Annotated in this window: 61 protein-coding genes, 2 pseudogenes and 1 riboswitch (1 of these 64 running past the window's edge); of the genes and pseudogenes, 17 read left to right on the top strand and 46 right to left on the bottom strand. The window is 46.2% G+C overall.

The genetic code is table 11. The annotated features are described in order from the left end of the window. Positions 1–735 carry the 5' portion of a 1-acyl-sn-glycerol-3-phosphate acyltransferase gene (locus tag ACYP03_RS03205; RefSeq protein ID WP_459778471.1) on the bottom strand. Its footprint begins 387 nt before the window's first position, so 735 of the gene's 1,122 nt are visible here — the first part of the coding sequence; the start codon lies at positions 733–735; the stop codon falls past the left edge of the window. A 192-nt stretch (positions 736–927) separates the two neighbouring features. Here ACYP03_RS03205 and ACYP03_RS03200 point away from each other — a divergent pair, with 192 nt between their 5' ends. Then, complete coding sequence (locus tag ACYP03_RS03200) at positions 928–1,605, top strand: AraC family ligand binding domain-containing protein (protein ID WP_459778470.1); 678 nt, start codon at positions 928–930, stop codon at positions 1,603–1,605. A 77-nt stretch (positions 1,606–1,682) separates the two neighbouring features. Here ACYP03_RS03200 and ACYP03_RS03195 read toward each other — a convergent pair whose 3' ends face one another. Then, a complete protein-coding gene (locus ACYP03_RS03195) occupies positions 1,683–2,108 on the bottom strand; it encodes a hypothetical protein (protein WP_459778469.1) in 426 nt (141 codons plus the stop codon). A gap of 187 nt (positions 2,109–2,295) precedes the next feature. Further along, positions 2,296–2,826, bottom strand: coding sequence for a nicotinate-nicotinamide nucleotide adenylyltransferase (locus ACYP03_RS03190; RefSeq protein ID WP_330960038.1), 531 nt, complete (start codon positions 2,824–2,826; stop codon positions 2,296–2,298). Between the two features lie 182 nt (positions 2,827–3,008). Here ACYP03_RS03190 and nadE point away from each other — a divergent pair, with 182 nt between their 5' ends. Beyond that, complete coding sequence (gene nadE, locus ACYP03_RS03185; RefSeq protein ID WP_459778466.1) at positions 3,009–3,848, top strand: ammonia-dependent NAD(+) synthetase; 840 nt, start codon at positions 3,009–3,011, stop codon at positions 3,846–3,848. Between the two features lie 77 nt (positions 3,849–3,925). Here nadE and ACYP03_RS03180 read toward each other — a convergent pair whose 3' ends face one another. The 9 genes from ACYP03_RS03180 to ACYP03_RS03140 all read right to left on the bottom strand — a co-directional run bounded on the left by ACYP03_RS03180 (position 3,926) and on the right by ACYP03_RS03140 (position 12,627). Beyond that, on the bottom strand, positions 3,926–4,084 hold the full coding sequence (locus ACYP03_RS03180; protein WP_248142337.1) for a YoaH family protein: 159 nt from the start codon (positions 4,082–4,084) through the stop codon (positions 3,926–3,928). Positions 4,085–4,164: 80 nt separating this feature from the next. Continuing rightward, positions 4,165–5,361, bottom strand: a complete 1,197-nt coding sequence (locus tag ACYP03_RS03175; protein ID WP_459778465.1) for an NnrS family protein — start codon at positions 5,359–5,361, stop codon at positions 4,165–4,167. A 104-nt stretch (positions 5,362–5,465) separates the two neighbouring features. Further along, positions 5,466–6,329 (bottom strand): DUF2861 family protein, encoded by an 864-nt coding sequence (locus ACYP03_RS03170; protein ID WP_248142335.1) that lies wholly within the window; start codon positions 6,327–6,329, stop codon positions 5,466–5,468. Beyond that, positions 6,326–6,994 (bottom strand): response regulator transcription factor, encoded by a 669-nt coding sequence (locus ACYP03_RS03165; protein ID WP_248142334.1) that lies wholly within the window; start codon positions 6,992–6,994, stop codon positions 6,326–6,328. The genes ACYP03_RS03170 and ACYP03_RS03165 overlap by 4 nt, the downstream gene beginning before the upstream one ends. After that, positions 6,969–8,408 (bottom strand): sensor histidine kinase VxrA, encoded by a 1,440-nt coding sequence (vxrA, locus tag ACYP03_RS03160; RefSeq protein WP_248142333.1) that lies wholly within the window; start codon positions 8,406–8,408, stop codon positions 6,969–6,971. Before vxrA ends, ACYP03_RS03165 begins: the two co-directional genes overlap by 26 nt. A 212-nt stretch (positions 8,409–8,620) precedes the next feature. Next, on the bottom strand, positions 8,621–10,000 hold the full coding sequence (gene pntB / locus ACYP03_RS03155; protein ID WP_248142331.1) for a Re/Si-specific NAD(P)(+) transhydrogenase subunit beta: 1,380 nt from the start codon (positions 9,998–10,000) through the stop codon (positions 8,621–8,623). Positions 10,001–10,014: 14 nt separating this feature from the next. Then, the gene (pntA, locus tag ACYP03_RS03150) at positions 10,015–11,553 is read right to left on the bottom strand and encodes a Re/Si-specific NAD(P)(+) transhydrogenase subunit alpha (RefSeq protein ID WP_248142328.1); all 1,539 of its coding nucleotides are present in this window, start codon (positions 11,551–11,553) and stop codon (positions 10,015–10,017) included. Positions 11,554–11,936: 383 nt separating this feature from the next. Then, on the bottom strand, positions 11,937–12,218 hold the full coding sequence (locus ACYP03_RS03145) for an HlyU domain-containing protein (protein WP_459778464.1): 282 nt from the start codon (positions 12,216–12,218) through the stop codon (positions 11,937–11,939). Positions 12,219–12,435: 217 nt separating this feature from the next. Continuing rightward, positions 12,436–12,627: a hypothetical protein gene (locus ACYP03_RS03140; protein ID WP_330960044.1), complete on the bottom strand. Its 192-nt coding sequence runs from the start codon at positions 12,625–12,627 to the stop codon at positions 12,436–12,438. A 520-nt stretch (positions 12,628–13,147) separates the two neighbouring features. On the opposite strand from ACYP03_RS03140, the gene ACYP03_RS03135 reads away from it, so the two are divergent. Further along, complete coding sequence (locus ACYP03_RS03135; protein ID WP_459778462.1) at positions 13,148–13,837, top strand: hypothetical protein; 690 nt, start codon at positions 13,148–13,150, stop codon at positions 13,835–13,837. A gap of 296 nt (positions 13,838–14,133) precedes the next feature. Next, positions 14,134–14,344: riboswitch (FMN riboswitch) on the top strand. Positions 14,345–14,491: 147 nt separating this feature from the next. Further along, positions 14,492–15,181, top strand: a complete 690-nt coding sequence (ribB, locus tag ACYP03_RS03130; RefSeq protein WP_459778460.1) for a 3,4-dihydroxy-2-butanone-4-phosphate synthase — start codon at positions 14,492–14,494, stop codon at positions 15,179–15,181. A 275-nt stretch (positions 15,182–15,456) separates the two neighbouring features. Here ribB and ACYP03_RS03125 read toward each other — a convergent pair whose 3' ends face one another. After that, complete coding sequence (locus tag ACYP03_RS03125; RefSeq protein WP_459778459.1) at positions 15,457–17,259, bottom strand: bifunctional metallophosphatase/5'-nucleotidase; 1,803 nt, start codon at positions 17,257–17,259, stop codon at positions 15,457–15,459. 185 nt (positions 17,260–17,444) lie between these two features. After that, complete coding sequence (locus ACYP03_RS03120; RefSeq protein WP_459778458.1) at positions 17,445–17,837, bottom strand: VOC family protein; 393 nt, start codon at positions 17,835–17,837, stop codon at positions 17,445–17,447. A 243-nt stretch (positions 17,838–18,080) separates the two neighbouring features. Between ACYP03_RS03120 and ACYP03_RS03115 the strand changes: the two genes are divergently transcribed. Next, complete coding sequence (locus ACYP03_RS03115; RefSeq protein ID WP_248142305.1) at positions 18,081–19,739, top strand: DUF2813 domain-containing protein; 1,659 nt, start codon at positions 18,081–18,083, stop codon at positions 19,737–19,739. A gap of 24 nt (positions 19,740–19,763) precedes the next feature. Here the strand turns inward: ACYP03_RS03115 and ACYP03_RS03110 are convergent, their stop codons facing one another. The 11 genes and pseudogenes from ACYP03_RS03110 to ACYP03_RS03060 form a co-directional block, all read right to left on the bottom strand. Further along, the gene (locus ACYP03_RS03110) at positions 19,764–20,306 is read right to left on the bottom strand and encodes a DUF3833 domain-containing protein (protein ID WP_459778457.1); all 543 of its coding nucleotides are present in this window, start codon (positions 20,304–20,306) and stop codon (positions 19,764–19,766) included. Between the two features lie 42 nt (positions 20,307–20,348). Beyond that, complete coding sequence (locus tag ACYP03_RS03105; protein WP_459778455.1) at positions 20,349–20,858, bottom strand: chalcone isomerase family protein; 510 nt, start codon at positions 20,856–20,858, stop codon at positions 20,349–20,351. A 12-nt stretch (positions 20,859–20,870) separates the two neighbouring features. Beyond that, positions 20,871–21,383, bottom strand: coding sequence for a DUF2878 domain-containing protein (locus tag ACYP03_RS03100; protein ID WP_459778454.1), 513 nt, complete (start codon positions 21,381–21,383; stop codon positions 20,871–20,873). Continuing rightward, on the bottom strand, positions 21,380–22,618 hold the full coding sequence (locus ACYP03_RS03095; RefSeq protein WP_459778453.1) for a class I SAM-dependent methyltransferase: 1,239 nt from the start codon (positions 22,616–22,618) through the stop codon (positions 21,380–21,382). The genes ACYP03_RS03100 and ACYP03_RS03095 overlap by 4 nt, the downstream gene beginning before the upstream one ends. Positions 22,619–22,813: 195 nt before the next feature. Continuing rightward, positions 22,814–23,569, bottom strand: a pseudogene (locus ACYP03_RS03090) (DUF1365 domain-containing protein); the annotation flags it as partial. Then, complete coding sequence (locus ACYP03_RS03085) at positions 23,566–24,852, bottom strand: NAD(P)/FAD-dependent oxidoreductase (protein ID WP_459778452.1); 1,287 nt, start codon at positions 24,850–24,852, stop codon at positions 23,566–23,568. The gene ACYP03_RS03085 and the pseudogene ACYP03_RS03090, both read right to left, overlap by 4 nt. Beyond that, a complete protein-coding gene (locus ACYP03_RS03080; RefSeq protein ID WP_459778809.1) occupies positions 24,852–25,580 on the bottom strand; it encodes an SDR family NAD(P)-dependent oxidoreductase in 729 nt (242 codons plus the stop codon). The genes ACYP03_RS03085 and ACYP03_RS03080 overlap by 1 nt, the downstream gene beginning before the upstream one ends. Next, positions 25,580–26,002, bottom strand: coding sequence for a nuclear transport factor 2 family protein (locus tag ACYP03_RS03075; protein ID WP_459778808.1), 423 nt, complete (start codon positions 26,000–26,002; stop codon positions 25,580–25,582). Before ACYP03_RS03075 ends, ACYP03_RS03080 begins: the two co-directional genes overlap by 1 nt. A 104-nt stretch (positions 26,003–26,106) precedes the next feature. After that, positions 26,107–27,573 (bottom strand): deoxyribodipyrimidine photo-lyase, encoded by a 1,467-nt coding sequence (phrB, locus tag ACYP03_RS03070; RefSeq protein ID WP_459778451.1) that lies wholly within the window; start codon positions 27,571–27,573, stop codon positions 26,107–26,109. Next, entirely contained in the window at positions 27,560–28,408 is an 849-nt protein-coding gene (locus ACYP03_RS03065; protein WP_459778450.1) for a MerR family transcriptional regulator, read from the bottom strand. The genes phrB and ACYP03_RS03065 overlap by 14 nt, the downstream gene beginning before the upstream one ends. Beyond that, positions 28,398–29,372, bottom strand: coding sequence for a YbgA family protein (locus tag ACYP03_RS03060; protein ID WP_459778449.1), 975 nt, complete (start codon positions 29,370–29,372; stop codon positions 28,398–28,400). The genes ACYP03_RS03065 and ACYP03_RS03060 overlap by 11 nt, the downstream gene beginning before the upstream one ends. Positions 29,373–29,822: 450 nt before the next feature. On the opposite strand from ACYP03_RS03060, the gene ACYP03_RS03055 reads away from it, so the two are divergent. Further along, complete coding sequence (locus ACYP03_RS03055; RefSeq protein ID WP_459778448.1) at positions 29,823–30,392, top strand: hypothetical protein; 570 nt, start codon at positions 29,823–29,825, stop codon at positions 30,390–30,392. Positions 30,393–30,518: 126 nt separating this feature from the next. Here the strand turns inward: ACYP03_RS03055 and ACYP03_RS03050 are convergent, their stop codons facing one another. The 8 genes from ACYP03_RS03050 to ycaC form a co-directional block, all read right to left on the bottom strand. Continuing rightward, a complete protein-coding gene (locus tag ACYP03_RS03050; RefSeq protein WP_459778447.1) occupies positions 30,519–30,935 on the bottom strand; it encodes a YkvA family protein in 417 nt (138 codons plus the stop codon). Between the two features lie 147 nt (positions 30,936–31,082). Then, a complete protein-coding gene (locus ACYP03_RS03045; RefSeq protein WP_248142283.1) occupies positions 31,083–31,550 on the bottom strand; it encodes a 2TM domain-containing protein in 468 nt (155 codons plus the stop codon). A gap of 120 nt (positions 31,551–31,670) precedes the next feature. After that, positions 31,671–31,916, bottom strand: coding sequence for a Rho-binding antiterminator (locus tag ACYP03_RS03040; protein ID WP_459778446.1), 246 nt, complete (start codon positions 31,914–31,916; stop codon positions 31,671–31,673). A 57-nt stretch (positions 31,917–31,973) separates the two neighbouring features. Continuing rightward, positions 31,974–32,375 carry a GNAT family N-acetyltransferase gene (locus ACYP03_RS03035; RefSeq protein WP_459778445.1) on the bottom strand — a complete coding sequence of 134 codons (402 nt, stop codon included), beginning with the start codon at positions 32,373–32,375 and terminating at the stop codon, positions 31,974–31,976. A gap of 143 nt (positions 32,376–32,518) precedes the next feature. Next, positions 32,519–33,436 (bottom strand): aromatic amino acid DMT transporter YddG, encoded by a 918-nt coding sequence (yddG, locus tag ACYP03_RS03030; protein ID WP_459778444.1) that lies wholly within the window; start codon positions 33,434–33,436, stop codon positions 32,519–32,521. 78 nt (positions 33,437–33,514) lie between these two features. Continuing rightward, positions 33,515–34,075, bottom strand: coding sequence for a dihydrofolate reductase family protein (locus tag ACYP03_RS03025; RefSeq protein ID WP_459778443.1), 561 nt, complete (start codon positions 34,073–34,075; stop codon positions 33,515–33,517). Positions 34,076–34,218: 143 nt separating this feature from the next. Then, complete coding sequence (gene rhtB / locus ACYP03_RS03020) at positions 34,219–34,836, bottom strand: homoserine/homoserine lactone efflux protein (protein ID WP_459778442.1); 618 nt, start codon at positions 34,834–34,836, stop codon at positions 34,219–34,221. Between the two features lie 256 nt (positions 34,837–35,092). Continuing rightward, the gene (gene ycaC / locus ACYP03_RS03015) at positions 35,093–35,719 is read right to left on the bottom strand and encodes an isochorismate family cysteine hydrolase YcaC (protein ID WP_330960060.1); all 627 of its coding nucleotides are present in this window, start codon (positions 35,717–35,719) and stop codon (positions 35,093–35,095) included. Positions 35,720–36,151: 432 nt separating this feature from the next. Here ycaC and blaCARB point away from each other — a divergent pair, with 432 nt between their 5' ends. After that, positions 36,152–37,003, top strand: a complete 852-nt coding sequence (blaCARB, locus tag ACYP03_RS03010; RefSeq protein WP_459778441.1) for a CARB/PSE/RTG family carbenicillin-hydrolyzing class A beta-lactamase — start codon at positions 36,152–36,154, stop codon at positions 37,001–37,003. A 16-nt stretch (positions 37,004–37,019) separates the two neighbouring features. On the opposite strand, the gene ACYP03_RS03005 is transcribed toward blaCARB, so the two are convergent. Continuing rightward, the gene (locus ACYP03_RS03005; protein WP_459778440.1) at positions 37,020–37,175 is read right to left on the bottom strand and encodes a hypothetical protein; all 156 of its coding nucleotides are present in this window, start codon (positions 37,173–37,175) and stop codon (positions 37,020–37,022) included. Positions 37,176–37,212: 37 nt separating this feature from the next. Here ACYP03_RS03005 and ACYP03_RS03000 point away from each other — a divergent pair, with 37 nt between their 5' ends. Further along, a complete protein-coding gene (locus tag ACYP03_RS03000) occupies positions 37,213–37,815 on the top strand; it encodes a YdcF family protein (RefSeq protein ID WP_459778439.1) in 603 nt (200 codons plus the stop codon). 123 nt (positions 37,816–37,938) lie between these two features. On the opposite strand, the gene ACYP03_RS02995 is transcribed toward ACYP03_RS03000, so the two are convergent. From ACYP03_RS02995 to ACYP03_RS02985, 3 genes are all read right to left on the bottom strand, one after another. Then, positions 37,939–39,132, bottom strand: a complete 1,194-nt coding sequence (locus tag ACYP03_RS02995) for a CynX/NimT family MFS transporter (protein ID WP_459778438.1) — start codon at positions 39,130–39,132, stop codon at positions 37,939–37,941. Between the two features lie 75 nt (positions 39,133–39,207). Next, positions 39,208–39,678 (bottom strand): cyanase, encoded by a 471-nt coding sequence (gene cynS / locus ACYP03_RS02990; protein ID WP_459778437.1) that lies wholly within the window; start codon positions 39,676–39,678, stop codon positions 39,208–39,210. A gap of 28 nt (positions 39,679–39,706) precedes the next feature. Further along, positions 39,707–40,366, bottom strand: coding sequence for a carbonic anhydrase (locus ACYP03_RS02985; protein WP_459778436.1), 660 nt, complete (start codon positions 40,364–40,366; stop codon positions 39,707–39,709). Positions 40,367–40,471: 105 nt separating this feature from the next. Between ACYP03_RS02985 and cynR the strand changes: the two genes are divergently transcribed. Together cynR and ACYP03_RS02975 are read left to right on the top strand one after the other, a co-directional pair. After that, entirely contained in the window at positions 40,472–41,362 is an 891-nt protein-coding gene (gene cynR, locus ACYP03_RS02980; protein WP_459778435.1) for a transcriptional regulator CynR, read from the top strand. 665 nt (positions 41,363–42,027) lie between these two features. Further along, on the top strand, positions 42,028–42,723 hold the full coding sequence (locus tag ACYP03_RS02975; RefSeq protein ID WP_459778434.1) for a hypothetical protein: 696 nt from the start codon (positions 42,028–42,030) through the stop codon (positions 42,721–42,723). Between the two features lie 162 nt (positions 42,724–42,885). Here ACYP03_RS02975 and ACYP03_RS02970 read toward each other — a convergent pair whose 3' ends face one another. Together ACYP03_RS02970 and ACYP03_RS02965 are read right to left on the bottom strand one after the other, a co-directional pair. Further along, positions 42,886–43,863, bottom strand: a complete 978-nt coding sequence (locus ACYP03_RS02970; protein WP_459778433.1) for a Gfo/Idh/MocA family protein — start codon at positions 43,861–43,863, stop codon at positions 42,886–42,888. Further along, entirely contained in the window at positions 43,860–44,162 is a 303-nt protein-coding gene (locus tag ACYP03_RS02965; RefSeq protein WP_459778432.1) for a putative quinol monooxygenase, read from the bottom strand. The genes ACYP03_RS02970 and ACYP03_RS02965 overlap by 4 nt, the downstream gene beginning before the upstream one ends. Positions 44,163–44,270: 108 nt before the next feature. Here ACYP03_RS02965 and ACYP03_RS02960 point away from each other — a divergent pair, with 108 nt between their 5' ends. Next, positions 44,271–45,191, top strand: coding sequence for a LysR family transcriptional regulator (locus ACYP03_RS02960; RefSeq protein WP_459778431.1), 921 nt, complete (start codon positions 44,271–44,273; stop codon positions 45,189–45,191). 261 nt (positions 45,192–45,452) lie between these two features. Here ACYP03_RS02960 and ACYP03_RS02955 read toward each other — a convergent pair whose 3' ends face one another. Together ACYP03_RS02955 and ACYP03_RS02950 are read right to left on the bottom strand one after the other, a co-directional pair. After that, complete coding sequence (locus ACYP03_RS02955; RefSeq protein WP_459778430.1) at positions 45,453–46,613, bottom strand: DUF2971 domain-containing protein; 1,161 nt, start codon at positions 46,611–46,613, stop codon at positions 45,453–45,455. A 555-nt stretch (positions 46,614–47,168) separates the two neighbouring features. Then, on the bottom strand, positions 47,169–47,870 hold the full coding sequence (locus ACYP03_RS02950) for a hypothetical protein (protein WP_459778429.1): 702 nt from the start codon (positions 47,868–47,870) through the stop codon (positions 47,169–47,171). Between the two features lie 1,043 nt (positions 47,871–48,913). Between ACYP03_RS02950 and ACYP03_RS02945 the strand changes: the two genes are divergently transcribed. Continuing rightward, entirely contained in the window at positions 48,914–49,165 is a 252-nt protein-coding gene (locus ACYP03_RS02945; RefSeq protein WP_459778428.1) for a hypothetical protein, read from the top strand. Positions 49,166–49,280: 115 nt separating this feature from the next. On the opposite strand, the gene ACYP03_RS02940 is transcribed toward ACYP03_RS02945, so the two are convergent. Beyond that, entirely contained in the window at positions 49,281–49,442 is a 162-nt protein-coding gene (locus ACYP03_RS02940) for a hypothetical protein (RefSeq protein ID WP_459778427.1), read from the bottom strand. Positions 49,443–49,742: 300 nt separating this feature from the next. On the opposite strand from ACYP03_RS02940, the gene hflK reads away from it, so the two are divergent. The 5 genes from hflK to ACYP03_RS02915 all read left to right on the top strand — a co-directional run bounded on the left by hflK (position 49,743) and on the right by ACYP03_RS02915 (position 54,566). After that, the gene (gene hflK, locus ACYP03_RS02935; protein WP_459778426.1) at positions 49,743–50,735 is read left to right on the top strand and encodes an FtsH protease activity modulator HflK; all 993 of its coding nucleotides are present in this window, start codon (positions 49,743–49,745) and stop codon (positions 50,733–50,735) included. Then, positions 50,732–51,721, top strand: a complete 990-nt coding sequence (hflC, locus tag ACYP03_RS02930) for a protease modulator HflC (RefSeq protein WP_459778425.1) — start codon at positions 50,732–50,734, stop codon at positions 51,719–51,721. Before hflK ends, hflC begins: the two co-directional genes overlap by 4 nt. Then, positions 51,718–53,085, top strand: a complete 1,368-nt coding sequence (nhaA, locus tag ACYP03_RS02925; RefSeq protein ID WP_459778424.1) for a Na+/H+ antiporter NhaA — start codon at positions 51,718–51,720, stop codon at positions 53,083–53,085. The genes hflC and nhaA overlap by 4 nt, the downstream gene beginning before the upstream one ends. Before the next feature lie 145 nt (positions 53,086–53,230). Then, on the top strand, positions 53,231–54,289 hold the full coding sequence (locus ACYP03_RS02920; protein ID WP_459778423.1) for a fatty acid desaturase family protein: 1,059 nt from the start codon (positions 53,231–53,233) through the stop codon (positions 54,287–54,289). A 157-nt stretch (positions 54,290–54,446) separates the two neighbouring features. After that, on the top strand, positions 54,447–54,566 hold the full coding sequence (locus ACYP03_RS02915) for a helix-turn-helix domain-containing protein (RefSeq protein WP_459778422.1): 120 nt from the start codon (positions 54,447–54,449) through the stop codon (positions 54,564–54,566). Here the strand turns inward: ACYP03_RS02915 and ACYP03_RS02910 are convergent. From ACYP03_RS02910 to ACYP03_RS02895, 4 genes and pseudogenes are all read right to left on the bottom strand, one after another. Next, positions 54,514–55,515, bottom strand: coding sequence for a contractile injection system protein, VgrG/Pvc8 family (locus ACYP03_RS02910; RefSeq protein ID WP_459778420.1), 1,002 nt, complete (start codon positions 55,513–55,515; stop codon positions 54,514–54,516). The two genes, ACYP03_RS02915 and ACYP03_RS02910, sit on opposite strands and share 53 nt — an antisense overlap. Next, positions 55,506–55,712 (bottom strand): tail protein X, encoded by a 207-nt coding sequence (locus ACYP03_RS02905; protein ID WP_459778419.1) that lies wholly within the window; start codon positions 55,710–55,712, stop codon positions 55,506–55,508. Before ACYP03_RS02905 ends, ACYP03_RS02910 begins: the two co-directional genes overlap by 10 nt. Further along, on the bottom strand, positions 55,687–56,091 hold the full coding sequence (locus tag ACYP03_RS02900) for a phage tail protein (protein WP_459778418.1): 405 nt from the start codon (positions 56,089–56,091) through the stop codon (positions 55,687–55,689). The genes ACYP03_RS02905 and ACYP03_RS02900 overlap by 26 nt, the downstream gene beginning before the upstream one ends. After that, positions 56,091–56,897, bottom strand: a pseudogene (locus ACYP03_RS02895) (phage tail protein); the annotation flags it as partial. The pseudogene ACYP03_RS02895 and the gene ACYP03_RS02900, both read right to left, overlap by 1 nt.

Below are 56,897 nucleotides of genomic sequence, written 5' to 3'. Positions count from 1 at the left end.
GTCGTTTTCATAAGAAATCGCAACAGGCACAATGTGCAGCTGAGACATAAATTCCGCAAACGACTGCTTACGCTTGCGGCCTTCCATATAGAACATCTTCAGCAACGCAGGATCTGTCTTATCATTGCCATCCTTTGCACGCCCTTCTTTTTGAGCAATCCAGATGGAGTGACCCGTTTCAATCGAGTGGGTAATGTAGTCTGACAACAATCCCAGAGCTCTCATCATCTCACGCGGCGCTTTTGCGGAGCGTTTGACAATGAAACTTTTATTCAGACGCATCAGCTCAGTTGCACAAGGCTTTTTCAGCAGATTATCACCAATGGCAATACGAACCGTATTCATCCCGTTATGGTACAGGCACCAGTTCACCATGGCCGGGTCCATCGCAATGTCTCGATGGTTAGAAATAAAAAGATAGGCTTTATTCGGGTCAAGCTTATCCAGACCAGAATGTGTGACACCGTCACAGGAATGTTCAATGGTCGCAGCCATATACTTCGCCACTTGCAACTGCACGTCTTCAACAGACTTCACGCTGGACCACTTACGAACAAGAAAACGCTTGATCAACGGACGTAACAGCCAGCCGAACACACCGGAAAGCTGCCGGAAACGGTAATTCAGGATAGCATTGATGAATTCATCGTCATTGATTAAACGCTGAATCGCCCCACTGACTTCTTCATCATTGTAAGGACGGATGTCTTGATAAATATCGTTCTCTGTTTGCACTATTTTGCTTCGTCTAGTTTAAAACCGCGCTATTCTACGCAGATTTGTTGATTTACCCAATGATCGGCCACAAACACTCTAATGGTTGGAGGTCTGACCAATCAATCATTTTCTTTTCCGGCAAAGTTATCTGATCTTGACCCTTCGGATAAAACCGAACACTATGTGCGGGCTTTAATTCAGAGGAACACCATGAACCAGGCTATTGAATACTCTCAGGTTGAACAGGCATTTCTCCATGTCGGTTCCCGCAGGAAAAACATCACCGCATACCTTATTGTCGTCCGTCAGGGCATTGCTCTTGTCCGTCTTGGTCAACATGAGTACACATTGACCGCAGGGACAGGCTTTTGGGTTCCGTTTGAATGCCTGCACGCACTCACGGTTTTGCCTGGATGTCACTATGACAAAGTTCAATTCTCTGCCAGATTGCACCAGCCACTCTGCGGACAAGCCGGCTTTATCCGTCTCAGTCCGCTTCTGCTGGCGTTGCTGGATGAACTCCGCCGCGCACATGTTTCTCCTCAGAGCAATGATAGCCCTGAAAATCGTTTATTAGCGGTTGTTGCTGATCAGGCTGCTCTGTTCAAGCCGACCACCGAGCGACTGTGCCCGGCTTTGCCAGCAAAACTGCAATCTGTCCTCAGCGAGCTGCTTGAGGGACAAACCACAACGTCCTCAGAGCAATTAGCTTCCGTCGAAACGATACTTGGCATCAGTACCAGTGAACTGACAGCTTGCTTACTTATTCGGGAAGCACAGAAACTTTCTCGCTCAGGCAGAAAAGCCGAACAGATCGCTCAAGATCTGAAGTGCCAATTAGACCATCTTCAGACGCTAGCCCAAACCCTGACAGGCCGGGAATTCTGAAATTTTTGCTCAATACCGCGCTAAAAAAAGACCCAGTTGCCTGTTTCAGACAACCGGGTCTTTATTCTCTGTCAGTTTTACTGAATAGGAATCTCGATCTGAAGCATCACACCATCCTTTTCGTCTTCATGCCACATGTAGTCCAGACGATATTTGGTGGACTGACTGTCATTTGAACCCAGCCCTACGCTCATCAATACACCATGTTTCCTGACCCATTCTTTCGCGTCTTCAAAGGTCAGGATATCCAGATCCTCATACTTTTTTGGCAGCCACAAACCCACCCCGTAAAAAGTTGAAGATGTATTTTCTTTGATCAGCGGCTCGCCTGATTGCGATTGCCAGTTATCCCAGAAAGAGCTTTCTTTTACATCATGTTCTGCGTTCCAGTGAACACTGCTTTCACCTGTCTCAAACTGTTGCGTTGACGTCGCAGCGCCTTGTCCTGCATCCAGTGGTTGTACACAGGTCGACAAATAGGCGCCTCGCTCGTCTTCTGACATCGACTTCAGCTGATTTTGACTATAAAAATGACAAGGCAAAGCATTTGCTGAAAACGAAAATGACCACAACCCAATATGCAAAAGAGCGAAGTGAAATTTTCGAATATAAGCACTCACAAATGACCCTTAATGATAGTTGCCATACCCATGAACCAGAGGCGACCTAAACACTGCGATTGTTTTATTTTCAGCCAGAATTCTGAGCATAATATTGCTCTTGTGCGATTATTCTAACGACACCGGGCGTCGTTAAATGTGAAATTGACCCATTTTTGACAATATTATCACGAATAGTCGTACTTCTGATTGGAACCGTTTCCGGGCAAGCCAATATCTGCCATTTCATCAGAATATCATTCGCCCTGTAAAACTTTGAAAAATTGAGGAAATTATCAGGACCAACGACAAAGGTCAGTTCTGAATCCGGATATTTTACCTGTAATGATTCAAGCACATCGTAAGTCGTTACGACCTGATCATTTTTTGCAATTTCTTCTTCAATACGACAAAGAGACAAATTAGGCAGCTTTAAGTCAGCAATAAAAGCATCAATGAGTTTGCAACGGGATTCATATTTTAGCATGACTTTTCCCCAGGCATGAGAATAACTGGGTAATAATAAAACCAAATCAAAATGCGATAATCGTTCCAGAACAGATTTGTGTCCCAGACTTGGTGGATTAAACGCGCTGCCAAACACAGCGATTTTATTTGTCATGCATCTATCGCCTCACTACCGCGCAGAATAATATGAAAAATACCATTTTCTTTATCATTCAGCATTGATCCAACTACAGAGTTATCGCATGATTTTATAAAAGGTTTAATACAATTTTACGCTAAAGCCACGATTCGGTGTCAAATGCCCAGAAAATGGCCAAAGTGAAGAGGATTCAAGTCATGGAACAACTGATCCGCGCAGAAATGCAGGTTCTCCCAATCATTAATGCGGAGTTTGAAGTTCAGCGCCGCGTTGCCTTCATCCAGAAGAAACTGAAGCAAGCAAACTGCAAATCCCTGGTACTGGGAATCAGCGGCGGTGTTGACTCCACAACTTGTGGGCGTCTTGCGCAACTTGCGGTAAACGGACTGAATCAAGAAGCGCAGTCTTCAGATTATCAGTTTATTGCCGTACGCCTGCCTTATGGTGAACAACATGATGAAGATGAAGCGCAGCTGGCACTACAGTTTATCCAGCCCTCGCATTCAGTCTCAGTCAATATCAAAAACGGCGTTGATGGCACACATGCCGCTACGCTGGATGCTCTGGCCCATACAGATCTGATCCCTCAGGATGAAGGCAAAGTCGACTTCGTCAAAGGGAATGTCAAAGCACGTACCCGCATGATTGCGCAGTATGAAATTGCCGGCCTTGTTGGCGGTCTGGTGCTGGGAACCGACCATTCTGCTGAAAACATTACGGGGTTTTACACCAAATGGGGTGATGGTGCATGTGACCTTGCCCCCCTCTTTGGCTTAAGTAAACGTCAGGTTCGCCAGATTGCAGATTATCTGGGCGCACCACACGAACTCGTGCACAAAGTTCCGACGGCAGATTTAGAATGTCTGACGCCGCAGAAAGCCGACGAAGATGCACTCCAGCTGAGCTATGACGAAATTGATGATTTCCTCGAAGGAAAAGCAGTCAGCGATTCGGTCAAAGAAAAATTAACCGGTATTTATCGCGCAACCCAGCATAAGCGACAGCCCATTCCGACGATCTACGACGACGCAGAATAACGGCAACTCTCAAACATTCAAAAAGGGGCTTTGCGATCATGCAAAGCCCCTTTTCTATAAACACAGTTCCAGGCAGATTAACTTTCTTTGCTTTCGCTTTTTTCCTGGCGGATCTGCTCAGCAACTAATCTAATCGCTTCGCCGCTGCTCATACCTGTTGCCATCAGCTCATGAATTTTCTCTGCTGCTTTTTGCTGCTCTGCATGAGACAGAGAAACAGACGAGTCACCAAACATAACGGGTCCTGTACATCAATCTGAAAGGGAGGCCATTCTAACGACTCTTCCGAAGTGTGTCACTTTCAATTCATTCATGCCTACCCTGGGTGCCCATCCGGACGCGCGCGCGTTAAAATCGGCCAGAAGACCACGGCAAAAATCCCGAAAGAAAGCGCCCACAATAATGCTGATAAAACATAAGCCTGCATAGTGAGCGATGGAAAGAACGCAATCAGTAAAGTTCTGACACACAGTGCAAACACCAAAGCAACAAATGCCAGCTGTATCCATTTTCCAGTCTGCAAGATTCGACCTGTATGCCCTAAGGAGACACGCGCTATCATCGCCAGCACCATACAACCAATACCACCCACCGTCAGTACATGTACTGCGATACTGTAACTGACTGATTGCGGCATCAATTGCGACAAGCCTATCAGCAATACGCCCAGTATTGTGGCGTAAAAAGCCAGATGTAACATCCAGAGCAAAGGAATTCTGACAGTTTTCAGACTGCGCCACCGCAAAATACGCGGAATTTGCGCCAATGCTGAAACCACACACAGCCAGCCGAACCAAGATGAAGGCAACTCAGGGTTTATCACCACAGCCGCAAGAAAAACCAGCCACATAGGCCAAAGTGCAAGATGTTCACACCATGGAATACGTGTAATCGGCTCTGTTTGCGTTCCTCTAGCCGTGAAAAACGGAATCACTCTCCCTCCCATCACAGACATCAGTACCGCAATTAACAGAACGATTTGCAATGCAATGCCTCTTAGCCCAACCGTTCCCCAGCCCAGGGTGACACCATGCATGCGAATATTCAAAAATAGCAGCATACACAGAAGCGGCACAAAAAACAGGTTTCGCCACTGTCTTCTGACCATGATAGGAATTGAAAGATAGCAAAGGGCAAGGATGAGCCATGCCTGATCGATGATCATCCATGCGAAATGCGGTGAAGCAAGTAACAAAAGAAAACGTGCCGCAAGCCAGGCAAAAAAGATGGATGCCAGCTTCCATCCATTTACTCCGGGCACCCCTGTCCAGTTTTGAACGGCCGTCAAAAGAAATCCGACAATCATGGCGCCCGTAAAACCGATCAACATCTCATGAGCATGCCACCAAATAGGATGACCATACATCGGGAGTAACGCGTTACCAAACCAAAACAGCGCCCACAGTAACATTGCAACGACTGAAAACAGGCTGGCTGACAGAAAGAACGGCCGGAAGGCCAGACGAAAAAACGGGGGGATGCGAAGTGCTGAGGCTTTATCAACGATCTGCATACATCATCTCGGGTGACAGCAAAACGTCAATCGTATCATGTGCGCCAAATTCAGGTTTGATTCAGCACAAAAAACCAGGACTCATTCGTCCTGGCTTTCAATGTTCAAAAATCCGGATAATCGACAGGTCGGGTGATTCGCTGAATATCCAGGATTGAAATATCGCCCTGCCAGCGGCTCTCGACCAGACCAACACTCAGCCAATATCGACCATCAGGTACATCAATCGCCGGCAAGCTGGTCGGCAATTTCCCATCCACATCCTGAGTCCAGATAGGAGTCCAGTTTGTATCATTTAAATCAAACAGACTCATAGACAATACCGGGGACGGACAAGTTGTATTCGGCAGCACTTCCCGCTCGATTCGCCAGTTTTTACTGTCTTTCCAGCCAATCTTTTGTTTGGGATCAGGCTTGGTCAATATGACCCAGGAACTCCAGCGCCTGTCGTTGTCTGCTGAGATTGTCAGTTGATACAACCCCGCGGATAGCGGTTCATCTAAACGACGTGATTCAGATACAAACAGTCCGCTTTCCGAAATTGTCGGATTCGGGAGCTGAAAGTCGCTGTTCGGCCAGCGGGAAAAGGTAACGCTCAGTTGCTTTTCCCGGGTAATACCGGTAATCGACAGTCTCAGCAAAACCTGATTCAGGTTCTGTATGACTTCACGGCGAATCGCAACTTTCGACAACCACTCCGGCAAACTCCTTTGTTTCAAACTGAAACCACAATCTTCTGTGATGGCAAGCTCCAGTAAGTCATTCAAATTCGCCTGCTGTTCATCCGTCGGGTTTTGCTGCCATGCCTGGACCATGGTGTCGAAACTGGCCGCCGTATTTCCCTCCAGCAATCGCTGATGGGCAACGGTATACAGGTCCTTTCCCACAAACCACTTTGCAGAAGCCTGAGGGGCGATCAACATCCAGGCGACCACCCCTAAGACAGGAGAAACCCACAACGACTTCATTCTTGCGGCGCTTTCATCCGGTAGCCGACCCCGCGCAGCGTCTCGATTTCGATGCCTGGCAGCTTTTGACGGAGCTGCAGAATGTGGGTGTCGACAGTTCGCGTTGTCGGGTAATGGTTGTATCCCCAGACCTGATCCAATAATTCATCGCGGGTGAACACTCGGCCGGAATGTTTCGCAAGGAAAACCAGCAGTTCAAACTCCGTTCGGGTCAGCGTGACTGACTCACCTTTCTGCTTCACTTCCCGGCTTTCAAGGTTGATCAGGGTTTCACCAATCGAAATAATATTCGCGTTTTGTGGCTCTGAGTCGCCATTACGCAGATGCACTCGAATCCGGGCTAACAGTTCTTCTTCTGCAAAAGGCTTGGTCAGGTAGTCTTTAGCACCAGAATCCAGGCCGATGACTTTATCATTCACAGAAACCATCGCCGTTAACAAAATAACCGGTACAGACTTCAGCTTTAACCAGTCTTCGAGGTAAGACAGAGAGTCACCTTCCGGTAACTGGCGATCCAGAACAACCAGATCAGCATTTGGCCATAGCGGTGCCACGTTGGTTGCACAGTCAGCGTACAGGCATTCATAGCCTGCTTCTTTCAAACATTCGAGCAAACCATCAGCAAGGTTGCGGTCATCTTCAACCAGTAGCAGAGTTTGATTCACACGGTATCTCCAAAATAAAAGTGGTTGGCGGACCTATCAGTTTCATCCGCCCGCCCATTCGACGGATCATCGATTCAACGATTGTCAGTCCTAATCCAAGGCCCTTTTCACTCACGAACGGCTTTCTCAGCCGGGCCCAATCCTTGCTACCTAAACTTCCCTGGTCTTTGACGATGACAATCAGCTTTCCATCTTTGAACGATGACGTTAATTCAATCGGTGCTTTTCCGTATTTTTGAGCATTGGACAGCAAGTTATCAATGCAGGTTCCAAGCCAGTACATATTGATGTTTACCGCACGGTCATCAGTAAGTGACAGCGTCACATCATAAGGTTCAGCAATAAAGTCAATCCATTCATTAAAAGACTCGAGATGCTGAACACTCAACTCCTGATGATTCGCCTGCAAGTAATCCTTACTGGCCTCAGCCAGTTGCCGCAAACGCCGTGAGTCTTCAGTTAATCGCCTGAACTCATCATATAGGGTTTCAGGCAAAGCATCAAAGTGACGACGGAATCCTTCCACCGTCATGCTCAGACTTGCGATGGGTGTTCGAAGCTCGTGAGTCAGAATTTGCAGAACCAGCATGCGCTCCTGCAATGCCCGACGACGGATTCGCCAGCGGTACATGACCCACCCCATCAGCAAGCCGATATTCACAACCAAAAGGCCTGCTAGAAGATAGGTAGTCAAATGAGATTTATCTTCTTCCTGCCAGCAGATATTACCGCTCTTGACCAGACAAAAATCAGTCGCGATCAGGCGGGTAAAGTGCAAATCATGCTGAGCTAGTGCATGAGCCCAGGTTGGTTGATCGTAAATAAAGTATTCGTTGCCATTGCGAATCCACAGCTCTCCATTGGAAACAAAAGCTTCCGCGCCGGCAATAAACACCCGAATTTCTTCACTGCTCATGCGCTGCAAGCGCCCAAGCACAGTATCTGTTGCAGCCAGTTCCCTTTCCTGAATATGAAGGTACGGCTCCAGTTCTTTTTGCCGGTTCGGAAATTTCTCCAGATAGCGGGCAGCATAACTCCCGCCACCGGGATGAATATACCCCGCCCGCACAAACCAGCCTCTGGGTAAAACCGTGTTGTTACACATCGCGCGTGTGAACACCACCGGGTGAGTCACCAAGGGGCTGACCGGCCATGGTCCTTTACAGGTTTCCATACTCTGGTAAAGGTGGCGCAGTGCAGCCAGCGGATACTTAGCCGATTGGGGTAAAAGACTGGATGGCAGCAATAAAGGTGTCGGATAACGGCTTTGTAACTGTCGAAAATCGTATGTCGCTAAGGGTTTACTGGATAGCAGCTCAGCACGGGCCGCTGCCATACGATCAGGCAAGCTTTCCGTCTCTGCACGAAGACAGCCAGTAAACAATAAAGAAATAATCAAGACATACTTTTTCATAGCGCGACAGTGTAACACTCACTTCACCCGGTTTGTCAGAAAATTGTCATGAGATCAGCTAACTATAAGGGCTTGGACAAAAATCGTCATGAATTTCGTTTATGACCATTTCGAAAAGTTAGGTTGGCCCCCCGGTGACCAGAGAGCCTCTTTGCCGCAGACATAAAAACGCCGCTCAGAGAGCGGCGTTTGTCATAAACGAACATCAGTTATTAAAGAAAGCGCGCAATATTTTCTACACTTTCTTTGGCATCCCCAAACAACATCTGTGTATTGTCTTTAAAGAACAGCGGGTTCTGAACACCTGCATAACCGGTATTCATTGAACGCTTGAATACAATCACATGCTTGGAATTCCATACTTCCAGCACGGGCATCCCTGCGATTGGACTGCCTGGATCTTCCATCGCCGCCGGGTTCACCGTGTCATTTGCACCAATAACCAATACCACATCTGTTTCCGGGAAATCGTCATTAATTTCATCCATTTCCAGGACGATGTCGTAAGGTACTTTGGCTTCAGCAAGTAAAACATTCATGTGGCCAGGCAGACGACCTGCGACCGGGTGAATACCAAAGCGAACATTGACACCTTTCGCACGGAGCTTTTCTGTAATCTCGTGGACAGGATACTGCGCCTGCGCTACAGCCATACCATACCCCGGCGTGATAATTACAGAGCGGGCATCTTTCAGCATTTCAGCCACTTCTTCGGCAGACGCTTCGTGATGTTCACCGACCTCTTCATCACCTGAAGACACAGCACCATCAGTACCAAATCCACCTGCAATCACACTGATAAACGAGCGGTTCATTGCCTTACACATGATGTATGACAGAATCGCACCAGAAGAACCAACCAGCGCACCCGTCACGATCAACAGATCATTTGCCAGCATGAAACCCGCTGCCGCAGCTGCCCATCCGGAATATGAGTTCAGCATGGAAACAACAACTGGCATATCAGCCCCACCAATGGATGCCACCAGGTGGTAACCAAAAGCAAACGCGATCAGCGTCACCAGAATCAGTGGAAAAATGGATGGATCCGGGTCAACAAAAACAATCAGTAAAAAGACAGAGACCAGAACAGCAGCCAGATTCAGTTTATGCCGGTGCGGCAACATCAGCGGTTTGGATGACATGGTGCCACGCAACTTACCGAATGCGACGACAGAGCCGGTAAAGGTTACGGCACCGATAAACACACCCAGGAAGATTTCAACCAGATGAATGTTTTGCATGGCGCCCGATAATGGCTCGCCGTGATCGAGAAAAGTATTAAAGCCAACTAAGACCGCAGCCATCCCCACGAAACTGTGAAGAATCGCGACCAGCTCAGGCATCTGTGTCATTTCAACTTTCTTGGCATAATGAATACCAATCGCACCACCGATAATCATCGCCAGAATAATCCAGCCTGTACCGGCAGATTCCGGACCGAAAATGGTCGCAATCAGTGCGATGGCCATCCCGACCATCCCAAAATAGTTACCAGACCTAGCGGATTCCTGCTTGGATAAGCCCGCCAACGACAAAATAAAAAGGACAGCAGCAACAATGTAGGCCGCTTGTACAATTCCTGCAGACATTGGTGACAACTCCCTTACTTATCTTTACGGAACATTTCAAGCATCCGCTTGGTGACTGTAAAACCACCAAAGATATTGATACTTGCAATGAGAACAGCAATAAAGGCAAGGAAAGACACGGCGCCAATTCCCTGACCAATTTGCAACAGCGCACCGACAATGATGATGCCGGAAATAGCATTCGTGACCGACATCAATGGCGTATGCAGCGCATGCGTGACATTCCAGACCACGTAGTATCCAACCACGCACGCCAGAACAAAGACCGTAAAGTGAGAAAGGAATTCAGCCGGAGCAGCGTTCGCGACCCAGCCGAACAGTAAAATCCCTACAGCCATCAAGCCATACTTCTTCGCTGGCGCCATGGGCGCTTTTTCAGCTTTGACAACTGGCTGAACGGCTTTCGTTTCTTGCTGCGGTACAGCGGAGACTTTAATCGGTGGCGCTGGCCAGGTCACTTCACCGGCTTTCACAACAGTCAGGCCCCGAAGCACTTCATCATCAAAATCGATATTGATGTTTCCGTCCTTCTCTTTACACAGCAACTTCATCAGATTCACTAAGTTTGTTGCGTAAAGTTGGGAGGACTGGTTGGGTAAACGGCTGACCATATCTGTGTAACCGATAATTTTCACACCATTTGGCGTTGTAACAACTTTATCAGCCTCGGTATAAGCACAGTTACCACCATTTGCAGCAGCAAGGTCAACGATCACACTGCCCGGTTTCATGGAGTCAACCATTTCCTGAGTGATCAAACGCGGGGCGGGACGGCCCGGAATCAGTGCCGTTGTGATGATAATATCTACATCTCTCGCCTGCTCAGCATATAAACGTTCTGCAGCACGGTTAAATTCGTCAGACATTTCTTTGGCATAACCATCGCCGGTGCTGGTATCTTCCTTAAAATCGACTTCAAGGAACTCAGCGCCCATCGATTCAACCTGCTCTTTTACTTCAGGACGAACATCGAACGCACGAACAATAGCACCCAGGCTACCGGCTGCACCAATGGCTGCCAGGCCAGCAACACCAGCGCCTGCCACCAGAACTTTTGCCGGCGGAACTTTACCTGCAGCAGTAATCTGGCCGGTAAAGAAGCGACCAAATTCATGGGCAGCTTCAACGACAGCACGATAACCAGCAATATTGGCCATAGAACTCAGTGCGTCGAGCGCCTGAGCACGTGAGATACGCGGCACTGAATCCATTGCCATGACATTGATATTTTTACTGGAGAGTTTCTCCATCAATTCAGGATTCTGGGCCGGCCAGATAAAGCTGACCAGACTGGCTCCGTCTTTGAGGCGATCAATTTCATCAAAAGTTGGGGCATTCACTTTGAAAATCAGATCTGATTGCCAGACCTCATCCGCAGAGACAACACTGGCACCAGCGGCCTCAAATGCGGCATCATCAAAACTCGCATGTATACCAGCATCGTGTTCTACTGCGACACTGAATCCCATTTTCAACAGCTGCTCAACCGTTTTCGGCGTCGCAGCAACTCGCGTTTCATTCGCGAGGCTTTCTTTAGGCACACCTATCTGCATCGTTATTCCCTGAACAGTAGCAAAATTGTACACATTTCGTTTCCAGTGCTTCACAACACTGCCTGAAGCGAAAGGAACAAATACAACACTCTTTAATTTGAGACTAAAAAACGGATGTGATTCGCTTCCGTTGAAGTGAATGACATCAATGACTCACGGGCAGAACTACAGTTCTGAGCTGATCTTCAGATTCCGACAAAATGACCGAAGCTTCATTGATCAGCATCACCACTATCTACCGTTTTCTCCCAACAAATACCCGGGGCTAACCACTGGTTTCACCTTAATGGCTGAAACTGTGGCCCGGCAACCCCTGAAAAAGTGCCGGCCTCTAAAGCTGGTTGTCACGTGTTGCCATCACTCCTTTTTGACAACACGATTGCTTACCGGAACATGGCCTCACCAGTCTGATCGATGAACATTTTGGCTTTATTCAACATCAAAGACTTTGCATCTTCTTTACTCGCGAGTAAATCCGAACGAATAAAAGAATGCGTCTTCAATTCACCATCACATTCTTTGCAAATCCGACCCGCAATACGAAACTGACCACCTTCAGCACTTGGCTCAGGATAAATCAAATATCCCTTGTATTCTTCCGGTGTGTCTTCAACGGGCTGCGACTGAATGGGTTGCTTTCCAAAGAGTTTTGACCAAAAACCCACGAAGATACTCCTCTTCGATTGAATGCATGACACTATCATGCCATATGCTTCTGTAAAATAAACCCAACCAGATGAAAATCTGATAACAATGATGAAAATGTTCTAACTCAGAGAGATAGATGCGGTTTTACGTAAGTTTTCAGATAAGAAAAATTCAGCATAAAAAAACGCCGACCCTAGGTCGGCGCTTCAGATGTTCTCTTCAGGACATTCTAACTTAACGAATCAGACCAATGTCTTTTTGTAAGTGAACCGGAAGCTGAGAAACCTGATAGGTCTTCACAGAGTCCTGACGAGGGAATAAAACGTCCAGCGCGTGTGCAATCAATCCTTTGATATTCAGCGAATAGGCTTTTTTATCCATTGCGTCCTGAGTTGCGATGGTATTGTAGTGCATTGCCTGTGCCATGATTGCCTCTCAAAAATTTGGTTAGTTGTTGTTCTACAGGGCAAATACTAACCGCTTGATTTTTGAACTGAAAATGACATTTCTTCCCACAATGGATAAGAAAAACTAATCTGTTAACAAAAGGTTTCAAGCTCTGAAATGGTAAAAAATAAATACGCTCAGGGAGTGAATAATCTGTCGCAAAATGGTATCTATTTATGCCTATTTAGCGTATTGCACGTGATTCACCAAAGCCAAAATCACATTACATTAACAATAAAAAGGTTTGAACATGTTAGCCCTGCTTGCGAGACACTCATCAATCTTATTAATCCTTGCAGCCTTCACAGGATTTATCTTTCCGGATATTTCTTCTGCCATATTCCCCTTCCTTCCTTATATTCTTTTCTTTCTGATGCTATTTACGTTAATTGGAATAAAACAAGGCGCTCTCATCAGATTATTATTTCAAATCAGGACTTGGTTATACGCGTTTTATCATGCAGCTTTACTCTCAATCTTCACTGCCGCCACAGCGTACATGCTGGGTGCTTCAGACACCTTGATTCTTGCGATCACTGCAGTTGCAGCGACAGGTTCTTTGTTTGCCACACCAGCCATTGCCCGTTCAGTCGGATTAGATGTCATGGCAGCCATGGCCATGACAATTGCCACCACCCTGTTGATGCCAGTGGTTCTGTACATGAACCTGGTCCTGTTCCAGCAAGATAGCTTTCAACTGGATTTACTCAGTTACTTTCAGCGTCTGATGATCTTTATCTTTGGTCCGATGCTGTTATCGGCCCTGAGTCATCGCTATATCCCGAACCAGATTCTGAAACGTGCCCACAGCAAAATAGCTCAGGTGACAATTCTGCTGGTCCCTGCATTCCCGCTGGGGCTGGTTGCAGATTTCCGTGATCTTTTTGATCACTCATGGCAACAGGGGTTGATTTACTTTGGTTACGGGATGGCCATTTGCGTTGTATTTTTTGTGACAGGCTTTCTTTTATTTATGCGACGAAGCCTGCAAGACGGCCTGTTAGCAGGGATTACTTCTGCAAACCGAAATGTGCTTTTAACATTTACCGTAGCCGGATCAGCCCTTGGACCCGATTATCTGCCTCTCATTGGCGCTCTGCAATTGCCTATCTATACCATGCCGTTAGTCGTGAAATGGCTGGGGAACAGTTTATTCTCCGGATCATGGAGCCAGTCATCCGCTGCATAATCATCATGTTCTCTAACAGGCTGTGTATCATCAGCACGGCCTGAAAGCCTCTAAAACCCTTTCAGCAACACGACAATGAATCTTGAACTGGCAATGTATTCGCTCCGATAATCACTCAAGAACCTGCCAATGTCAGATCCGGTCATAGATCTGAATTATCATGTCTGCTTATTTCCCCGACGAAAAACCGTTCGCTTTTCAAGCAAATCATCCATAAATCATGTCGTTAAGATCATGAATCGCTCAGAATGTGAGACTTGTCTTGCTCTATGGTGAGAAACTTCATTATTATCAGCAGGTATTCTCAGGGCGGGGTGAAATTCCCCACCGGCGGTAACTGTTGAAAACAGCAACTCATAACACACTGTTTTCACGGAAGCCCGCGAGCGCTTCATCGCTGTCACACTTTGGTGTGGATGAAGGTCAGCAGATCTGGTGTAACCATGCATCCTGAACGTATGGTGAGTCCAGAGCCGACGGTTATAGTCCGGATGGAAGAGGATCAGCGGGGATTTTCTCTTGCTTTTACAACAGATCAGCGAGTCTGTGACTTGCCTGATCGTGCTTTTCTGTAAAGCTATTTCAGCCTTGGCTGAAACGCTGTCTTGTTGCGCCCTGATTCTGGTAACGAAAAATCATGTTGGAGTTAATACCATGAATCAGTCTTTACTTTCCCCTTTCGGTTCCGCTTTTGAGCGGGTTGAAGCCGGTATTCAGGCCATTCGGGAAGGCCGTGGTGTCCTGGTCGTCGACGATGAAGATCGTGAAAACGAAGGTGATATTATCTTTGCTGCCGACACACTCACCGCTGAGCAAATGGCACTGATGATTCGCGAATGTTCCGGTATCATTTGTCTCTGCCTGACCCAGGAACGGGTTGATCAGCTTGAATTACCGATGATGGTTAAAAATAACACCAGTGCAAACCAGACTGGTTTTACCGTCACTATTGAAGCTGCAGAAGGCGTCACCACCGGAGTCTCCGCAGCAGATCGCGTCACCACGATCAAAGCCGCTATCGCAGAAAATGCAAAACCGGGAGACTTGAACAGACCCGGCCATGTGTTTCCCCTGAAAGCCAATTCCGAAGGCGTACTGGGACGCCGGGGCCATACAGAAGCAACCATTGACCTGATGCGTCTGGCCGGACGTCAGCCATTTGGCGTACTTTGCGAGCTGACCAATCCAGACGGTACGATGGCCCGTTTACCCGAGGTCATTACCTTTGGGCAGAAGCATCAAATGCCGGTGTTAACTATCGAAGACTTGGCCGCTTACAGGCTGGCACAACTGGCGGAGTATCACGAAATTGAAGAAGTGAGTTCTGAGACTACTTGCGCCTGATCACTGAATCAACAAAACAGAGACCGTGACCTACGGTCTCTGTTTATATCCCGCTGACTGGCATCCAGTACATCAGTGCGCTCCAGGCCACCACCCAAACCCCAATCAAAAACGCATCCATCCAATCACGATTCATCACTACCCCCTGACTAACTGACTTATCAAGAAGAAGTCGACGGAATAGCCGGAGGCATTAAAAATTGATTAGGATTTCACCTTCTGCCATAAAAAAGCCTGACTCAATCGCCAGGCTGAATGAATGACGCACGAATGAATTAAGCCGCGCCTTGTTCCTGTTCATGAGCTTCACACTCGCAAGGAATATAAGTGATGAGATCGTTCTGAGGTGCAGAGAGAACCTGTTGTTCCCGCGCATAACTTTCAAAGGCTTCTGCCATCGTGCAGTCCAGTGAAACCGGCGCCATTTCACAATCCAGCAACGCTTGATAACCTTCTTTTCCTGTCGCGGTGTAACCGGAAGAAACTGAGGTATACACTTCATCATCCCGAAGCGGTTGCCACTGGCCATTTTTGAAGAACTCCAGCGCTTCAATTCGCTGTCCTTTCAGCTGACAACAGCGATACGTGAAACGTAAAAATGCGGTATACGGGAAACTGCCGGTTCCGGTACCTTCTACGCCATTATCCACGGCATTATCAATGGCACCTTCCAGCGCTTCCCGTACCTTGACCCCTTTCACCTGATAAACCATCAGACCAATCGCAAAAGGAAGTAACCGGCCTGCAATATCAGCAGATGAGATCGGCCCCGGATTGAGTGACGTTCTCACCCCACCAGCATTGTGAATCCCAAAATCAACATCATATCCCGCAAGACGTCCCTGGCGAACAAAGCTTTCTACCACCAAAGGGGCAATCGCGCTGCCGCCGTGACTGTCCGGTACACGAACATGACGCAGCGTTTCAGTGATATCCGCGACATGATTCGTCTGACGCTCGCGAACAGCTGGCCGGTAATCCAGATTCAGAATATTTTCGATCACCGGATCTTTGGCGCACATACTGATGTTGGTTTGTTCTTTCAGATAGTTTTTGACCGCTTCATGACAGTCCGGGTCCAAATGCTCATTCCGGGTTGCATCCAGCGTGAACTGGCGTCCCAGCAACAGCTGATTACCGCCACTGACCTGCTCAACGGTACCATCAGCAGCAAAATCTATATGTATCTGACCCAGCGCGAGTGCGTGGCACCCTGCCTGAACAACACAAGTACCATTCACCTGAATTGCGTACTGATCCGTTTCGCCGTAACCGATATTGGTGAAATCACCCTGCATGGTATGGGTATGACCGCCGATAATGACGCCCAGACCATCAATCTGCGCTGCCAACTCCAAATCCCGTTCGTATCCCAGGTGGCTGAGCAGAACAATTTTATTGATTCCTTTCTCACGCAAAGCAGCAATCGTATTTTCTGCCACTTGTACCACTGAACGGAAAGAGGTATCCGGATCCGGATTGGCGATTTTATCCATGTTTTCGATCGTCAGACCAAAAAGCGCAACCGGCTCACCCTGCACCTCTTTGACGATATATCGTGCACAGCCAGTGATGTTATCGTATGCATACAGATTGGACTTGTCGCGCAACGGGTTCCGCTTTGTCTGATCTTCCTGACTGAGATCCCAGTTACCGGCCATCATCGGAAAGTTCACCTGATCCAGAAAATCTGCCACCAGCGAATTGCCCATATCCAGCTCATGATTCCCCAGAGCCATGGCTTCAACCCCAACAGCATTCAGTAACCGGGCATTCGCCTGTCCTTTAAACAAAGAAAAGTACAAGGTTCCCTGGAAACAATCACCGGCGTGAACAAACATAAATTCACGCCCGTTCAGGTAAGCATATTTTCTGGCTTCTTTTACCGCCGTAGATACCCGCGCAAAACCACCGCAGCTGGCGTACACCGTTGTCTTCCCGTGGCTGGCACTTTCTGTCAGAGAATGAGGATGAATGACATGCTCAGGTAATGTCAGCAGCACCGCAGAAGGTTCAAAGTGGGAATGTGTATCGTTGATATGAGCAATGGTAATTTGAGCTTTATTGTTTTGGGTCATACAGGCTTGGTGTTCTCCATGAATGTTGCAGTCGGATATGATTGTTATCACATAATCCTTAGAATCATACAGCAAAGGTTACGAAGAAGGGGATGAATATCTCATCTGTCATGAAAATATCATCATTTACTCTGGCAGAATACACAAAAGGCAGCGGATATGCTGCCTTTTGAATCCCGGCACAATTATTGATAATGTCCGTGGCGCTGAAGCACTTCAATCTTATAACCGTCCGGATCCAGGACAAAAAAGAAACGTGCAATTAACTGTCCGTCCCGGGAGAACTCTTTGATATCTAATGGTGCATACCCCAGTGCTTTGAATTTTTCATGCTCTGCATCCAGATCATCGACAGCGACTGCAATATGACCATAACCACTGCCATGGGTGTAAGACTCTGCCCCTTTATTCCACGTCAGTTCCAGTTCCATATCGTTTTCATCATTTCTCAGGTAGACCAGACTGAAGTCATCAAAGTCCAGACGAGAAGAAATGTCTAAATCCAGTGCCTGCTTATAAAAAGCCAGCGATTTCTCCAGGTCGTGTACACGCACCATGGTGTGAATAATTTTTGCCATCAGCCAACTCCTGATTATCCGGCACTTGTGCCCGTGTTTAAGTCTTGTAAATACAAAGCCATTGCCCGTGCTTTCATATCTGGCGGACTATAACAATCCGGGCAAGACATCACAAGTTGCATCATACTTTTATCATTCGTTATAAAAATCAACGGGTTCAGACAATTTTGTGACCATCTCCATGCACACATTGGCCGCGAATGCTATAGGCTTAGAAGAGAAGAAGAAAATGGCTGGTGAATTATGCATTTAAGCAGAATTGAAATTTCGGGTTTCAGAGGCATCAGACGCTTGTCTCTGACGCTGAATGAACTGACCGTGCTCATTGGTGAAAACACCTGGGGTAAATCGTCGCTGCTGGATGCGCTCAGTATTGCGCTGTCTCCTGACGGCAAATTCCATAACTTCAATTTCTCAGATTTTCACGCAGACTATTCTCTGGGCCACACCAAAGTCTCTCAACTTCAGATCATTCTCAATTGGGTGGAAGATTATCCGGGTGAGCATAAAGCCAGAAGATACAAAGCCTTTGAGCCCGTCTGGGTTAACCTCGGGAAAGAAAACAAACAGCTTTACTACCAAATCAGCAGTGAGCGTGAAGAAGACAAAGTCACTACAGAGCGCAACTTCCTGAATACAAGCGGTGACATTATCCCGTGTAAAGAAACGCAAAAGCTCGTCAAACAGCTCATGGTACTCCATCCGATTGTACGTATGAGAGACGCAAGACAGATGCGGATGGACTGGAATGAGAAGCCGGATGAAAACAATCAGGAGCTGAAAAACGATATTAATATGCGCGTTGAACGACGGCTGGATAATACCTGTCGTCGCTTGTTGACCCGGCCCGGTTATGTCAGCGGGGATGAAATCAAAAGCAGCATCCGGGCATTACGGACGCTGGTAGAACATTACTTTGCATTCACACCGCACCACAAGGTTTCCCGTTCCGAGCATATTCACTTGCCCGAACATAACCAGTACTCCCCCAACCCATTGGAAATGCTTGCCCGTCCTGAAATGACCAAGCAAAACAAACTGGTTCTGATGGGGCTGATAAATGCCTATATCCGTGCCCGTGGTCCGGTTGAACTGAAACGGATCTCCCGTCCCATTATGGTACTGGAAGATCCGGAAGGTCGTCTTCATCCGATTATTCTGCACCAGGCCTGGGCATTTGTCGCAAACATGCCCATGCAGAAAATACTGACGACCAACAGTCCGGAGCTGGCTTCTGTCGTACCGCTTCACAGTATTAAAAAACTCAACCGGGAACCGGACAGAACCCGGGTCTACAGCCTGGACAAACACAGCCTGAGCCGTGATGAGCTGCGCCGGGTTGGTTTTCATGTCCGGTTACACCGTCCTGCGGCGCTCTATGCCCGCGCCTGGCTGTTGGTCGAAGGTGAAACGGAAGTCTGGCTGTTGAATGAATTCGCTTATCGTTGCGGTTATAACTTTGCTTCTGAAGGGGTGCAGGTTATCGAATTCGCCCAAAGCGGTTTAAGGCCTATCATCAAGATTGCCAAACTGATGGGCATCGAATGGCATGTAATTACCGACGGAGATGCCGCCGGGAAAAAATATGCAGAAACGGTCCGCCATATGCTGGGCAGTGAATCTGACAAACACCGGCTGACCATGCTCCCTGATCTGGATATTGAGCATTATCTGTTTAACCACGGTTACGAGCCCTTGTTCCGGAGACTGGCCCGTGTCTCTGCCGATTATCCGGCACCACCGAAGAAAATTATTCAGAAAGCCCTGAAACATCATGCGAAGCCGGATGTCGCGCTGGCCATGGTTGAATTTACAGACAGCAGTGAAATCGACCATATACCGACCCTGCTCAGATGGCTGCTGAAACGTATGGTTGCCCTGGCCCGGGCCGCAACGTCGTAACACGAAGCACCACCAGTGACGCTGTCACCCCTTTTCAAAAAACAGGGTGACAGTGCCGACATGAAATCCCCATTTACTCATCCGGGCCACATTGAACATCCGGAAATCATCCTGCAGAAACATCCAGTCATCAAAAGCGATATCGTACGTGGTGTCATCAACCGGGACCCGCAGCGTATACTGCCAGTTCAGAGCATTTCCCTGTACTTCCCCGGTTGCTTCCCCGACAACATCACCGGCTGTACCGGTCAGCCGCCCATTAGCGTGACGGGTAATCGTCCAGATCCGTTGCTGATTTTCACCATCATCGAAGACAAAATGTTCTTTCAGCGTCAGCACATTGCCCTGAATCGTTCCGGTAATATCCACCGAAAACCGGCTGGTTTGCTTCCCCGAGCGATCCTGGAGCATTCCCCAAGCCTTCACATTGCCCTCAAAATAATGGAACAGATCCAGTTTCGGACGTTGATACTGATGTTCTTCCACTGACGTCGAACAACCACTGAGTACCGATATCCCAAGCCATATCAAAATGAACAAAGCCGGTAATCTGATCATACGTTGCATACTGATTCTCCTGACAATGGGTGAAAGCTGAACGATGCTTCGCTATGCCTGACCAATCAGCTGCTTTCTGAGTTCAGGGTATTCTGTATCGGGTGAGAGCCAGATATTCAGGAATGCTTTCGCCATTTCCTGATCACGGACCTCTCCAATCACCCGATTGTCCTGATAAAAAGTGCCGCCGGCAGGATGGACCACGAAAATCAACCGATCCCCCTGACGCACATCCGGCCAGATATCAGCCAGAACCCTCAGCCAACGCTGCCGCTTCATTGCAGGGAAACCCAACTTTTGCCATTGCTCATCCGTTGCTTCCAGCAAGTCGTCTTTGGGTATATTCCGCCGATACTTGATCACCAGCGCTAAAGATGACACCTGGTCCGGTTTATATTGCCCGGAAGGTGAGCGGAGCTGAGAATCGTATATGACCCAGGGTCCCCATTTTAAAGTGGCTTCACCAACGGTCGGCCACATCTGCCAGGGGCCCGTCGCCAGCGCTGACAACGGGGTCAGAAGCATGAGTAAACCCAGCCCGGAACGTTTCAACAGACGCATGACACTTCTCCTCTATCGAAGTCGCCAAATCCATACCAGAACCAGCGCAGTGAAAGCCAGCCAGCAACCGCTGACAATCAGAAAAGTAATTTTTGTCCCCAGCGGCCAAACAATAGCACCCAGTTTCAGGCCTGCCAGATAGCTGCTTGCGCCGCCCAGGCTCCCGGCGAATAACAAGATCACAACTGAATAGCGTCTTAAGTTGCGATGAATGAACCAGAGGAAACTGGTAAACCCCAACCACAAGGCTGCCAGCCAGAGCGGGATCAAGCCGCCCTCAAACTGATAAATTCCCAACCAGAGCAGGAGGCTGTCCATTGCACAACCCAGCATGGCTACAGGCAAAACAAAGAACAGCGACTGCGGATAACGTCCCCAGCAAGTCAGCAATGACAACCCAAGCAGCCACAGCCAATCATTCTGGCCCACGACGGCCACGCCCCAGAACAGGTTGAATACCAGCCCTGAGACAATCAGCGCTTTTGTCGAACGCGCTGTGTTTTCCCGCAACTGAAGTGTGTTCATGCTCCCCATCTCGGCCTGCTGGCAAGCACCTGAACCGTACTGATCGTCTGCTCTCTGAACCCGCCTTCGCAGTAACACAGGTAATAACGCCACATCCGGATGAAACGTTGGTCAAATCCCTGTTTGATTAACTGGTCACTACTGGCGTTAAACAACTGATGCCAGTCCGCCAGAGTACGCGCGTAATCCAGACCGATATCTTTCAGATCTCTCAGTACAAAATCGCTGTACTGCGTCAGGCTCTGCGCCAGATGTGTGACTGAAGGTAAGAAACCGCCGGGAAAGATATGTTTCTGAATAAAATCAACCCCTTTGCTGTAACTTTCAAAACGCTGATCCGCTATGGTGATCGCCTGAATCGCGAAAAGGCCGCCGGCTTTGAGCAAAGACTGACACTTCCGGATATAAGTCGCGAGATAGGCTTTCCCCACCGCTTCAATCATTTCCACCGAGACCAGTTTGTCGTATTGTCCGGTCAGCTCCCGGTAATCCAGACGCAGCAAGGTAATCCGATCTGCCAGCCCCTCTTGTTCCACCCGGACTTTGGCATATTCATACTGCGCATCTGAAATGGTCGTGGTCGTTACCCGACACCCGTAATGTTTGGCCGCATGGATCGCCATCGCGCCCCAGCCGGTTCCGATCTCAAGCAGATGATCCGAGGACTTTAATTCCAGTTGCCGGCATAACCGGTCCATTTTATTGAACTGGGCCTGCGTCAGAGATGCGCTCTCTGAATCGTAAATTGCACAGGAATACAGCATTTGCGGGTCCAGAAATGTGCGGTAAAAATCATTGCCCAAATCATAATGAGCCAGAATGTTTTTCTTCGAACCGGCTTTATCGTTCCGTCGGTTCAGATGCAGCCAGTGTTCACGGATTCGGGTCAGCCAGCTGGTCTTCGCCTCCAGTGTATCCAGCATGGTCAGATTACGGGCCAGTACCTGCACGACAGCAGTGATATCCGGCGAATCCCACCAGCCATCCATATAGGCCTCACCGGCAGCAATACTGCCGCCTTGCAGCAGTCTGCGGTAGAGCGCAGGATCTTTGACCAAGACATATGCCTGACAGTCGGCTGTCTCATCCCCGAACCTGTGCGTATCTCCCCGGCTATCAACCAAAGTCAGTCCGGCATAGCGAAGTTGCTTCAGCAGCGTAAAAACCAGTGTCCGGGCGACTGAGCCGGCTTCCGGTTTCGTACTGTATCTGCTTTTCGTTTCTGTATTCGACATTGTCTGACCTCAGCGATGTGTTGAATGATGTTGCCCGGCATCCTGCCCTGGCTTATACACGGACTTTTGTATCGGGTCGTTCCCGGAACTTTGAAAAGGGGGTTGCACATTCCCCTGAAGAGAACCGGATATCACATCCGGTACTGAATCGTGTTTTGAATCGCCGTCTTTTGGCGATGCATGTGCTGCCGTGCGCGGATGGCCGTGAAACGGAACCCCTTTCCACCACAGTTTCATTGCCTGCCAGTAAATTCCGGCAACCACTTTCAGGGTTTGAACCGGCGTCTGACGCAGCAAACGCCACAGCACGTTCGTGCGAAAATCCTGTCTGCGCAAAGCCATGGTGGCGTCCATCACCACATCACCAGCGTCAGTATCATGAATATCCAAATGAACAAGCAGTTGATTTTCTGAAACTTTCAAACGCCAAAAATAATGCTGAGCCATTGGATTGAAGGGCGACACATGAAAAGCCTTGTTCTGAAACCATTGCTTTTCATGCCAGTCCGACACAGCAGGCACAGCATAAAAATGACGCTGATTCCACGGGGTGTTGCTGACTTCAGCCAGCAGCCAGCGCCATTCGCCCTGTTCGTTGAAACAGTAATAAAGGTTGATCGGACTAAAATAGATTCCGAAATAACGTAACTGACAAAGTTGCTTTACTCTGCCGCCGGTCAGTTGCTCCCCCGTCAGCTTGAAGACTTTGTCCAAAACCTTGTCTTTCAGGGGGCCCGTCCCTTCACCGCGCAGGTAATCTTCCCGCCGCCACCTTGCCGGGTGATACCAGCGGTGTCCGAACCCGCGCACCTGAGTACACAGCAGATCCAGCTCATCGAGATCGATCAAGGGCATGAACATGGGATAGCTGAACGCATGCTTTGCCGGAGTAAAACGACGGTGACGGACTTGCCCGACATACAGACCGCTCTGTAAGCTGCTCAGATTCATGAGACGAACTCCGAACGATCACGGGCTGTATCTCTCTTCAGGATTTCAATCTCTCTGACCACGTCCAGTGCACTCCGGACCCCATCTTCGTGAAAACCGTTATACCAGTACGCCCCGCAAAACCAGTATCCTTGCTTACCGTTGATCAGTTCACGCTGCTGTTGTGCTGCAATGGATGCGACATTGAAAACCGGATGCGCATAAGTAAACCGACGCAGGATCTTTTCAGGATCAATATCCTGAGTCCGGTTCAGGGTCACACAGAAGGTTTCCGGTGCTGACAGCCCCTGCAGAATGTTCATGTTGTAGGTCACGCTCGCAAGCCGGTGTTCGTGGTCAGCTGCATGCGGGAGGTGGTAATTCCATGCCGCCCAGGCACGTCTGGTATTCGGTAACAGGTTCGTATCGGTATGCAGAACAACCTCATTGTCCTGATAAGGAATGGCCCCCAGTACACGTGATTCCTGCACCGTTGGATCGGCAAGCATCGCCAGAGCCTGATTGCTGTGACAGGCAAATATCACCTGATCGAACAAGTGAGTGCCCTGTGACGTTGACACCGCAATGGCTGGCCCGCAACGCTCAACACGGCGAACCGGTTGGTTCAGGTGGATCCGATCCTCAAAATCCCGGACCAGACTGCGGACATATTCCCGGGAACCGCCCGGAACGACAAACCACTGCGGTCGGTTGGTCACTTCCAGTAACCCATGATGACGAAAGAAACGCGCGAAAAACGGGAACGGAAACGCCCGCATGTCCGACAGAGTTGAGGACCAGATCGCCGCTCCCATGGGCAAGATGTAGTTCTGGCAGAAAAACGGACTGAATTCATGCAGGCTCAGGAACTCACCCAGCGTGATATGATTCATTTCGTCCAGACTGGCTTCTCTGGCGAGCTGATTAAACCGCAGGATCTCGCCGATAAACCGGTAATACCGGGGACTGAAAAAATTCCTCCACTGAGCAAACATAGACAGCGCATCATGACCGTTATATTCCAGTCCGATGGCTTCATTCTGAACACTGAAGCTCATTTCAGTCGGCTGACGGCCAATACCGATTTCCCGCAGCAAGTCTTCAAAATTCGGATAAGTCCTGTCATTAAATACAATAAAACCGGTGTCGATTGCATAGCATCCGCTTTCCACCTCAACATCGACGGTCGCGGTATGTCCGCCAATATAGTCATTCGCCTCAAAAACAGTGATGTCATGGCGTTCGCGCAGTTTCCAGGCACAGGTCAGTCCCGCAATGCCGGTTCCGATAATGGCTATCTTCATTATTTTGTTCCTGTCATTCGTTTCACGATCGCCAGCTGCAACGGCATAGGGAGCAGCGACAGAAATTTCAGATACCCGCTGAACAGTGGCGGGAAATGAATTTGGGACTTCCGTTTTTCAATTCCCTGACGAATTTTGTGCGAAGCATATTCAGTGCTCACCCGCATCGGCATTTCAAAATCGTTTTTATCCGTCAGCGGGGTTTCAACGAATCCCGGGGAGACCAGCGTGATTGTGATCCCTCGTCTTGCCAGGTCCAGTTTCAGACTGTTGGTCAGATAATCGACTGCGGCTTTTGATGCCCCATAAGCCTCGGTCCGCGGGAGTGGAACAAAGGTTGCCGATGAACTGACCATCACCAAATGGGTCGTTTCCGTAAAATGAGGCTGCATGGCCTCAATACAGTTCAGCAGGCCGAAGAAATTGACATCAAACACACGATGAAACAAAGCCACATCCACTTCACCGTGCTCGATATACTCACAGGTGCCCGCGTTCAAAATGATCAGATTTGGCCTGACGGTCGGATCGCCCAAGGCATCATGCGTTGCCTGATAATCAGAAATATCAAAGGCCAATGGCGTGATCCGTTCACTGACATTTGCAACCTGCTGCAACTTTTCCAGTGATCGTCCGCAGGCAATCACCTGCCAGCCTTCAACGGCATAATCTTTCGCCAGCTGAGCGCCGATGCCGGAGCTGGCGCCAGTGATCAGCACAGTCGACATCATGACAAGCCTGCCTTAATGGTTTTGATGACCCGGCCCAGTATAGGGATACCTTCGTACACCATTTCTCCCAGATCGAAATAGTCACGATGGTAAATCACCCGGTTCTCCTGAAACCGGAGCACAGAACAGCCTTGTACCTGACGAAGCTGGCCCTGATCAATCCGGGGATGGGCGAAATTCATGGTCCAGACCACGCAGCCCTGCTGTTGATCGGCCTGGTTCTGAACCAGGGTCTGATGAATATCAAACCGGCAATGTGTCACATGTTTGTATAACTGAAGGAAGTAATCATCAAGCGCTTGCCTGCCCATCACCCGGTGAGCCGGATCTTCAAACACCACATCCGGATGATAGAGATCCGCCAGACTGGCCAGGTTGTGTTTATCCAGATTAGTGTAGAGCCGGACAAAAGTGTCCATGACGGTTTCCGTTTCCGGGACATCCTCTCCCCGGACAACATGGGTGCTGTTCAGATCGCTCATGGGTTTGCTCCCTTCAGTGATTGCGAAATCCTTCGCTGGCTTCAGTTCGCTTCTGCTGCAGCTTTTGCCTGTTTAAATACTTCAATCGCGTGCAGCCTTGCCGATTTGTGATCCACCATCGGGGGCGGATAATCGAGGTTTTTCACATCAGGCCAGTCATAAGGGTTATGAATATATTTATCCGGGACATGGGCCAGCTCTTTCACCCAGGTCCGGATAAACGCACCGCCCGGGTCAAACTTTTTGCCCTGTGCGGTCGGATTAAAGACCCGGAAGTAAGGCTGCGCATCAGTCCCGGTCGAGGCCGCCCATTGCCAGCCGCCATTGTTGGATGCCAGATCGCCATCGATCAGATGCGACATGAACCATTTCTCGCCTTCCTGCCAGTGAATCAGCAAATCCTTGGTCAGAAAGCTGGCCGTAATCATCCGCAGCCGGTTATGCATCCACCCGGTTGCTTTCAGCTGTCGCATCGCGGCATCCACTATCGGAAATCCGGTCTGCCCGTGCTGCCATTGTTCCAGAGCAGTTTGATTCGCATGCCACCGGACTTTTCTTGTCCAGTTAACAAATGGCTGATCCCGGCTGACTTGTGGATAAGCCTCAATCAGATGCCGGTAAAACTCCCGCCAGATAATTTCATTGAGCCAGATAAAGGGCCCTTCTTCCTGTTTCTCCAGCGTATTCGGATACTCATGCAATACAGCAGTGACACACTGACGCGCTGAAATGGCGCCAACAGCCAGATACGGCGACAAACCGCTGGTACCATCGACAGCCGGAATATCCCGCTGCTCGCCGTAATCCTGAATTTTTTCAATGCAAAAGCGCATCAGACGCTGCCGGACTGAGGATTCATCAACCGGCCACTGGCTGCTGTCTGCTTCCGGGTAAGCCAGACAATCACGGCTGAGACTTTCATCCAGATCAGTGCCGAACGCACTCATATTGTCTGGATGCGCAACAGCCTCTGGAACAGGCTGGGCCCATGCCGGGCTGAGGAGAAACTGTTCAATCCAGGTCCTCCGAAAAGGGGTATAAACTTTAAAAGGGTCGCCCTGCCGGTTGAGCACCTGCCCGGCCGGAATGACACAGGTATCTTCAAACACACTGAATTTGATCCCGGCGCTTTTTAAAGCCCGCCCCACAGCCAGATCGCGCTGTTTTTCATTCCACTCGTACTGTTTATTACAGAACACATGGGTTACCTGCCATGCATTCGCCAGAGCGGTAATGGATTCCGGGATCGCTGCAAAATCAGCAACGGTTTCGACCCGCAGAGGGATATTGCAATCGGCCAGCTGGGATTGCAGTTCGATTAAACGACGACGAATGAAATCGATCTGAATCGGCGCGGTATCATGCCTTGCCCATTGTTCAGGCGTTGCATAAAACACCGCAAGCACCGGTTTGTTCTGCCGACAGGCCTGAATCAATGCGGTGTTATCCACGGTTCTCAAATCGGCCCGGAACCACATCAGACTGGTCTGTGTCTTACTGCTCGCCATCGTTCTGAACTCCTGTCGGTGGTTTCTGCCAGCCTGCATGAATCACAGCGATACTGCCGTTCAGCTGAACGGGACAATGGAATTCATCATGCAATCGAGACAGTTGTTTCAAAATCGCCTGAGGCAATTTACTTTCACCCATGACAACCACTTTTTCGAATTGCTGCTGAGCAACCGCGGCCTCCAGCCCATGCAACTTTCCGTTGAACGGTAAGTTCTCCAGAATTGTGACGCTGTCACCTTCACTACTCATCGCCAGGGCAGCCAACCAGATCGTGTGCGTCATACCATCCTGCGCAGGCTCAAAACTTAAAAGCAGAGCTTTTTTACCGTTGCGTTTGCGATTTTTGGAAATCAGACCGGCGCACCGTTCGATCAGCGCCGACTGCCACAACGCTTTCTGTATCGCACTGAGTGGATTTGCCGGATCCTTGACCTGCTTATCGACAGGCTCAACCACGTTTTCAATAAACATGGACAGCGGATACTCTTTCATCAGCTGAGTTAACAGCTGCTCCAGTTTCCCCCGGCGACATTCCGACAGCGCCGTCAACACAGGTTCAACCCATTCATTCTGCTCACTCTGACTGAGCGGCGCTTCCATGCCCCCTTCCAGTAAGGGACGCACTTTACTGATCGCAACACCTTTCTCCAGCCAGGACAGAATCAGCTGGATTCTTTCAATATCTTCCCGGGTGTATAACCGGTGACCTTTTTCAGTGCGCTGTGGCTTGATCAAACCATAGCGTCGCTGCCATGCACGCAAGGTGACCGGATTCACTCCCGTCAGTTCAGAAACTTCCCGTATTGCAAACAATTGAATTTCAGAGGCCATAACGTAATTTCAACTCCTCCGGATACGGATTGAGAAAGGTCTGCAATTGCAGATACGGATCCGGATATTCTTTCAGGTAATGTTTAATCAGTGCCAAAGGGACAAGAATTGGCTGATGACCCAGTCGATAGCTCTGAATCAGGTCATGAAGCTCCTGCTTTTGACGGCTGGTCAGACTGCGTTTGAAATAGCCCTGGAGATGCATCAGCACATTGGTATTGTTGCGACGGTTGGCGCGTTGACGCAGTGCATCCATTAACTGCTGACGATATTCGGTAAAGAATTCATCCAGATCCCAGTTTTTGATGCCTGCCACCAGCTGCCCCATGGCTTTGTAGGCCGCCGGGCAATGTGCCATCAAAACGAATTTATAGCGTGAATGGAATTTGATGAATGCATCCAGCGAAAGCCGTTGTGCCACACTTTGATAGAAATCATGCAGCGCATAAATGCGGAATACGAAGTTTTCCCGGAGCACAGGATCCTGCAGCCTTCCGTCTTCTTCCACCGGCAGCCAGGGCATTGCGGTCATCAGTTTTTGAGTAAAGACACCGATAGTTCCTCCCGGAACCGTATTGCCATTCGGGATATACAATTTCACCCGTTCCATCCCGCAGGTCGGGGATTTTGCACAAACAACAAAGCCACACAGTTCGTTGAGCCCTGAAACGTGCTTTTCAGCAAATGCCTGCATCTGACGGGTGTAATCCTGCTGCCCAAGCTTACTGTCAACCAGACGGGGTTCGTTTTCTGTCAGCACCAAGCGAACCGTGGGACGCGGGACAGGTAAACCAATTGCCATTTCAGGACAGACCGGACGAAAACGGACATATTTTGCCAGCTCATCAGTGACAAAACGGTTTCGTTTGTGGCCGCCATCAAAGCGAACCTGTTCACCCAGCACACAAGCACTGATTCCAACCGGAATCCTTCTTTCACTGTCAGCCGTCTCAAACCGAGTCATCTCGCACCTGTACAAAAATATTTCTTGTACAAGAATGGTAGTCAAACACACCAGGTTGTACAAGTTTTTATTTTGTACAATTTGTGAGTGGCTTAAATGAATGAAGAGATCATTAAAAAACGCCTGCCCAAAGCAAACTGCTGCAAGAGGTACAGCTGAGTCAGTTCAAGCTATTATGCTGAACTGATTCAGAATAGTTTCAGGTGATTTTTCAATAATTAACCGAAAAACTTTGTTCATATTTCCATAAGAAAGATCATGAATATAATCAAAGTGCATACATCCAGAAATGAACATTTCAAATATTATTGGCTTATTCTCAGAATTTCATTCGTTAACAATGAAAACATCAGATTCCATATAAATTAGATAAAAAATTATTCATTGCAGCTAATGTGTCGCCTAAATCAAATTAACATTTCTATCACAATATTGATTTAAGGAAAATCAATGAAAAAATTAACTTTGATTTTAGCTTTACTCGCTCTGACTGGTTGCTCACACACAGGAATATCAGATTTAAGCTTACTTGATACAAATGGTCATAAGAATATGCCATCTGAGCTAAAGCCCCTGCCTATAAAGGTCTCTGCTGCAACAGAGTGTAGCTCATACACTTCCGGTAACTATATCCATACTTATTGTTCCAATAAAGAACGCCTCGAATCACTTGTAAAACTTTTTGCGGAAAATGGATATTTAATCCAAAAATCGAAAAACTTATCTGATCCAGAAATAACCATTGAAAAAGATAAATCGAGCGCCTTTATCAATGGAACATCCCTCACACTTTGCTTATTTTCTTTAGGTATCATCCCATACTATCACAGTGATGATTACATTATTACTTATAACTCCCCATCAGATAATGTAAATATTTCAAAAAAATTCACATTATATACCACTTCCACATGGTTTAACGCTCTGCGCTCAAACCCAGAAGACTTAACCAAAGATGAACTCCGTAAAAAAGCGGAAGAAAACTTGATCAGAAAAGTTTTGAACGAAGCAAACCTTTAAAATTCCTTTTGATAAAGGGTGTCTTATACCCTTTATCACCAGACAGATTGGATATACAAGCCCAGCTTTACTCATAGGGATATAAAGACTGGCAATTTATACCTTTTCCTCAAATGAGTTCTACATTCAGCTATCAGGCATAGCACCCTGATCTTGCTTTGCCTGCCAGGCTTCAAAATCATCCAGATCCTGCTGTACCAGTTTGAGACAGACAGCCAGAATCAGTGCATCATCAGTGAATCCCAGAAAAGGAATAACATCCGGCAGCACGTCCAGCGGATTAAAGACGTACAGCAAAGCCGTGACGATAGCAGCAATGGTGAACCATGGGATTTCCCGATACTCCCCTCGCCAGTATGCCTTGACCAGCCGATACATCGACTTCACCACATTGAAGTACTGACGCAGCGAACCATTTTTCTGCACTTTCGCTTCGATGTCCTGCTCTTTCTCCAGTACTCGCTCAATGTCTTTATCGGTGACTTTCCTGGACGAATTTTCCAGTTTTACTTTTGCTTCCTGCTCACCGAACTTGCCCGCCATATGCAACACCTCTAACTTTATGTCTTCTTCAGTTAACTATGGCTGCGCGAGAACAAATTGTCACCACCTCAGCCATTTTCCAACAGCAATAAAAAAGGCCGGCAACAGATACCGGCCTTTTCACTCAGGCGAATGCACACCATAGGATTACAACTTACGTCCCAAGCGTTTTTCGACCTGTTTCTTTTCCCAGTCTGTGCTGAAGAAACTAAATACCTCGAAAGTATTCGCTGCCTGAATCGCCACCCCAATCCCCCAGCCCATTGCCGGCCACCAGGCCCAGATATAGTCAGGGTTTGTGACAAAATTAATGACAAATAAAACACCAATCACCAGGCAGTAGGTGATTAGGTGGGAATAAAAAGCTTTGATATCGCGCACATAAGACAATGCACGTTTTTCTTCTTCGGTCACAGCGTTGTCGTTGTTCATGTCAGGCTCCTGTTTCAGTTCATTAATATCAACTTCGAAAACAGCCGCGAATGACTTCAGGGTTTCTAAACCGGCATTTCCACCTCGCTCAATCCGCTGGATAGTCCGGACACTGACACCACTCAGTTGGGCTAACTGTTCCTGAGACCAACCTCGCTGTAATCTGAGCTTTCTGATAATCATTTTTCAAATTCCTTTTGCTGTTTCGTTGTCACTGTATCGTTTTTACGACCTGACAGGTGACGACATTCGCCCGACATGAACCTGACACTCTTTTTATTTCAATAAGTTAAAATCAAAAATTTATTGAAAGACGACAACATCAAAGTGAGCATTTGGCCGGGTCGCTGCCATACTGACCAGCTCATCCAGGATCACAATGTGTAAACCATTGGCTGTTTTGACCGACATACATTCCTGCCTTGCTGCATTGCGAAGCGTGTCTTCAGCCTCACCAATCACCACACCACCATTTTGCAGAATGAGTTTCACCGGCAACTTGTACAAACAGGCAATTTCAATGTAATCATATTGCTGGCAGGAAATCATGCACACTTCTCCTTCCGGGCACCGCTCACAGAATCGAAAGTCGATTCTCCCGGTCCGTTACTTTTTCACCCAATACATGCCTTCAGATTTCGGCCGTGACAGCTGAAAACCAAATTTTTCATACAGTGCAGGGACATCTGCCATCAAAGACACATAAGAACGGGGAAATGCTTCCCGGTCGAGATAGGCCATGATGTATTCCATGATCTGCCGACCCAGTCCTTTGCCCTGATGTTCAGGGTCGACTGCAACATCAACGATCTCAAAATTAATGGCACCGTCACCAATCACACGGCCCATCGCAATTGCTTGACCTTCATAAAGGATATGGATGCCGTACAAACTGTTCGGCAGCCCCTTCTCGGCCGCCTCATAGGAACGGGGAGACAAACCAGAAATTTCGCGTAAACGCAGAAAATCTTCCGGAGCGACAACTTGCTCAACCATCTGGTATCCCATTGATTCACTTTCCTTTTTATCATTTCAATCAGTGCAGGATTCTAACAAGCCAGAACAAATTAAACATCAGCGTAAAAAGGAAAATGTGAACACTCATGCGTATAAAAAAATCCGCACTTCAGTGCGGATTTTCAGAATAAAGCTCAGGCTTGTTCTTCCTGTAGCAGTTCCCCGGCAGGCTTTTCCCGGGTCAGCCACCAGCACAGTAAAGAAGCGAGGGTGACCATGACTACGCCCTGCCAGAACGTGGCCGTCAATTCTAAACCCAGTAAATAGGCCGACAGAAAAGTCGAAAACACCGGTACAAAATAAGACAGCGTCGCCAGCAGCACCATGTTTCCGCCAATAATCCCGATGTTCCATAATGCATATCCGCCTCCCATCGCCAGGCCTGCCAACAGCAGATCCCAGATGACGGGCAAGGTCCATTGCATTACGGGCTCCTGAGTGAACAGATATTTGACCCACAATGCCACCGCAGTTGCAGCAAAAAACCAGGTGATTGCATTTTTGCCGTTCGACATCCCGCGGGTAATATTGCAGTAAATCGCCCAGATAAAGGCCCCGCAGAGCGCCAACGAATAACTCACCGGATTACTCTGAACATTCGCCGTCAGCTGGCTGACTGATAAGCCACTATCGCCGGACACTGTCCAGGCCACCCCGAAAAAAGACAACATCAGTGATGGATACAGCAGCCAGCTGACCCGCCGACGGGACAACAGCACAGCGAACAAAACGGTCAGACAAGGCCAAAGGTAATTGATGAGTCCCATTTCGACCGCTTGTAATCTGTCATTTGCCATCCCTAAAGCCAGTGCCAGGCACATTTCATAGCTGACAAACAATGCTCCGCCAATCAACAAATAACGGGATGAGAACGAGGACAACTTTGGTAAACCAACAGTGAATATCAGGATGACTGTACTGACCGTGTAAATCATAGCTGCGCCGCCCACAGGACCGAGTTGTTCGGTCACACTGCGTATCAGCGCAACAACACTGCTGAAGAGAAAAATCGCGCCACAACCGGCTAAGGTAAAATGATTCTTGCCAGACACTGCTCAACCCTGAATTTTTATATCTTGAATGAAAGGATCAACAGTGCCTGATCTTCACGCGCATCACAAGATCAGGATTCAACATTCATACTCAGGGGTATATTTCAGAAGTGCCATATCCTTACTCAGCTTTTGTGCGTCCTGTAGTGCCAATTTTTGTTTGGTTTTGACGCCTTCAAAAGCACGCTTTTCCTGCGTGCCGATAAAAGGCATGACCAGCAGGTGGTATTCGTTAATCAAAGCGGCTTCCACTAAAGCTGCACCTAAAGCTGGACTGTCGAATAACACGACAGTCCCGGACACCCCATTCAGGAACTGACTCACCTGGTCTATGCCCTCACCACAGATCACTTCTGTATTGTGCCAGGCATAAGTTAACGGCTGAGAAGAAACGACATACTTCGGAATCGACTGTAACTCCAGAGCCAGGTACTGCATATACTTGGGTAAATCTGACTTTGTGACTGCTTCCGGCCAATAAGGCGTCAGCAAATCATACGTTGCCCGCTCCAGTAAAAACGCGTCAGCAGAGAGAAGAACTTCCAATGCATACTCATAACGCGACTGGTCTGCCACCCGATCCTCGGGATGGCAGTAACCATTTAAAGACATATTCAAAGAATAAATCAGATGAGCCATGGGAACCTCCTGTTGTCATGACGACCACGGAGGATCTCTCCGCGCGACTGTGATACCAGTATTTGCAGAGAGTGTTACTTTTGCCAGTTTATCGGTCAGAAAAGAGAGATAAAAAGGCTAAGCTTTTCCTGATAAATCAATCACTATTGTTCTGCACGTGCCAGCAGGACGCCCATAGAAACAAACAAAGAACCAAAAATACGATTCAGCGATTTCATGGTTGCCGGGCTGGTCAGATAAGGTTTTGCGACACTCGCCATGAAGGCGTAACCCAGCATGACGCAGGTATCAACCAACACGACCGTCACACCCAGAACCAGATATTGCATCGCCATTGCCTGTTGCGGGTCAATAAACTGAGGCAGAAATGCCGCCAGGAAAATGATCGACTTCGGATTCATCATATTGACGATATAACACTGGCGGATCAGCGCTTTCGTGTTGACAACAGTTTCTGTTTCACTGACCGTCTCTCGCTTCGCCAGCAGAATTTTTGTGACACCGATATAGATCAGATACGCAGCACCCACATATTTAATGACCGTAAATGCCGTCGCAGAGGACGCCAGCAAAGCTCCCAATCCAAAAGATACAATCAGCAAATGAGATATCAGCGCCAGTTGCAACCCGACAATCCCTTTGATTGCAGTTTTAAACCCGGCATTCAGAGAGTTACTGATCGATGCCACTGTCCCAGCCCCGGGCGCCAGACTAAACACAACACAAGCAGCAAAAAAGGTGAACCAAAGAGAGAGCGCCATACGAAATCCTTATACGACAAGGTTGAAAACAGAGGCGTATCAATACCGCATCCCTGTCATCTGCGCAAGCATCACACTGTCCTGAGGTGGTCAAACTGAAATGAGAAGAGGAAATGGATCAATCGGACTCCCCCTGTAAAGGCTCTTCGGCATATGCCGATGCGAAACCGTTTCTATGGAATTACCCAATATGGAAGTACCAAAAAGTGATTCCCGAGAGTGATGATGGCTTTCCAGCACATCATCACTACCGGTGTCATTTTCCTTGCTGAAGCGTAAAGTAACTGTTCATTAAGTTCCTGTAATCAGGAATATGATTGGAAAACAGCGTTCCCAGTCCTTCAATGTCATTTCGCCAGTCACGGTGTAATTCACAGGCCGCGCCAAACCAGGTCATCATCTGAGCCCCCGCCGCCGACATCCGATCCCACGCGGCATCACGAGTCATCGCGTTAAAGGTGCCGGAAGCATCGGCAATCACGAAAACTTCATATCCGGCTTCAATCGCAGACAGCACCGGAAACGCGACGCAGACTTCCGTCACCACACCCGCCACAATCAGCTGCTTTTTCCCGGTCGCTTTCACGGCCGCAACAAAATCGTCATTATCCCATGCATTGATCTGCCCTGGTCTTGCTATATATGGGGCATCAGGAAACATTTCTTTCAGTTCAGGCACTAAAGGGCCGTTCGGACCTTGCTCAAAACTCGTTGTTAAAATTGTAGGTAATTTAAAATAAAGCGCCATATCGGCTAAAGCCAGGACGTTGTTTTTAAACTTATCCGGGTCTATATCTCTGACCAGGGATAAGAGTCCGGTTTGATGGTCCACCAGAAGCACTGCCACATTGTCTTTATCCAATCGAACATATGGGTTACTCATCAGAGCTCTCCTTAGATTTGATGCTGAATAGTCCTTTAAAAACAATAAGATTGAGAAAACATGTCCCGGACAATCAAACTCGAAGTCACCATTCTTTGTGTTATCCCCCAAAATATAGACTGTTTTTTAAAACCCGTTCAATAAAAAGAGGCGGCATCAATAACCTCAGACGATATCCGGAAAGCATAATGTTTAGATAGAGAATCTTCTTTTCTTTGAACTCTGACTGATCATCATTGAATTCAAAATTTCACCCTATTTATTAACAAAAATAAAACCAATTCACTTTCAGAATGAGGACTGACCAGTACGAATTCACGATTGACAACAAACCATCATTCTATATTTAGTCACTGGCTTATATTACAATCCGGCCAAAATCAGAAAACCTCTGTAAAAAACAGAGAAAACATTCAACAGACAGACATTCAAATGAAAAATACATGCCTTTTTATCGGATTAATGCTTTTCGCGCCACTCACCTTTTCTTCGACCCTGGAAGAAACCATTTCATCAATTGAACAACGGACGTCCGGTCAAATTGGTGTCTCTGTTTTAGATACCCAAAATAAACAAACCTGGGACTATAAGGGCAATGAACGCTTTCCAATGATGAGTACGTTCAAAACTCTGGCCTGTGCAAAAATGCTCTACGATGCTGAACAGGGTCATCTCGATAAGAGCACATCCGTAGCGGTCGATACAGATCAGCTCATCACCTGGTCCCCCGTCACGGAAAAGCTGGCTGGCAGCACAATCACCATCGAAAAAGCCTGTGAAGCCACCATGCTGACAAGCGATAACACAGCGGCTAATCTGGTTTTACAGCAGATCGGCGGCCCTCAGGGCGTGACAAAGTTTTTACGTGAAATTGGCGATAACACTACTCAGCTGGATCGAATTGAACCGCTGTTAAATCAGGCTGAAGCCGGTGATTTGCGTGATACAACCACGCCCAATGCGATGGTTAAGACTTTAAACACGCTTTTGTTTGGGACTGTACTGTCTGAACATTCAACAGCACAACTTCAACGCTGGATGCAAAACAATCAGGTTTCAGATCCGCTGCTCCGTTCTGTACTGCCCAAAGGCTGGTTCATTGCCGACCGCTCCGGCGCGGGTGGCCATGGCTCTCGCGGTATTACCGCAATTGTGTGGAACCCGACACGTGAGCCCGTTATCATCAGCATTTATCTGACACAATCATCGCTGGAAATGTCAGAACGGAATCAAGTGATTGCCGAAATCGGTCAAGGGATATTGAAAGCATACCGCATTCAATAATTTTAAAAAAATACAATCAATGATAAACAATAAAATATAAAAGGATAATCATGAGCTTTTTATTACTTTCAGTTTTACTTCTGCTCACCATTTTCTTGTCTTTCAGAAAATGGAAAAAAACAGCATCTGTTTTATCTTTTCTTTTAGCCGCAATCACTTTATTGATTGGCACAGGTATCATCCCTAAGTTCTTATTAGAAAATTTACAGGTGAAATATCAGGAAAAACCGCAGGTACACTGGGCATCTAAAAATGCGATTGTGTTATTAGGTGCAGGCACAGAAAAGATCGAAACTCTGACGTCTATTGAACCCACCTTTTTTGCATACAGCCGGATCAGTGAAACTGCCAGTCAATATAAAAGCTGTGAAGCAAGCCAGCAAATCTGTAACGTGATTATCAGTGGTGGTGATGCACAGAAAAACGGCCGCTCTGAAGCAGCGGTGTATCAGGATGCGCTTTTGAAACTGGGTGTACCGGCTGCTGACATTGTGGTGGAACCCGACAGCATGAATACCTGGAAAAATGCTGAATTTACCAGCCAGATTATCCGGATGAATCACTTTGACCATGTCGTTCTGGTTTCATCAGGTTTACACATGAGACGCAGCGAGCTGTATTTCAAACATTTTGGTGTTCTGGTCACGCCGGTGAGAGCTGATTATATGGCCGCCAGACCAACATGGATTCCCAACTGGTATAACTTCGTCATGACCGATTTTGCATTGCATGAATACATTGGTCATCTCAGATACGACTTTTATAACTTTATGGGATGGAATATTCAGCGGCAGAATCCGGGAGACGCCTGAATAAATCACCCTTAATATCCCCCCCTTCATCGCTTTAACAGTATGATTCTTCTGTGGTTCCAAGGTCATTCCCTCAGAGCCACAGAAAATACATGTAGCAACAATACATGTGACGACGCGACCTCAGGATATATTCATCGCTCTGGCATAACTCGAAGGTGAAAATTGGAAAGTGGCAAGAAGCATCATGACAAGCGTCAGGCTCAACATGAACCATGACGTCTGAAAGGTGCCGGTCCATTCAAACAATAAACTGACGAGATAAGGTGTCATGGCCGTGATGATAAAGCCAATCCCCTGTACAAAAGCGGTCAGTGCGCCAGCAAGTCTCGGCGCAGACAGGTGATCAAGCGCGACCGTCAAAGTCAGTGCAAAACAAGCGCCCAATCCGCAGCCAATCATTGCCACCCATACAACCAGCATCGCTTCAGGCATCAACATCATGCCACTCAGCCCCGCAAGCTGAATTCCGACAGCAAAGAACAACCAGAGTCGTCTGTCCAGTCGTCCGGAAGACAATGCCGGTGCCACCACTGCAGCAATCACCTGAAACACCGTCATGATACCAATCAGTTTGCCACTGTTTTCTGCATTCCAGCCCAGAGACTGAGCGAAAGTCGGTAACCAGGTAATCATGGATGCATAGACGCCATTCGCCAGCCCAAAGTAACTGGCAAGTAACCAGGCCCGACGATTTCCCCAAAAATTGACCGGAACACTTTTATCATGGGTCTCCAGGACTTCCCTGGGTTTTAACCACCATAACAGTGCTGCAATCAAGGCAGGGACAATCCAAACCCCCAACCCTGTTTGCCAGTTCTCAGAATAATGTGCAACTTGAGGACTCAATATGGCCACAAGGCCCCCACCAGCCATCAGCGAGGCGGAATAGCCGCCCATCGCCAACGGCACTGATTGCGGATACCAGCGTTTGACCACCCCGGGAGTGAGCGTCTGTACTATTGCGATCCCAATCCCCGCCAGCATTGCGGTGACGATCAGTCCGAAACCATCCGTCATCCAGAACCGACTGAAACTCGCTGTGGCGATGGTAAACAGTCCTGTCGATATCCAGACACTTTCACTCAGCCGACGTTCTACAAAAGGTAACAGTAACGGAAACAGTCCCATGCACAGCATCGGTAAAACCGTCAACATCGAAGCAGCCTGTACACCCAGTCCGGTGCCCATACGAATGTCATCCAGCAAAGGACCAATCGCAGTGATCGGCGGACGTAAATTGACCGCTAACCCAATGATGACCAGCATTGGCCAGAAAGCTCTGACCGCGAAAAAACGTTTGTTCAGTTCAGCCATGATGAATAGAAAAACACGCTTAAATTTGAAAGAAAAAAGCCGACGCACAGCGCCGACTTCACGATGAAAACCCGATCAGAAAGGTTTGTATGGTAAAAATTTGCCATCAAGCGTAATGACTGCTCGTGAGCCGCCTTCCGGGTCTTCAACCTTCTTGATATCCATCCGGAAGTTGATTGCACTGATGATGCCATCACCAAACTTCTCGTGGACCAATGCTTTGAGCGTGGTGCCATAGACCTGCATCATCTCGTAAAAGCGATAGATCGTCGGGTCCGACGGCATATTGTTTTCGACACTGCCTCGCATCGGAATCGCTTGCAGCAGTTCTATCGCCTGCTCATCCAGGCCGAGTCTGGCACCAACCATTTGCGCACTCTCTGCCGGCAATGGCTGCTGTCCGAGCAATGCCGCCGTGACGAAAACATCACTGAGGCCTGTACCTTCCGCGATTTGCTCAAAAGAGAGATTTTTCTTCGCTTTGGCTTCAATAATGCGATCGGTGAGTTCACGTCGGGCAGTATTCACAATTTGTGATTGGATCATTCTATTTTTCCTCATGTAGATGAATCAGTTACACCGCCATGGACAGCGATGCAGGGGTTGCACAAACGTCGGTATTGTCTTTCAAAGAAACGAAGGTGCTGGTCGCACCGTTCAGGGCATCAATCTGTCCTGATTCGATATCGTAGACCCAGCCGTGCAAAGCCAGGCGCCCTTCTCTTAAAGCCAGACGAACCGAGGGATGGGTTTTGATATTTTCAAGCTGAGCCAGCACGTTTTCCCGAACCATGGCTTCTGTACTGGCACGCGCATTACGGTACTCAGCCGCCTGATGAACAATTCGTGCTGAATCTGCGTTTCGCAGCCAGTCGCTGACTGCCGGCATATGATCCATACACTGACAGGTCGCAATCGCAGTCATAGCACCGCAATCTGAATGACCGCAGATCACTACATCCGAGACTTCAAGAGCAGTCACCGCGTACTCGATCGATGCAGACACGCCGCCGGGTTCTCTCCCGTAAGACGGTACGATGTTCCCCGCATTGCGGATAACAAACAGTCCACCGGGCTCACACTGAGTCACCAGTTCCGGCACAAACCGGCTGTCAGAACAGGAAATAAATAATGTTCGCGGATTTTGCTTCTCAGCCAGGTTCTTAAACAGTTCTGCGCGCTGAGGGAACGCTTCACGCCGGAACTTTAAAAAGCCTTCAATAATATCTTTCATTGCAAGCACCTCTGTCGTGTTGATGCCTGAATACTAAGTTCTCATTGAGATAAGTGGAAAGACTAGTTTATTATCATATCCATAATGAAAACTTATGAGAAAGCCATGCTCCTGAGACACATCAAATATTTCCTTGCCGTTGCGGAACACTGTAGCTTCACCCAGGCTGCTGCATCAATGTATGTATCCCAACCGGCTTTATCACAACAAATCAAGCAGCTGGAAGAGACTTTAGGGGTAACGCTGTTCGACCGTTCTGGCCGCAAAATAAAACTGACAGATGCAGGTGAAGTGTATGCACGTTATGCACGTCGTTCACTACAGGATCTTGAGGAAGGACTTCGGGCGATTCATGACGTTGGCGATCTGACCCGCGGTTCTCTGCGGCTTGCCATGACCCCCACCTTCTCAACGTACCTCATCGGGCCGTTGATCAAAGCCTTTCACGAACGATACCCACACATCACGCTCAGCGTAAATGAAATGCCACAGGAGCAAATGGAAGAAAAATTGCTTGCAGATCAGTTTGATGTCGGAATCGCTTTTGAAACCGTACAATCTGCAGAACTCGACTTCCAGCCATTGCTGGTGGAAACCCTGGCATTTGTGACAACTCAGGATCACCCGCTAGCCAGTGCACAAGAAATCAAGCTGAAATCGTTGAATGATCAGCCACTTGTGCTTCTGAATCGTGACTTTGCAACCCGTCTCCAGATAGACCGGTATTTCAGCCAGCACAAAGTACACCCCCGGGTGCAGATGGAAGCCAACTCGCTGAGTGCGGTGATCGAGATCGTCCGCCATACACAGCTCTCAACCCTGCTCCCTGCCAACATTGCCAAAAATAATGAGGAATTAAAGGCGATCGCTATCACGCCCTCACTCTTTCAGCGCACAGCCGTCCTGCTGCAGCGCAAAGGGGCCTATCAATCTGCAGCCACTCAGGCATTTATCCAGTTAGCACATCAGCATATTGAATTAAACGGACTGTCCTGAGCTGAAATCCGACCTGAATCCCCCTGACAATGCTTCAGCGTATCGGGGTGATCATCCTGCCTTTGTTCATGTTGTTCATGTTCGCTTAGATGTCGTTCACATAGAGGGAAAGTATTTGTCACTCTATTCATCAGACTTTAATCAGGTGTTTCCATCACATGTCATCAGTTCATCTTTAAAAATGCATACCTGTCCTTTTTAAATAGCCCTGTCAGATGGATTCAAACCGACATGAAAGTAGCCAGCAACAAACAGAACAGAACAGAACAGAACAGAACAGAACACACTATTTCAATCATTTCATAAGAAATAAAATTTAAATTCACAACTAACAAAACAATTAATTTATTTCGATCCAGCGATCAGCGCTATTACTTGAAAAATTTGTTTCATCATTAAAAATGATAGATTTAAAGATATATCAAGACCAAATCTCACCAAATCAACTGTAGAAAGATGAAGATTCTTAATTTTACAAGACAACCTTAATTATCCACCATTTATACGACCAATCTCACACATTAAGTTTTGGATATCATCCAGCAATGAACTAACTTCCATGTAACCCTGTTGGATATCCAGTCGTTTTCCTGTGGTCAAGGTAGAAGCAGATGTTTTATCAACATAAACATCAACTTAACATATTGCATTTAAAGGAAAATATGATGACAAACACAGTCCATACAATGCCAGAAACCCTTCTGAACCTCAGCAGCTCAGTGAATCTTTGGACAAGTAGCCTTAATAAGGCTGTTGTGAACTCTTCAAATACTGTCATGATTGATGAGAAAACAGTATTAAATAGTGACCTGGGTGGTTTAGGCGCTTTTCTTGGTATTTGGGAAGGTCTGAGTGCTCCAAGATCCATGAGTGACATCATCGGCAAAACAGATTTATACGGTAAATCTCAGGGACAATTTTCAAATAAAACGATTGAAACCAATAAGCCGGGTATAAATTTACTTGATGGCGTTTATACCATTGGTTTATTCATGCGCAAAAACGACATCACTTCACTGGTTGCTTCTGCTGTTTTGAATCAGTCCAATCCACTGAATTATCAGTCTACGTCTGTTTTTGTTCAAAATGCGACAACTCAAGTCATTAGCGTGAGATATCAAATCCCTGAAAATATTTCTCCAAGCTCTCGAATTGACTGGATCTACCTGCTTAAAGGTGATCAGCCAATCATGAACAATGCAAATTACTTGAAGTACGTCAAAGTTGGTTCCTCACCTGCCGGTGTTCTGAATATTCCAGTCGACGACATTGTATTGCAACCAGGCAGCTATATTGTTCAATACAACCCAGGCAACTTCCGTGACACTGTGGGTGCAGCCTATTCATTTATCATTGAATAATTAGCCCCTAGATTTGTTCAGCGGGCAAACTTGAATGTTTGCCCGCTTTTCAAACATATTAAGAGAAACAAGGAACTGAAATACGACACGCTTTAAGTCCTTTAAAGCACCTTCGCAACAGGTTAACCGCAATGCACTTTCTCAGCACTTTTTTAAATCATGTTAAAACGCACCGAGACTTTCCCATTCTGTTAATAACCGCATAATATTGTAAGAATCTTGCCAGGTTGCACAGGGGCTCACCAATTCCTTTTGCCCGGCTTCTACCGCTTTACGCACTTGACGGACCTGATAAAAGAACGCATCGCCTTGCGCGGTGACTGCAATGTCACGTTTTGAGGTTTCGTAGATTTCTACACTGAAGTGGTTCTCTGAAGCCGGAAGCCATGGATTCGATTCCATGGTGATACAGCCTTTACTGCCGAGAACCGTAAACTGGTGCTTCAAGCCATGATCTTCGGCGGTATGGACGTAGGCCGTGTTTTGTTCGCCGAAACTCATCAGTAAACTCGATTCGCAGATGTTATTGTCCGCGCCCCTTCTGCTCATTGCCTTGAGGGTACGATTCTCGAAAGCTTGTTCGCCCAACATGGTTTTCACAACCAGATACAGTAATGATACCGGGTAACAACCCAGGTTATACAACGCCCCTTTGCTCTCAGGATTGACGAACTGAGCAATCGATGCGATGTACGAAGTGTGAATCGAGCGCAGTTCACCAATCTCTCCGGATTCGAGTACCGCAACCAGCTCACGAATCAACGGATGATGCAGGTACATCAGTCCTTCTGCGAAAAACACCTGATGTTCTCGAACTGCTTGCAGCGCCAGTTCAGTTTTCTCCATATCAATAGAAAGCGACTTCTCACATAACACGGCTTTACCTTGCTGAGCGGCTTTAATGATAAAGTCATGATGAAGATGATTCGGCAAAGCAATGTAAATAATATCAACCTGCTCATCACTCAATAGCAAATCATAATCTGAAAATGTTTTCTCTACTGAATGCTGTTTGGCAAAGGCCTCTAAGTTAACCGCAGAGCGACCGGCCACTGCATATAATTCACTTTCGCTGTCACTTTTGATCGCTTCCGCCATCACGCCAGAGATAAAACTCGTTCCAAGAATCCCCCACTTCATAATGCCTGCTCTCCGTTTTTCTGTGTTTCAAAAGCCTGAACCAACTCGGTCATTTCCGATGCAATAAATGCGCGGGTATGGGGCATGCTGAAATGTGCTTCAATGGCATCACGATTCTCGTAACGCTCCCACAGGATCACACGTTGTGGCATGTTCTCATCGTACGTTGCGATCGCTTGCAAACAGCCCGTTTCACTCTGCATATCTAGGCAAAACTGCTCGATTGCTTGGATGACCGCCGGTCTGGGCTTCTCGGCATTCATTCTCAATTCAGCGGTGACAAAAATCGTTTGGCTCATGAGTACGCTCTTCGTGATTTATTCTTGATGTTCAACGCCAACTTTAATTAAACCTATCAGATTGATAAACTTGCCTGCAGTGAATTCTTTATCAACCTATAGTGTGCAATGGACAAACTGACCAGCATGAAGGTGTTCGCGTATGTTGTTGAACACGGAAACTTTCGCACCGCAGCACATCACTTCGATCTTTCCCCAACCATGATCGGCAAACATATCAGCTTCTTAGAACAAAGCCTGGGGACACAACTAATTCATCGCACCACCCGAAAACAGTCCCTTACCGAAGCGGGCAAGCTCTACTACCAAGAGTGCCATCGCATTATTGAAGACATTACCAATGCAGAAAACCTGATCCATACACTGGTGAATAGACCCCGAGGTACAGTGAAAGTGAACTGTCCGGTCACGTATGGAAAAAAGGTACTTGCCCCGATCGTAGCCGATTTTCTCGCTCAATATCCTGATATCAATGTGGAATTGATGCTCGACAATAACCTGATTGATCCATATCGATCCGATGCCGACGTGATTATCCGAATCGGTGAACTGGTAGACTCTTCGCTGGTTGCAAGAACATTAGGCGACTACCAGATGACCTATTGTGCCGCCCCTGCTTATCTTGAAAAGCATGGACGGATTCATTCGTTAGATGATCTCAGCCATCACAGCTGCCTGGGTTTTCAATACCATCAAGGTGAAAGCCAGCAGGTACTGGATCTGCCATCCAATACGTTTGCTCACAGCAGCACCCGACTCGCTTCAAACAATGGCGACGTATTGAAGTTCGCAGCAATTCAAGGCACCGGCGTACTGCTTCAACCAAAGATTTTGGTCGAGCCAGAAATCGAATCCGGACTGTTGGTAGAAATTCTCAAAAATGCGGTCCCTAAAGCCAAACCGATACATCTGCTGTACCGTTCAAAACACCTGTCTCTGAAAAACCGCACCTTTGTTGATTTTGTCCTTGGTGCAGCAAGTTCTGGAAGAGAAAAGAGGGATACAGTGGAAGATCCTGGAAAACTATAACCGCATCGTACCTGCCATTTTATCGGAATCTTTATGGGTCATTGTCTGCTGGTCAGGGCCCATAATCTCTGGGACACACATGACCCGATTACAGTGTCGGTGCAGACTCTAATCCTCTCGTGGGATACAGCATCTTAGTAACTTGTTCATTGCAATGCACTCTCACAGCATCTCATGTAGTAACTGTGACGGAGAATCTACACAAACACGCCCTAGTAGGATGAGTAAAAGTATCTTCAAACCTTAAATGTTACACGCGTATTAAGGGATCGCATCATAGCTATAACGCCCTGACTCAACGGTTATTCCTTTGAACTCCTTCCATTCCTTCAATTTTATTTCGTAGTATTCACTACCAACTTTTAAAGGTGTACCCATTGATACCAGTTCTTGATCTATGATTTTCACTACTCTGGAAGAAGAACAGATCTCTGCTTGTTGGTATAAGAAATCAAAGACATGAGTTTTAGTGTTGCTTTCTCCTAAATCTCTAACTCTTTTTTGGATCTTTTCATTAATAATTTCTTTGATAGAAAGTTTTTCATGTTCTTTCATTCGAGCACCAAAAATTATGCCGACTACTTGATTGAAATCATAATGAAATAGACGCTGATAATTACTGTACGTAGATTCGCCAGATATATGATTACTTGGTTGAGGTAATAGCAAACGAGCTTCTTTTTCATACGCCCAACATTCACTTTTTGTTAACAACTGATTTTGAGTTTTTGCATAAAAACCCATGCGCTCTTCTTCTGTTTCGAATTTATACCCAGTGTGATAAGCAGGCAGTAAACTAAAAGCATCAATAGCCTCAATCTCATTTTCGTACTCGATATCTTCCACTCTAAACTTGTTACCAATCAAATTTGTATGACCTTGGCTCACAGATAAACTATCTTTTAGCCTTTTGGGACATTGATATAGGTAGCCATTGATTGGTCGATAAATCAGGCAATAACCTGAGTGACTTGCAGCATAATGAGACCACATCAACATCTCATCATTACAGGTAGACAATGATACGGAGTACCCAGCACTAGGGGCATAAAGAGATAGCATGGCTTTGAATTGCTTTTGCGATTCATTAATTCGCTGTAAATCAGAAAGACTAACCTTGCTACTTTTGAAGATACCTTCAACCACTTTAACTGAGTGGGACTCATATTCCTCAATTAGCTTTTCGTAAGATATAGGGCATATACTATCAAAGTAATTTGCTGCCACATCTGCCCATGACTTATTCTGCCAAAGTGAATTAATTACACGTAGCCATGTAATTTTATTGTTCGCGGGGAACTCAAATTTTGACTGCATATCAATAGGATCATTTAATTCTTCACGGGATGCGAAGTACCACTCGTCATAAATGAGTCCCTTTTGAGATAAAAGCCCCGGAGACCGATATCTATATACGTACATAATTATCCTCTATTGAGCATATAACGCTAATCAGACGACTAAATGTCGATTTATTACCACTATGATGTCGCCTTTACTAATGTGATTCAATGTTAAATCAATATATTAGCTCTAACTTTGAGAGCTTAGGTAACTGTAAGTTTCCCATTCCATGCATACGCGGCTTAGGATAATTTGAGATAAGGCAAACTAACAATAACAGAATATGAAAGAGCTTTACTCTGAATGATAATAGGGCAAATATGAGCTAATGGAAGTTTGCCTTTCCTTAAAAGTGATCAATCTATTGTGAACGATCAATTTTTATTGTTTGCCGACAACTGTGCTAGATAAAAAAGTCAGTAAAAGCCCCAAACTCTAGTACAATGATAGCTAACAGAATACTTAAAATTAAACAAAGTTTTAGTACTGACAATTTAGCCAACACCTTTACTAATCCTAATGTCATAAATCCTCTCAATGTCATTCAATTCAACATGACGTCAAATTTACCCAACTTGAGATGGCTATTCAGGGAAAGCAATGCAGAAAAAAAAACTCTACTTTTCCCTCGTATCACATCGTCTTCAGGTATCCTTTCTCAAATGCAGCCTTTCGATTCTTATACCAAGTAGCATTGCTTACATTTTTCTTAGCGGTTTCAAAATTCCATGATGTCACTACAGCTACAACCTCAAGAAATGCATTACCCTCACTAAGCTTCACTGCCATGTCTTTTTTATTAGGTAAACCACCGATAACCCCAAAACACCAAGATTTATGTAAACTTTCAGTTACCCTTCCAGACGTAGCCGAGACACTTGGCTCATAGTGTTCCAACATCCCTTCTAAATCGGCATCTAATTCTGATAAGTAATCTACAGCATTAATGTCGTCATAAACAAAATATCCATCATGTGCAGGTTCATTAGACTCTTTGAACCCAAGCTTATGCGAACTGACATTTAAATGCCGATAGGAAATGCTGTTTAAACGCTGTATCTTTGTTTTTAGCTTCTCAATATCCTTGCGAATATCTTTAATCTTGTCCCTGCACTCTCTATAGTTGTTACTGCTTTTGTCTTTTAGCTTAAAGTCTATTTGTCCATAATCATCAGTTGGCAAGACTCCTTCATCGTCAAGCTGGTATTCGATGTTGGTGACAAAATGTTCAAGGTTGCTTCCAACTAATCCAGTAACTCTCGATATCTCTGCTATTTGATACTCACTAAGCCTATTTTTGAATTTAGGCTGTTTATTATCTTCTCTGCTCGTCATATAAGTGTCTCTCCCTAGAAGTATTTACGACTAGGCGCTATCTAGCACCTTAAACCATCATATAAGGGGGCAGGTCTTGCCTTTTGCTCGCCTTTAGTAAGTACAATACATGGATTAGAGAAAATGAGTCAAATTATGGTTTATAAGTTTGGGGGGCATAAATGAGTAATCATGGCAGCTCAAATTATGCTTACCATGATGTTAGATCATGTTTGAATCAGGACAGATGTACAGTTTAAGGCATGCTTCAGTCAGATGAAAATGACTGCGCAGACTCTAACCTTCACGTGCGATACAGCACCTTGATGATGTGAAAACAAAAATAACAAAAACCTTTATTTTCATAACTTTAAATGAAAAACAAAACTTCTTTATACCCCAAAAATACCCAGTTCACCCCCTGTTTTGCCCCAAAATTGCCCCATAAATGGCCCAACATAATGAGCACATTTCTTCCCTAAAATACTTCTAGTCTTGTCTGTAACTTCCCAACCTTCAAAAGGCTTCACCCATTCAAGTTTTCACCACCTGGTATAGATGGTCTCCCAGACCGAACTTGAACCTGTACAACACGAACATCAAGGGATTTAAAATCCGGTGGAAAGTTTTTTGAATCATAATGATATGAGAATATTAACTCTATTATCTCCCATTATCATTCAATGACTTGCACTAGAAATGTTTCCAATATTATGAAGAAATTCACATTCAAAAAGTAATATCCCAGCTCGTCTGACTGACAGCAACAATTTCCTTACTATGATGATATTAAAGCATAGATCCTATTTTTACTTTGTTAACTACTCACTCTGGATAATTGAAAAATGTACATATTAGTTCGAGTATGGCTATGAATAGAGTTTAAGAAGCTGTATTACATCAATTTTTCTAATTTAAATTTATTCAAAAAACGAAAAGTATCTTAACAGTACGAGTATGATATAAAACCAGTTGAATATCTGAGACGATAAATAATATAGAGGGGGTTAATTGATATATAATTAACAGTAATGTCTGACACCAAAATTCCAAAGGAATTCGACATGCCTCTCAAAAATCATTCTCTCTTCTCACAGTTACTTCAAATCCAAGTAGATAATAGAGACGCTACTGCTCGATCTATTTATCATGAAACTAAAGATGAAGAAGTAAAACGAGCAATTGCTGTTGCATGTGTGTTGGAACTCATAAAAAGTGAGGTAGCAAATTCTGAGATATCGAACTTGGAATATTTTATAGAAAAATTATCACATTTTACAGATTTAATTCAAAAATCACTTGAGATAAATAAATAACACACATTGACATTTTTAGGCATGTTAAAAAGTTAATTAAATATAAAAGAGTCTGATTTGAAATGGTCAAAATCAGACTCTTATATAATCGCTTAAAAAGCAATGCCATACTAAGTCACTGATTATCTTCTTTTTCTTTGCTTTCTGATAAGGGCTCAACAACCACCTCTTCCTTTTTCATATCGACAACTTTTTTGTGATCTGAATTATTCTTATCAGAATCCACATCAACATTATCGTATTTGTGTGAGAAAATATTCTTAATCCAGTCAAACATAACAACACCTTCTGATTGAAAAACATTTATGATTAGCACGGGTGATTCAATCATACGCCTTAATAGTATAGGCTTTTAACAATAGACAAGTGAGGAAATCCATTAAATAATTCATATTATCAGGTAGCAAACAAACCTGTTTCATAATAAAATAAAATTTACCTCCTCTCTTGAAAATTCATCAAATACATACCAGACTTTGAATATAAAACCACCTGAAAAATATTAAGAATAAAAACAAAAGATTACGAATAATTTTGTTCTTAATAAAATTTCATTACTTTTTGACTTAAGATAAGCATGAAAAACTATGTCATTGAATTTAAAAGGCTTTTTAAGTTAACCGAGATGTCATGGAGTATTTCACTTCTATTGATCATTGTCTTAATAGTAAGCCTCTATCAAGCATTTTACACGGTTCCTAGTGATTCAGTGGCTATTGTACAGCGCTTCGGAAAATTGCATTTACAAATACAGCCTGGATTACATTTCAAACTACCGTACGGTATTGATGTAGCAACAATTGTTCCCGTTAAACGTCAACTAAAACAAGAGTTTGGTTTTATTACACTTGGAGCAAACGATCCTTACCAGACTCCATCTGAGCATGACCGTGAGTTAGAAACTCAGATGGTAACTGGAGATTTAAATACAGCATTAGTCGAGTGGGTGATTCAGTACCGCATAGACAATCCAGTTAAATTTTTATTCGAAGTCCGTGCGCCTGCTGATACCTTGCGTGATGTCTCAGAATCTGTCATGCGCGAGGTTGTTGGCGATCGAACTGTTGATGAAGTTATCACGATTGGTCGGCAAGAAATCGAATCTGAAGCGCTCGTTAAAATGCAGGAGCTTGCTACTAAATATGCTATGGGAATCAACATAGACCAGGTTCAACTGAAAAATATAAACCCTCCTAAACCTGTTCAGGAATCATTTAATGAAGTAAATCAGGCACAGCAAGAAAAAGAAAAACTTATCAATGAAGCGCATCGCGATTACAACAGAGTTATTCCGTTGGCAGAAGGCGAGAAAGATCAAAGGATTCGTGAGGCTGATGGATACCGAATTAAAAGAATTAATGAAGCCGAAGGCGATTCAGCTCGATTTAATGCTCTATTGACTCAATATATAACTGCCCAAGAAGTCACTCGTTGGCGGATATATCTTGAAACAATACAAGTTGTTATGCCCAAGATTCGTTCAAAGATCATCATTGATGAAAAAACTCACAATATTCTTCCTTTTTTGGATCTTAAAGCTGAGGCACCACAGCAAGGCGTGAATCCATGAAAAAAACCATCTCTGTAACTATCATACTGATGATAATAGTATTTTTTATAAATTCTACGCTCTACGTTGTAAACGAAGTCGAACAAGTGATCATTACTCAGTTCGGTAAACCTGTCGGCCAACCGATTACAGATGCAGGACTTAACATTAAAATACCATTTATCCAGCAGGTCAATAAGATAGATAAGCGAGTATTAGAATGGGATGGTAATCCTTCCGATATGCCAACCAAAGATAAACTTTACATTTCGGTCGACTTGTTTGCACGTTGGAGAATTACAGAACCTTTACAATATTTCCTTCGTCTCCGTGACGAGCGCAGCGCTCAATCTCGTTTAGATGATATACTCGGCAGTGAAACCCGTAACGCAGTAGCGAAGCATGAGCTAATCGAAATTATTCGTACGACAAAAGATCGCCAACCTTTGCGAGACTCATTATTGAACGAAACTGTAGATGGCTCAACTATGGGTAATCTTGTTCCCATTCAAAAAGGGCGTCAAATCGTAGAAGATGAAATATTTACTGCCGCTGCTGACAAAGTTCGCGTGTTTGGAATTGAATTATTAGATATACGATTTAAACGCATTAATTATAACGAAAGTGTCAGACCAAAAATTTATGAACGCATGATCAGTGAACGTCGGCAGATTGCTGAACGTTTTTTATCAGAAGGACACGGTGAAGCTGCCAGAATCCGAGGTAATCGGGTACGTGATTTAAATAAAATCCAATCCGAAGCTTATCGACAGGTTGAAGAGATTCGAGGTTTAGCTGATGCCAAAGCAGCAGAAATATATGCCAGAGCATATAATCAAAGCCTTGAGGCTGTAAGTCTTTATGAATTCACTCGAACTTTACAAGCCTACCAATCAATACTCACTGAAAATACTACATTAATATTATCTACAGAAAGTGACTTATTTAAATTCCTCAAGGAGATAAGCCCATTACCTGATGATCAAAGTATGACGCTAAGTCCATGAACAAAAGTGATTTCAAGTCACATCAGCGTGGCCATCCTACCCAGTTACCAAAGGAATATCTTGACTGGATAACCCAACCAATTACACGATTTATTAGAATTGAAGCCGCAGCTGGCGCATTTTTGCTATTCTTTACCATTGCCGCATTAGCTCTTGCTAACTCTCCTTGGGCAGATAAATTTTTATTTTTTTGGCAAATACCAGTCGGGATATCGTTCGGCACGGTTGAATTTACACGCTCAATTCAGGCGTGGATCAACGATGCTTTGATGACATTTTTCTTCTTTCTAGTCTCACTTGAGCTAAAACGTGAAATTGTCTTAGGTGAATTAAAAAAACCACGCTTAGCCATGCTTTCTATAGCGGGTGCTATTGGTGGGATGCTGGTTCCTGCATTAATCTATATGGCTTTTCAGCATGGTCAACCTGGACAACATGGTTGGGGAATCGTGATGGCAACAGACACCGCATTTGTCATCGCCTCTCTTACAATTCTCGGTCCTCGTCTTCCAAAAAGTTTGCGGATATTCATGCTTTCTTTAGCCATCATTGATGATATAGGTGCAATTCTTGTTGTTGCTTTTGGATATGGGGATAACATTAATTTTTATTACATTTTACTAGCAATGCTCGGCTTTTTATTTGTGAAATCTATGGCAATTCTTGGCATAAGAAGTCTCATCGTATATTTAATCGTTGGTAGTTTAATTTGGTTTTTAATTGACATGTCGGGAATTCATCCAACAGTAACCGGTGTTATCTTGGGTCTAATAACACCTACTAGTCGATGGGTTAATGAAGAAAGATTGTTAACAATAATGGAATGTGTCGTTCCCTCACCTTCATCAAGCCAACATGGTTCATTTAATATAGATCGCCAAGCTTTAAAAACCGCTGAAGCTGCTGCACGAGAAGCACTTTCACCACTAGAACGTTTGGAAACAATTCTCCACCCATGGATAGGTTTTGTTGTCATGCCTTTGTTTGCATTTGCTAATGCCGGAGTATCAATTTCATTTTCAGAATTTTCTAGTTCATTATATTTTGCAATCTTTATTGGACTCGTTGTTGGGAAACCTATCGGTATTATATTATTCATCTGGTTAGCAACACTATTCAAAATAGCTGTCCGACCACCAGACCTATCCTGGCATTATCTTATCGGGGGAAGTCTTCTTGCTGGAATAGGTTTTACTATGTCGTTGTTTATTTCTCATTTAGCCTTAGATTCAACATTAATAAGTGTTGCAAAAGCTGCTATTTTTTCTGCCTCTTTGTTTTCAGCATTTAATGGAATTTTATTTCTATCATGGCTATTATATCGAGATGCCCAACTTATAAATATGTCAAAAAATATGCAATAATTCTCACCCATTAAAAATAAACAACTCAACAATAAGCATCTTATTGAGTATCTTTAATGACGAATCAACTTACCACTCAAATCTTCTAAATGCGTTTGGAAAATCATTTTAACAGCTCTAAAATTTACAGTATGGAGGTGTGAAAATGATTCATGAAAATGTTCCGCCGATTGACAGTGGAGAGCCTGAACACAGCGCAGGTATCCGAGTAGGCAAAGATTTACTTGAAGCAACCAAAATTTTTACTGAAGAATCGCCGGCGACAAGTTGGTACTATGTCATTTCTACTTTTTTGTTCATGATCGCGACTTTAACAATCGCAGGGATAGTGGAATTTTGGCCGATTCGTTTGATTTTTTCTGTCTTAGGTGCATTATTGATTGTTCGCTCCTTCATTACATTTCATGATTATTTACATGGAGCAATTCTTCGTCATTCACGAGTCGCCTTCTGGCTGTTTTATACATTCGGTGCTTTAGTTTTAACACCACCTCGTTCTTGGCTTCAAAGCCATAACTATCATCATGGACATGTCGGACAGATCTCAACAATCGTGGCAGGGACATTTCCAGTTATATCCACGAAAATGTGGATGGAATCATCGCGATGGCAGCGTCTAGTCTATAGAATACAACGACATCCGTTGGTTGTACTGTTTAGCTACCCTATTGTATTTCTGATAAATATTACACTCATTCCTCTTCTGAAAAATCCGATACAACACTTCGACTCCCTTATCGCGCTCATTGTTCACTTTGGATTGATCACACTGCTATGGTTATCTGGTGGATTCGATCTGGCTTTTTTCGTCATTTTACTTCCAATGACAATTGCTTCTACGCTTGGATGCTATTTGTTTTTTGCCCAACACAGTTTTCGGCGAATGCAAATAGTTTCACCTGAATCTTGGAACTACTATCGTGCAGCTTTAGAATCATCAAGTTATATGCGAATGAATCGAATCATGCAGTGGTTTACAGGAAACATTGGCTACCATCACATTCATCACCTCAATGTTCGGATTCCATTTTATAGATTGCCTGAAGTTATGGATAAAGTTCCTGAGTTACAAGCACCTGTTACAACAACTCTGTCTCCTTCCGACATCATTAATTGTTTCCGTTCAGCTTTATGGGACGAAGAAAAACAAAGAATGGTCTCTTACAAAGAGGCTCGTAAAAATGAACAGACGAATAATAATTGATATTTAACTTTGTCTTTCCGATTAGCATTTAATAAACTTTATAATCATTCTCTGATTACCCAAATGGCCCAGACATCTGTTTTAATCACCATCACTTATTCATTAGCAAGTTTGTGGATGGCTACTGTTTTCACTTGATTGACTACCGAACTATCAATTGCCCATGACTCAGGAACTTATCGCCAACATGCTTGGTGTCCGTAGGGAAAGTGTTACCAAAGCTGCTATTTCCCCTTTTGATCAGCAGAAATACGCAGCTGCAACCCTGACTCACTGAGTGACCATTCCACCATCTTATTTCGCCAGGTTCCGTCTTCCACATCGCCGAACCCCTTCAACGTCAAATGGCCTTCAGCAACCAGGTTCATCAGTGAACTGCGCGCTGGCATCGTAATATCCAGCACATCACTCCCCGAACGCACCTGCTTTGCTCTGGCCATGACGGCTGCCTTGGCCTCTTCATAATTGGGGTATTTGAAAACGATCTTGAACTCTGGATCGCCGGTCCCGGTAGAAACCTCTTCCGTGTCCCCGGTTTCAACATCATGGTAAGTCGCAACCACCCGGCGAACATCATTACGACTGCTGAACCGGCATTGCCAGGTTGTCACCTCGTGAGGCTCAATCGTGATATCAGTCATTTTCTTTCCGGATGCAGATTTCCCTTCACCTTCGTTCAAAAACAGCCAGTAACCGTTGGCAGGCTTACTGACTGCGCCATAGCGTTTGGCCAGCCGGGTCACCAGGTTCATGTCACTTTCGGCCACTTGATCAATATGAGTAATTCGGATGCTTTCCAGAGAGGCGCTGACTCTCGGGATCAAGCCGTGCTCTCCAGCAACGGTTTTCAGAACATCACCCAGCCTGACATCATCCCAGCTACGGGTTTTCTGAGTCTGCAATGAGCCCGGTTGCTTTCGGTTATCCATCGGGGCGGCATTCGCCACAATCTGAACCCGCCGAGGCGGGCCACTGGTTGTAACCTCATCCACCACGAATCGCCCTTTATTCACCAGCTCACCATTGAACCCCAACCCTAACTGAAGCACAGCTCCCTTTGTCGGGGTCGGCGCCGAACTGGGCCAGCTGAGGTCTAACGCCAGCCGGTCTGATTCATTGCCTGCATTATCGGTCAGCGTCAGGCTGATCAGATTCCGCTGAATCACAGCCGTAATATCATGCCCGTCTGCAGACAGGGAAAAATCCGGACGAAAATCTAATCCCATAAACTGACCGCCTCTTCGCTGACTGGCACAGCCAGGTCAGGCAGCTTAATTTCTATTCCGCTGGGTAACAGCGGTCCAAAATCAGCAAGGCCGGGGTTCATGGCCAGCACGGCTTCAACCGCATTCTCCCGGCCATAATGACGCCAGCAGATATCATCCAGCATGTCCCCGTCACGGGTTCTGTAGGTTGTTGCCATAAAACGCCAGCTCCACTGTAAACGACTGAGCGCGGGGCAGTCCGCCACTCACGAACTTGGTATTTGACTCGCTGAGATCAGTCATGACCCAGTAGCCCAGAATATCCCCCAGACCACTCACCAGCAGATGAGGCTTCTGCTCATCCCCCAACCTGGCCAGCTTGTCTATCTGCCGGGTACCGACCTCCCTAAACAACGTCGCAATCTGGCCGTTCAGGGAGATTTTATTGGCCGCTTTCCCGGTGAACTGCAGCAAATCTGACTGACCAATCCGGGACTGAGACTGCCAACGCCACTGCCAGGTTCTGACCAGCTCGTTATATGCTGCAGCATCGATGTTGAACTTAAATCCGCCATAAGACAGCATCACGTGAGCCATTATCCTGCCTCCGGTAAATCATACAGCGCGCTGTTCTGGTATCCGCCCAGCTTGGCATGAACAGCCCGGCCAATGTCTTCCGAACTCTGTCCCGGCGCCGCATAGACCTTGATTTCACCTACACTTTGGTGAACAGTGGCCCCTTTACTCGCCGGATAAGAGTTATTGACTGCCGCCATTGCCCTGCTGGGTGCCATTTCAGCCTGCACCTGATGAGAGGTCTTCACTTTCATTTCCGGGGCATCACTGTCCCAAAACTTGATTGAATCCATCCATCCGCTGACCGTATCCCAGACGGCACTGATTCTGGCTATGCCTGCATCGAAAATACCAGTGACCCCGCCCCAAAGGTCAGAGAAGAACCCAGTGATAGGCTCCCAGTGATTGATGATTAAACCGATAGGAGACCAGTCAAAAGCAGTCTTAATGGCATTTGAGACTGCAGGGAACTCGGTTTGAAACCAGCTCAGTTTTTCACTGAACCACGCCGTCACGGCATCCCAGTTTTGATACAGCTCAATCCCAACAAAAATCAGAGCTGACACAGCTGCGACTACGGCCCCAATCGGATTGGCAGCCATCACCGCGTTGAGACCGGCCATGCTGATCTTCATCGCACCCAATGCCCTGACCGCTGTGAACAGGGTTTGCCCCAAACCAACCAGACCCACTACCAGCTTGCCTGCCAGTAAAGACGCAACGGCCAGCCCGACGGTTTCCCAACCCCCAAAAATCTGGACAACGCGATTCACCGCAGCCCCCACATTCCAGATGGCCACAGCAAAGTCTTTTGCGCCATACACCAG

This window comes from Photobacterium sp. R1 (genome assembly GCF_054600795.1).
Note: the sequence above shows the minus strand (reverse complement) of the source record. Positions and strands in the feature narration are given on the sequence as shown.

Bases quoted from the DNA above. Each gene is read 5' to 3' on its own strand.
- ACYP03_RS03200 (WP_459778470.1), top strand. From the start codon at position 928: ATGAACCAGGCTATTGAATACTCTCAGGTTGAACAGGCATTTCTCCAT.
- ACYP03_RS03195 (WP_459778469.1), bottom strand. From the start codon at position 2,108: ATGTCAGAAGACGAGCGAGGCGCCTATTTGTCGACCTGTGTACAACCA.
- ACYP03_RS03190 (WP_330960038.1), bottom strand. From the start codon at position 2,826: ATGACAAATAAAATCGCTGTGTTTGGCAGCGCGTTTAATCCACCAAGT.
- nadE (WP_459778466.1), top strand. From the start codon at position 3,009: ATGGAACAACTGATCCGCGCAGAAATGCAGGTTCTCCCAATCATTAAT.
- ACYP03_RS03180 (WP_248142337.1), bottom strand. From the start codon at position 4,084: ATGTTTGGTGACTCGTCTGTTTCTCTGTCTCATGCAGAGCAGCAAAAA.
- ACYP03_RS03175 (WP_459778465.1), bottom strand. From the start codon at position 5,361: ATGCAGATCGTTGATAAAGCCTCAGCACTTCGCATCCCCCCGTTTTTT.
- ACYP03_RS03170 (WP_248142335.1), bottom strand. From the start codon at position 6,329: ATGAAGTCGTTGTGGGTTTCTCCTGTCTTAGGGGTGGTCGCCTGGATG.
- vxrA (WP_248142333.1), bottom strand. From the start codon at position 8,408: ATGAAAAAGTATGTCTTGATTATTTCTTTATTGTTTACTGGCTGTCTT.
- pntB (WP_248142331.1), bottom strand. From the start codon at position 10,000: ATGTCTGCAGGAATTGTACAAGCGGCCTACATTGTTGCTGCTGTCCTT.
- pntA (WP_248142328.1), bottom strand. From the start codon at position 11,553: ATGCAGATAGGTGTGCCTAAAGAAAGCCTCGCGAATGAAACGCGAGTT.
- ACYP03_RS03140 (WP_330960044.1), bottom strand. From the start codon at position 12,627: ATGGCACAGGCAATGCACTACAATACCATCGCAACTCAGGACGCAATG.
- ACYP03_RS03135 (WP_459778462.1), top strand. From the start codon at position 13,148: ATGCTGGGTGCTTCAGACACCTTGATTCTTGCGATCACTGCAGTTGCA.
- ribB (WP_459778460.1), top strand. From the start codon at position 14,492: ATGAATCAGTCTTTACTTTCCCCTTTCGGTTCCGCTTTTGAGCGGGTT.
- ACYP03_RS03125 (WP_459778459.1), bottom strand. From the start codon at position 17,259: ATGACCCAAAACAATAAAGCTCAAATTACCATTGCTCATATCAACGAT.
- ACYP03_RS03120 (WP_459778458.1), bottom strand. From the start codon at position 17,837: ATGGCAAAAATTATTCACACCATGGTGCGTGTACACGACCTGGAGAAA.
- ACYP03_RS03115 (WP_248142305.1), top strand. From the start codon at position 18,081: ATGCATTTAAGCAGAATTGAAATTTCGGGTTTCAGAGGCATCAGACGC.
- ACYP03_RS03110 (WP_459778457.1), bottom strand. From the start codon at position 20,306: ATGCAACGTATGATCAGATTACCGGCTTTGTTCATTTTGATATGGCTT.
- ACYP03_RS03105 (WP_459778455.1), bottom strand. From the start codon at position 20,858: ATGCGTCTGTTGAAACGTTCCGGGCTGGGTTTACTCATGCTTCTGACC.
- ACYP03_RS03100 (WP_459778454.1), bottom strand. From the start codon at position 21,383: ATGAACACACTTCAGTTGCGGGAAAACACAGCGCGTTCGACAAAAGCG.
- ACYP03_RS03095 (WP_459778453.1), bottom strand. From the start codon at position 22,618: ATGTCGAATACAGAAACGAAAAGCAGATACAGTACGAAACCGGAAGCC.
- ACYP03_RS03085 (WP_459778452.1), bottom strand. From the start codon at position 24,852: ATGAAGATAGCCATTATCGGAACCGGCATTGCGGGACTGACCTGTGCC.
- ACYP03_RS03080 (WP_459778809.1), bottom strand. From the start codon at position 25,580: ATGTCGACTGTGCTGATCACTGGCGCCAGCTCCGGCATCGGCGCTCAG.
- ACYP03_RS03075 (WP_459778808.1), bottom strand. From the start codon at position 26,002: ATGGACACTTTTGTCCGGCTCTACACTAATCTGGATAAACACAACCTG.
- phrB (WP_459778451.1), bottom strand. From the start codon at position 27,573: ATGGCGAGCAGTAAGACACAGACCAGTCTGATGTGGTTCCGGGCCGAT.
- ACYP03_RS03065 (WP_459778450.1), bottom strand. From the start codon at position 28,408: ATGGCCTCTGAAATTCAATTGTTTGCAATACGGGAAGTTTCTGAACTG.
- ACYP03_RS03060 (WP_459778449.1), bottom strand. From the start codon at position 29,372: ATGACTCGGTTTGAGACGGCTGACAGTGAAAGAAGGATTCCGGTTGGA.
- ACYP03_RS03055 (WP_459778448.1), top strand. From the start codon at position 29,823: ATGAAAAAATTAACTTTGATTTTAGCTTTACTCGCTCTGACTGGTTGC.
- ACYP03_RS03050 (WP_459778447.1), bottom strand. From the start codon at position 30,935: ATGGCGGGCAAGTTCGGTGAGCAGGAAGCAAAAGTAAAACTGGAAAAT.
- ACYP03_RS03045 (WP_248142283.1), bottom strand. From the start codon at position 31,550: ATGATTATCAGAAAGCTCAGATTACAGCGAGGTTGGTCTCAGGAACAG.
- ACYP03_RS03040 (WP_459778446.1), bottom strand. From the start codon at position 31,916: ATGATTTCCTGCCAGCAATATGATTACATTGAAATTGCCTGTTTGTAC.
- ACYP03_RS03035 (WP_459778445.1), bottom strand. From the start codon at position 32,375: ATGGGATACCAGATGGTTGAGCAAGTTGTCGCTCCGGAAGATTTTCTG.
- ACYP03_RS03025 (WP_459778443.1), bottom strand. From the start codon at position 34,075: ATGGCTCATCTGATTTATTCTTTGAATATGTCTTTAAATGGTTACTGC.
- rhtB (WP_459778442.1), bottom strand. From the start codon at position 34,836: ATGGCGCTCTCTCTTTGGTTCACCTTTTTTGCTGCTTGTGTTGTGTTT.
- ycaC (WP_330960060.1), bottom strand. From the start codon at position 35,719: ATGAGTAACCCATATGTTCGATTGGATAAAGACAATGTGGCAGTGCTT.
- blaCARB (WP_459778441.1), top strand. From the start codon at position 36,152: ATGAAAAATACATGCCTTTTTATCGGATTAATGCTTTTCGCGCCACTC.
- ACYP03_RS02995 (WP_459778438.1), bottom strand. From the start codon at position 39,132: ATGGCTGAACTGAACAAACGTTTTTTCGCGGTCAGAGCTTTCTGGCCA.
- cynS (WP_459778437.1), bottom strand. From the start codon at position 39,678: ATGATCCAATCACAAATTGTGAATACTGCCCGACGTGAACTCACCGAT.
- ACYP03_RS02985 (WP_459778436.1), bottom strand. From the start codon at position 40,366: ATGAAAGATATTATTGAAGGCTTTTTAAAGTTCCGGCGTGAAGCGTTC.
- cynR (WP_459778435.1), top strand. From the start codon at position 40,472: ATGCTCCTGAGACACATCAAATATTTCCTTGCCGTTGCGGAACACTGT.
- ACYP03_RS02975 (WP_459778434.1), top strand. From the start codon at position 42,028: ATGACAAACACAGTCCATACAATGCCAGAAACCCTTCTGAACCTCAGC.
- ACYP03_RS02970 (WP_459778433.1), bottom strand. From the start codon at position 43,863: ATGAAGTGGGGGATTCTTGGAACGAGTTTTATCTCTGGCGTGATGGCG.
- ACYP03_RS02965 (WP_459778432.1), bottom strand. From the start codon at position 44,162: ATGAGCCAAACGATTTTTGTCACCGCTGAATTGAGAATGAATGCCGAG.
- ACYP03_RS02960 (WP_459778431.1), top strand. From the start codon at position 44,271: ATGGACAAACTGACCAGCATGAAGGTGTTCGCGTATGTTGTTGAACAC.
- ACYP03_RS02955 (WP_459778430.1), bottom strand. From the start codon at position 46,613: ATGTACGTATATAGATATCGGTCTCCGGGGCTTTTATCTCAAAAGGGA.
- ACYP03_RS02950 (WP_459778429.1), bottom strand. From the start codon at position 47,870: ATGACGAGCAGAGAAGATAATAAACAGCCTAAATTCAAAAATAGGCTT.
- ACYP03_RS02945 (WP_459778428.1), top strand. From the start codon at position 48,914: ATGCCTCTCAAAAATCATTCTCTCTTCTCACAGTTACTTCAAATCCAA.
- ACYP03_RS02940 (WP_459778427.1), bottom strand. From the start codon at position 49,442: ATGTTTGACTGGATTAAGAATATTTTCTCACACAAATACGATAATGTT.
- hflK (WP_459778426.1), top strand. From the start codon at position 49,743: ATGAAAAACTATGTCATTGAATTTAAAAGGCTTTTTAAGTTAACCGAG.
- hflC (WP_459778425.1), top strand. From the start codon at position 50,732: ATGAAAAAAACCATCTCTGTAACTATCATACTGATGATAATAGTATTT.
- nhaA (WP_459778424.1), top strand. From the start codon at position 51,718: ATGAACAAAAGTGATTTCAAGTCACATCAGCGTGGCCATCCTACCCAG.
- ACYP03_RS02920 (WP_459778423.1), top strand. From the start codon at position 53,231: ATGATTCATGAAAATGTTCCGCCGATTGACAGTGGAGAGCCTGAACAC.
- ACYP03_RS02910 (WP_459778420.1), bottom strand. From the start codon at position 55,515: ATGGGATTAGATTTTCGTCCGGATTTTTCCCTGTCTGCAGACGGGCAT.
- ACYP03_RS02905 (WP_459778419.1), bottom strand. From the start codon at position 55,712: ATGGCAACAACCTACAGAACCCGTGACGGGGACATGCTGGATGATATC.
- ACYP03_RS02900 (WP_459778418.1), bottom strand. From the start codon at position 56,091: ATGGCTCACGTGATGCTGTCTTATGGCGGATTTAAGTTCAACATCGAT.